Source organism: Paenibacillus humicola (assembly GCF_028826105.1).
In the GTDB taxonomy this organism is placed as follows: domain Bacteria; phylum Bacillota; class Bacilli; order Paenibacillales; family Paenibacillaceae; genus Paenibacillus_Z; species Paenibacillus_Z humicola.
The window spans coordinates 1807807-1865477 of record NZ_JAQGPL010000001.1 but is presented as its reverse complement, the minus strand read 5'-3'; the positions used below and the strand labels follow the sequence as shown (position 1 = coordinate 1865477).

The following is a 57671-nucleotide window of genomic DNA, read 5'->3' as shown; positions in this document are numbered from 1 at the left end:
CCGCTTGATTTCGTCGACCGCATTGCGCTCGCGCACGTTGATCGCTTCCGTGGCGCCCAGCCGGAGCGCCGCCTCGAGGCGAATCGGCTCCAGGTCGCTCACGTAGATTTCGCGCGCCCCGAACGCTTTGGCTGCAACCACCGCCATCAGCCCGACCGGGCCCATGCCCATGATTGCGATCGACGAGCCCGGCTTCAGCCCCGTCCGCTTGGCGGCATGAATGCCGACCGAGAACGGTTCGTTGAGCGCCGCTTCTTCGAAGCTCAAGCTGTCCGGAATCGGAAACAGGTTGTCTTCGCGCATGAGAATATACTGCACGAACGCTCCGTCGACCGGCGGCGTCGCCAGAAACTGCACGTCCGGGCACAGGTTATAGCGCCCCTGCTTGCAGGCGTCGCACCGTCCGCAGACGATGCCCGGCTCCACCGCGACGCGGTCGCCGACCTGAAAGCGCTTGGCGCTGCTGCCGACGGCCGCTACCACGCCCGCGCATTCATGCCCGAGAATAATCGGCTTCTCGACGACGAACCTCCCGATCCGGCCATGCTCGTAATAATGAATGTCCGACCCGCAGACGCCGACCGCCATCACCTTCACCAATACTTCGTCAGGCCCCGGCTTCGGTACGGGTACTTCTTGAATGACGATTTCGAGCGGCTTCGTCATGACCGCCGCTTTCATAGTTGCAGGAATATTCGTATGATCCATGATCGCTTGCTCCTCTCCCTTAACGCATGACGGAATCAAGTGCTTCTTTCGTTACGGCCGGTCTCTCCGGCGAAGATATCAACGTCAGCTCCCTGCCGTACGTTTACGGCCGGGACAACCCTATTATAGCCGATTTGCCGCAGCGCTGTAAGCATTCCCATAAGATTGACAGGCTGCCAGACGCGTCGGCGGCCGAGCGAAACATCGGACGATCGACTGCAGCAGCAGCAGTACATTCGGGATCGACGGCAGCGGCTGCAGCGGCACATTCGGGATTAAAGCGATGCGGCCCAGCGAAAAAACAGCAGCGGCGAAATCGTTATTCCGCCGGCTGCTGCCGAAGACTGCTACTTTTTGCCCGCCGCTTTATTTTGTCGCTTCCGGCACGCGGCCCCGACGCTGCTGGTTCTCCGCGCCGAGATCGTATGGATAGCTGACCGGCACTTCGCTTACGTCGTTCAGCCGCTTGATCTGCTCGGCGGTTAATGCCGTGCCGCTCGCGCCGAGATTGTCTTCCAGCTGCTCCACGTTCCGGGCGCCGATAATCGGCGAGGTAATGACCGGATTGGCAAGCATCCAGCTGAGCGCCGCTTGGGCAGGAGTCAGCTCCGCTTCACGGGCGACCTCGATCAGCGTTTCGATGACGTTCCAGCTGAATTCATTGTCGTGCCGCTTCCAGCTTTCCTCGCTGTCGCCGACCCGCGTATTTTCCGGCGGCTTCATGCCCCGGCGGAATTTGCCGCTCAGCCATCCGCCGCGCAGCGGGCTCCATGGGATGACCCCGATGCCCTCATGGGCGCACAGCGGCAGCAGCTCGTATTCGGTCGCCCGGCAGAGCAGGCTGTACTGCGGCTGCAGGCAGACGTACGGATCCCAGCCGTTCGCCCGGGCCGTATAAATCGCCTTCTGGAGCTGCCAGGCGCGGTAGTTGCTGACGCCCGCGTAGCGGATCACGCCTTTGCGCACCAGATCGTTCAACGTGCTGAGCGTCTCCTCGAGCGGTGTCATCGGGTCCCAGGCGTGAACCTGGTACAAATCGATATAGTCCGTTTGAAGCCGCTTCAGGCTGTCCTCGACCGACGACAAAATATGCTTGCGGCTGAGGCCGATATCGTTCGCTCCATCGCCCATGCTGAAGCGCACCTTGGTGGCGACAACGAAGTCGTCCCGGCGTTTGCGCTTCAGCCAGCCGCCGACGATTTCCTCCGATACGCCGCGCGAGTATACGTTCGCCGTATCGATGAAATTGCCGCCCGCCTCCGTGTAGCGGTCCATGATGCGCTCGCTTTCCTGCTTGTCGGCCGAGCTGCCGAACGTCATCGATCCGAGACAAAGCTCGCTCACCTTTAAGCCCGTTTTTCCCATGAACCGGTATTCCATTTCGAATTCCTCCTTCAGGAATGGTCAGGATAATTGCCGCTGCATGCGATGCAGCAGAACGGCATGCGGCTGCCTTGACATTCGCTTTACTTCTCCGCCCACGGCTGGCGAACGGACGACACGGTTTCTCCGGTCCGAATGGCCTGCTCGATCAAATAACCGAGGTAGCAATCCTGGGACGCATCCGGCAGCCCGTAAAATTCGGGGCCTCCCGCAGCGTAATCGGCCATTTTCTCCAGGCAGGACGCGATCGCGATTTCGTCGTCGTAGAGCCGGCCCGGAATGAACGGATTTTCGTAGACCCATTGGTCTCCCGCCATGATGCCCTGCAGGAAATAGCCTTCGGGATTTTCCCATTCGCCCTTGTTGATCCGTTTGAATTCGAGCGGACGGGCCGTTTTGTAATCGTGCAGCAGGCTCAAACGCAGGTCGAATATTTCGCCGCGCACGCCGCGGACGGACAAATGGTTCGACCGGATCCAGGACCGGTGCTGGTCGCCCGTAAAATCGTAAATGCCCAGCTTGCCGCCAAAATCGAGCCATGCCAAATCGCGCCGCGACGTGACGATTTTCTCCTCTGTCGGCGGGCCGCTGCGATTCGGGCCGGCCAGCCAGTCGGACTCGAAGCGCATGCCGCGTATCATCACGTCCTCGAAGCCGATGCCGAGCATTCTCCGCAGCAGGCTGACGCCGTGATACATATGGGAAATCGATACGGTAGCCTGCGTGATCTCTCCGAGCCAGCCTTCGCGGATGACGGCCAGTCTCGCCTCGTTCAGCGGATGAAATTGATACTGCTCGGCGACCTGAATCCGCGCGCCGCGCCGCGTCAGCTTTTCATGCAGCATGACGAGACCTTCCAGATTCTGGGCCGGCGGCGTCTCCGCCAAAACCGGAATGCCGATGTCGGCCAGCCGGAGCAAATAATCCGCCATCGCCGATCCGCCTACGGACAGGACGACAAAAGCGGGCCGGTCGTTCTCCAGCATCGCTTCGAGCGTCCGGTAGGTCGGCACGTTCCACATGTTTTCCATTTCCTTGCCTTTGGCCTCGTCCCGCACCAGCATGCCGCCCACGCGGAACCGGTCGGGCAGCGCCTGCGCGATGCGCATAAAATATTGCGCCCGGAACCCGGAGCCGCCGATCAGACCGAATGTAACAGGCTGCTTCAAGATTCATTCCACCTTACTTTCACGGGGTTCGCGTATTCTTGATACCGTTCTTTAACTCTGCTCTCGGTCACGTCGCCCAGATGCAAATAAATTCGCTGCCGGAATCCGAGCCTCTCGCCTGCCGGGAGCGTATGTCCTCCCCAAAAATGGAAATTCGAAGGCGTGAAGGCGCCCGAATCCCGCACGAACCATTTGGTGGAGAACGCCCGGAAATCCGGATGCACCATCATGGCGATCCCGGCGTCGATCAGCTGACGATGAGGCTTGCCGTCCGGCCACGACACATCGACGATTTTGCCGCTGTAATCGACCCAATCCGCTTCCGTACCGAAAATGGCGCCTTCGCCCCGCTTCCCGCTCGAGGCGGTAATCGTTCCGGTGAAAAAAGCGCTCAGCTGCTCATTGACCCGGATGAACGGAAAGCCGCCTTCCTTGGTCGGGCCGAATTCAACCGCGGATTCCGGGGCAATCAGCTCGCTGTGGACATCCACGTATCGCTGCTCGGGAGGCAAATTGAAAATTCGCATCGTCCGGACCTCCTGCAGCAGCCGCTCGCCCCGGCTCGTGAGCCAGTCGATGCAGACCGAAAGCTGGCCGAATACCGGTCCGCCCTTCAAATGGAGAAACCGGCTGTGCACCTGCCGTCCTTCGTCGGCGAATTCGTGGTAAACCGGATGCCCGTTCACCTGATCATGTCCCCACCACATGCCGTGATGGTGCAGATGATCGTCCGGACCGTCCTGGACGAGCGTCTTCTCGCGGGGGCCGATCATCGGGTAGAAATAAGGCTTCATCAAATCTTTCGAATATAAGTACCGGGTGAACAGTTTGCCGCCGATGCGGATGAGCACCCTGGCGTTCTCCGGCTGATGGACCATTTCGACGCCTGCCTTCGGATCCGCCGCGTCAAATGCTTCATGCCGCCCGACGATAAAAGCGTGCTCGTCGCCGGAGACGGGAACGTCCTGCAGAAACACAAACAGCGAATATTTGCGCGCCAGCCCGTCGCGCGGCGTGCCGTGAAGGTCGGCTGCGGACAGCTGGCAGGCGAGAACCGCACCGGTCCCCTCGCCTGCCGCCGCCAGTGTACCGCCGGTTCCCTGCAGCTGCAGAAGGCCGCTGTATTCGTTTTCCGTCAAAGGAATTTCCAGTACGGTTGGCTGCAGCGCCAGATCCGCGCCGGATAACTGAAACCGGTAATGATTCATGGGTAAAACTCCTATCGTTATCGTCTCTTGCGGAAAAGCCGCTGCGGCCAGCGGTGCCGCCTGCGCCGAAGCCATCCCGCCCGGGGCGGCAAACAACAGCTCCGGCAAGCGGGCCGCTGCGCAGCGCTCCGAATCGCGCGGCTGCTACGATTTCGCTTCCTCCTGCGCAAGCGCGCGACGACCGGCCTCCAGCGTGCGGATGATCAGGTCCGTATCGTAGACGCAGCCCTTCCAGGTCCCCCCGCTCACCGATTGGAGCGCCGCCCACAGCCGGGTGTCGTCCGGAAGATCCGGGTCGGCGGCCATCATCGGGTGCGGGCCGCGCGCTTCAAGCTCGGCCGCCCCCTGTTCGGGCGTGCCCGGCCTTTCGCCGCTCCCGACCATATGGATCGTCGCCTCCAGCTTTCGCGTATCGATGCGGATGTCGATCCAATCGCCGTCGCGCAGCTTGCCGACCGGACCGCCGGCGAGCGCTTCCGGACCGATATGGCCGATGCAGGCACCGGTCGAAACACCGGAGAAGCGGGCGTCGGTGATCAGGGTAACATGCTTGCCGAAGGAAAGATGCTTCAGCGCGGACGTGAGCTGATACGTCTCCTCCATGCCGGTGCCGAGCGGACCTCTGCCGATCAGCGCCAGCACGTCGCCTTCCGCGATGCCGCCGGTCTTGATCGCGCGGGTCGCCGCCCGTTCGGTCGTAAACACCTTCGCCCTGCCGATATGCCGGAAGACGCCGTGCTCGTCGACGACGGACGGATCGATCGCGGCCGATTTGATCACCGAGCCTTCCGGCGCGATATTCCCCACCGGGAACGTCACCGTGGACGTCATGCCCGAGGCGCGGGCATATTCCGGGCTGCGGATCACGTCGTCCGGATTGATGCCTTCGGACTCCTGCAGGAAACGGCGCATTTGGCTGCGCCGCTCCGAGCCTTCCCACCAGTCGAGCACGGCGCCGAGCGGCTGGCCGGTTACGGTAAGCGCATTCACGTCGAGCAGCCCGAGCTTTCGCAAATGAAGCATCACTTCGGGCACGCCGCCTGCGAGAAACACCATGACGGTCGGGAAATATTCCGGCCCGTTCGGAAGCACGCTGACCAGACGCGGAACCGCCCGGTTGATTTCCGCCCAATCGTGAGCATTCGGCACCTTCAGGCCGGCGGCGTGAGCGATGGCGGGAATATGGAGCAGCAGGTTCGTCGAGCCGCCGAACGCGGCGTGCACGACCATCGCATTGCGGATCGCGGCGTCCGTCAATACCGATGCGGAGGTGAGCCCCGCTTCGGCCATATGCAGCGCGGCGCGCGCCGATTGGCGGGCCATCTCGGTCCAGACCGGCTGCCCGGACGGCGCAAGCGCCGCATGCGGGACCGTCAGGCCGAGCGCTTCGGCCACGACCTGCGCGGTGCCGGCGGTGCCCAGGAACTGGCACCCGCCACCGGGAGAGGCGCATGCCCGGCAGCCGAGATCGGCCGCTTCCTCCAGCGACAGCTCGCCGTTCGCGTAGCGCGCGCCGATCGTCTGCACCTTGCCGGCGTCTTCGCCCTGCATCGGCGGCAGCGTAACGCCGCCGGGGACGACGACGACCGGCAGATTGCGCATGCCGGCGAGCGCGATCGTCATCGCAGGCAGCCCCTTGTCGCAGGTGGCGACGCCCACTACCGCCGAGCGAGTCGGCAGCGAGCGGATCAGCCGCCGCATCACGATCGCGGCATCGTTGCGGTACGGGAGCGAGTCGAACATGCCGGTCGTCCCTTGGGAACGGCCGTCGCAAGGGTCGCTTACGTAGCCGGCGAACGGGATGCCGCCGGCCCCGGTAATTTCTTCTGCGGCCGCCTTCATCAGGAGGCCGACCTCCCAATGGCCGGTATGGTAGCCGAGCGCGGCCGGAGAGCCGTCCTCGTTCCGGATACCTCCCTGCGTGCCGAGGACGAGCACCTGCCTGCCGAGCAGGCGGCCCGGGCTCCAGCCCATTCCGACGTTCTGCGACCAGCCGAACAGATCGCCGCTCGGCGCCTCGCGCAGCAGCTCCGGCGTCAGCGGCAGCGAACCCTGCGGCCCGGGCGCATGTGTTTGCACTTGAAAATGGCGGTCTTGATTGCCCATGATACGTTCAAAGCTCGGGTCCATGCTGAACCTCCCGAATGTTAGTGAAAAGATCGGGCGGCAGTTCCAAGCTATGGCTTGTCACTCCGCCCTCGTTCCGATCGTCAACTGGTTACGGCTTGATAAACACCGTTTTGACGGACGTATAGAATTCGATCGCCGCCTGCCCCTGCTCTCTCGAATGCGAGCTCGACTGCTTCATGCCGCCGAACGGCGCCTGCAGCTCCACGCCCGCCGTCTCGGCATTGACGCGGACAAGGCCCGCCTCCATATCGTGCACGAACGACAGCACATTGCCGATATCCCGCGTGTAAATCGATGCGCTCAGGCCGAATTCCGTATCGTTCGCGAGCTGGATCGCTTCCTCGAAATCGGCGGCCTCGATCAGCGTAAGCACCGGCCCGAAAATTTCCTCCTGCGCAATCGCCATCCCGCTCTTCACTTGATCGAAAACGGCAGGCGTCACATAGAAGCCGTCCGCCAGGGCGGCGTCGTCCGGACGGGTTCCGCCGCAAAGCAGCACGGCCCCTTCCTCTTTGCCCTTGTTAATGTAGGACAGCACCGTCTCCATCTGCTTCTCGTTGGCGCAAGGCCCAAGCCATGTCGAGGCGTCCAGGCCGTCGCCCACCTTAAGCGCCGCGACCTGCTTCACAAGCTTTTCCTTGAACGCTTCGTAAACGTCGCGGACGACGATAACGCGGCTCGTCGCCGTGCATTTCTGGCCGGTCGACCGCAGGCCGCCGCTGATCGTTGCTTCGACGGCAAGGTCGAGATCGGCGTCCGCCGCGATGACGATCGGATTTTTTCCGCCCATCTCGAGCTGATATTTCGCGCCGCGCGCCAAGGCGGTTTGGCCGATCTGCTTGCCGACCTCGTTGGAGCCGGTGAACGTGACGCCGTGAATACCGCGATGGGACGCGATGCCGTTCCCGACCGTGCGGCCGCTGCCGATGACCATATTCAGCACGCCGGCCGGCAGGCCCGCTTCATCGAAGCATTCCGCGATTTTGGCCGCCGTCACCGCGGTCTCCGTCGCCGGCTTCCAGACGACGGTATTGCCGTAAATGAGTGCCGGCGCCATTTTCCAGATCGGAATGGCGACCGGGAAGTTCCACGGGGAAATGACACCCACGACCCCCAGCGGGGCGCGGGTCGTAAACATAAACGCTTCCGCGTCGGTCGACGGGATGACATCGCCGATCCTGCGCATGCCTTCTCCCGCATAGTAGCGAAGAATCGCCACGCCGCGGGCCGTCTCGCCTTTCGCTTCGGGAAACGTTTTGCCCATCTCCCGCGCCATCGTCTCGCCGATCTCGTCGAGCCGGCGCTCCAGCGCATCCGCAGCCTTGAACAGCAGCGCGCCGCGCTGCGAACCGGCCAGCTTCCGCCAGGAACGCCGCGCCGCCTCCGCCGCTTCGACCGCCTCGTTCAAATCGCCGGTCTGCGAATCGGGAACATAGCCGACGATTTCGCTTTTGCGGGCCGGATTGATGCTTGCGATACGTCCGCCTCCGGTCGGCGCTTTCCACTCTCCTCCGATGTAGTTGCCGTACGTTTTCGGCTCGATTGCAGTGCTCATCGTATCAACCCTTTCCAAATAATGAAAAATGAAATCAAGACGGAAATTGAGGGAACAACGCTTATTTCTGGGCAACCGCCGTGTTCGTCAGCGTGCCAATGCCTGTAATGTCGATCTCGATCCGGTCGCCGTCCGCAAGCGTAAACTGGTTGGGCGGAACAATGCAGGTTCCCGTCAACAGGACGGTACCTTCGAACAGCACGTTGTCCTTCGCCAAATAGGATACCAGCTCCTCCAGCTTCCGCTTCAGCTGGCCCGTGCTTGCCGATTCCTCGACGACCTTCTCGCCGCCGCGATAAATCCGGCATGTAATGGTAAGGCTGTACGGATCGTCCACCGTTTCCGCGAGCCGGATCGCCGGGCCGATCGAGCAGGACTGCCGCCAAACCTTCGCCTGCGGCAGGTAGAGCGGATTCTCGCCTTCGATATCGCGGCAGCTCATGTCGTTGCCGATCGTATAGCCGATAATGCCGCCGCTGCTGTCCAGCACCAGCGCAAGCTCGGGCTCGGGCACCTGCCAGGAGGAATCGCTGCGCAGGCAGACGTCGCAGTCCGGGCCGACCGTGCGCGCGGCCGTCGATTTCATGAACAGCTCCGGACGCTCGGCGTCGTACACTTTATCATAGAAGGTCGAAGCGTCCAGCCGTCCGCCCGTCGCCTCGTAATTGCGCGCTTCCCTGCTGCGCTGGTACGTAACGCCGGCCGCCCAAACCTCGGGAGCATCAAGCGGCACCGTCAGCTTCAGCGAAGCGAAGTCCGCGTCCGAGGCCGAGGAACCGGCAACGTGGCGGCTCACCGTTTCCAATACGGTCCGCCCATCCTGCGACGCGCGCCGGACCAGTGCCATAAAATCGGAATCGGGCAGCGGGTATACCCGGTTGTCGTCGGTCAAAGCCGCGAGAACGGGCGCCGCACCCTCCAGAAAACGAATAATGCGCATACAATCCTTCCTCTCGTCCGATCGTATAATACGATGTTTTGATGAATGCTATGTGAAAGCGGTTACCAATTCGATAACCGCCGGCACTCCTCGAATCAGCCTCTGCGGCGGTAGCCAAGCTGGGCCGAGATGCGGCCCGTCTCCTCCAGCAGCAGTTCGACGCATCGTTCCATCATCGCGTCGTCGACATGGGAGAGCAGCGTGGAAATGCTGATCGCGGCGGCGGCGTGGCCGTTATGATCGAGTATCGGCGCGGCGGCGCAGCGGACGCCCGGCTCGTTCTCCTCGTTGTCATAAGCGATTCCGCTCGCCCGTACGCGTTCGATTTCCGCCAAGAACTCCCGTTCGCTGCCGATCGTATTCGGCGTCAGACGGCTGTAAACGTAGCCCTCCAGAAGCCTGGCCAGCGTCTCCGGCGGCTGAAACGCCGCGAGCACTTTGCCGACCGCGCTGCTGTGCAGCGAAACGCGGCGGCCGATCCGCGAATAGCGGATCACGGCTTTGTCGCCCTCCACCTTGTCGATATAGACGCCTTCCGCCCGGTCCAGCACGACCAGATGAGCCGTCTGCCCCGATTGCTCGGAAAGCCTGTGCAGATGCGGCTTCGCCGCCTGGCGGATATCCAAGCCCTGCAGCACCAGCTGGCCTTTCTCCACAAGCCGGATGCCGAGCCGGTATTTGCCCGTTTCCTCGTCCTGATCGATATAACCGTGCAGCTGCAGCGTCTTGAGCAAGGAATGAACCGTGCTTTTGTGCAGGTTCATCTGCCGGCTGATGTCGGTAATTTTCAGTTCCCGGTTCTGCTCGTCGAACAGATCGATAATTTTCAAGGAGCGGTCCAAAGCCTGGATGATGGGCACGATAATCAGCCTTTTCTCATGTTCTATAATATAAAACTTGATTCTATATTATAATGTAATGATAGCAGAAGTCCGAAAAAGCGTCCAGCCAAAATCGGTCGCCCATTCTTATCGGCCGTATTCGTCCCCTCCGGTGAGGACAATGCCGAAATGTCGGGCGACCCGTGGGAAAATAAAGCCTTCCATCTCGTTCTGACGCTGCTCAAACCGCACAAATGATCACAAAAAACCCCCCCATCCATCCGGAAAGGGGGGTTCCGCCCAAAAAGGTTACTTGCTGCGCTTCGGAGCCAATTCGATCGCCTGGCGCAAGGCTTCCTTCATGCTCTGCTCGTCTGCAATGCCTTTGCCCGCAATATCGAATGCCGTTCCGTGATCGACGCTCGTCCGGATAATCGGCAGTCCTACCGTAATATTGACTCCCGCTTCCAATCCGAGCACTTTAATGGGACCATGCCCCTGATCGTGGTACATGGCGACCACAATGTCGAAATCCCCTCTTGTCGTCCGGAAAAAGAGCGTATCCGCCGGGAGAGGCCCTTGTACCTGGATGCCTTCCTGCTGCGCGCGCTCGACCGCCGGCACGATTTTCTCCTCTTCTTCGCCGTAGCCGAACAAACCGTTTTCTCCTGCGTGAGGGTTAATGCCGCATACGGCAATGCGCGGGCTCGCATAGCCTGCCTTCTGCAGCGTTTCGTGGGCCATGCGGATCACATTGTACACGCGCTCGGGGGTAATCCTCCGGACCGCATCGATGAGACCGACGTGCGTCGTCACGTGAATGACCTTCAGCTTAGGCGCCGAGAGCATCATGGCGTAATCCTGCGTGCCCGTTAAATCGGCCAAAATTTCGGTATGCCCCGGGTACTTATGGCCGCTCTTATGCAGCGCTTCTTTATTCAAGGGAGCCGTGCAAATGGCATCGATTTGCCCTTCATTTGCCAATTCAATCGCCCGCTTCAAGAACATGAAAGCCGCATGTCCCGCCTCGGGCGATACCCGCCCGAAGGGCAGATCCGCCGGGAGCAGCTTCAGGTCCAGGCAGTCCACGGTGCCGTAATCGTACTCCGCCTCCGCGAGGGACGCGATCGAACGAATGCGCAGCGGACTCCGGACCACCTGCCCCGCCCTCTCCAACAGGCCCGCGTCCCCGATGACGAATGGACGGCAGCCTTCATAGACGGCCCGATCCCCAAGCGCCTTCATTATAATTTCGGGGCCGACGCCCGCCCCGTCTCCCATCGTAATGCCGATGACCGGCTTGATCATTGTTGCCGCTCCCCTTCCTGCTGGTGAATAAACTGCATGGCATGATATAAGGACATCTTGTTTCCAAAAGCGCCGGCTTTCGTTACCGTGGCCAAACGGGCTCCTCCCTGCAATATACCGTAAGGAATACCCGGCTCCACTTCTTGAATCAGCTCGATGCCATGGACCCCAAGCGTTTTGCAAACCGCCTTGGCCGTATCCCCGCCGGTCAGGACAAGCCCTTTCACCGGCGCGGCGGAAACGGCCCGGCCCGCGATAATGCCCAACGTTTCCGCGATCCGGTTGGATACTTCCGAAGCTTCCAGGCCGAGCAGGGCTCCTTTTTCTTTTGCCGCTTTGACCTGCTCCGGCGATGAACCCGAAAACAAGGAAACTTCGCCCCCGCGTCCAAAGGCATCCTGCAATATCGCGATGCACCGTTCGATTTCTTGCGAACGCTCTTCGGAAAAGTCGACAGCGGCGAGCGGATTCATCTCCACGGCCGTCACTTCGGCGTGCCGGTTCACCTCGGCGACTTGCTCGCGCGTAACGTTGGAAATGCTGCCGGCCACCAGCATGACGGGGCCTTTGGCGGCAGGACGAACGGCTGCCGGCTGACCGGGCTCCCGCTGCGAACGGCTGACGAACAAAAACTCCGCCAAGCCTGCGGATCCGGCCCAAAGAACCTTGGTTCCGAAGGATGGAAGAAGTGCGGCGATCAGCTTCAGATCGTCGTCGTTTTCGGCATCGAAGACGAACCAACGCGTATGGTCCCGTATGGCGGACTCAATAGATCGGCTTACCGCATCCGGGCCCTCGCGAAGCAAGGAAAGCGCGATACGGCCGCAAGCTTGTCCCGATTGCTGGCGGAGAATGCGCGCGATGTCCGAATCCGGCACCGGCGTTTTCGGGTCTCTCGCGATTTCCGTCTCGTGAATCGGAATCCCGTTCAAATAATGAATGCCGTTTACGGTCGTTCGGCCGATTCTCGGAAACGCGGGCGCGATAAAAGCCGCCTCGAAGCCGAAGGCATCCATGACGCCGGCGATTTCCTGCCCAAGATTGCCCCGAAGCGTCGAATCCATCTTCTTATAAACCCGGTCGAACCCATGCTCCTTTAAGGAATGCGCGGCGCTTCGCGCCCGTTCGTAAGCCCGTTCGCCCGGTATGGAACGGCTGTCCGTATCCACGACGAAAACCTCCGGTTCGCTGCCGTCATTACGGATCGACGTCCAATCGAAAATCACTTGCGTCCTGAGCCCGTTTCGGGCAAATTGCACGCCGGCGTCCGAAGCGCCGGTCAAATCGTCTGCAATCACTGAAATTCGTTCCAAAATACGTGCCTCCTTGTGAAAAAAAGGGAAGTCCCGTGCAGCCCGGGACTTAAGATTTTGTGGATTCAGCTTGCCTTAATCCCGCGCGACTTCGCCCACCAAGCCGTGACGATCGGCGCCAGAATCGCCGTTACGATAACGCAGGATGCAACGAGGGCGGTCGCCGACGGGACGAGCGGAGCGTATACCGCGTTCGCAGCCGCGACCGCAGCGGGAACACCGGCCGCATTGCCGGCCGTGGTTGCCGCGGCCAAGCCCGCGACGCCGTTTCCGCCTGTCAGCCGGTCCGTCGTGAAGAGCGTGAGCCCGGTGATGACGACCACCGCGACTCCGAGCAGCACGCCCAGAAGGCCGGCTTTCCATACGTTACCGAGATTGAGCCCGGCCCCGAGGGCGAAAGCGAAGAAGGGAACGAGCACCGGAACCGCCTTCGATAAAAACTCGCGAAGATCCCGGTCCAGATTACCGAGAATCATCCCGATGATGAGCGGCAGAATCGCGCCGACCAAGGTTTGCCAAGGAAAAGCGGCCAAGCCGGTGACGCCAAGCGTTACCATCGTGAGGAACGGTCCGGATTCCAGGCTCATAATCGAGTAGGCGCCGACGTCCTCCTTCTTTCCGAATTGCCCCATCAGCGCCATATAAAGCCCGCCGTTCGTATCATTCATCGCGGCAACAATCGCAAGCACGGAAAGCCCGGCGAATAATCCGCTTTCAATCATGCCGTTACCGAGAAACTTTCCGGCAATGAAACCGACGACGATGGCGGTACCGATTTTGGTGATGAGGAGCGTTCCGCCCTTTTTCAAAATATACGGTGTTGCTTTAAAATCGATCGTCGCGCCCATGCAAACATAAAAGACGGCGAGGATCGGAAGCGCCCCGGTCATGAGTGCGCCTGTGAACGAGCCGAACGTCTTGGGAATGTCCGGAAACAATGTGTTTACGATTGCCCCGAACAGCAAAGGGATAATCATCATACCGCCAGGGATGCGTTCAATGGTTGCCTTGATTCTCATGTTGTTAACCCCCGTTATTTTCGTTTCATTTTAAAACACAAAACCTGTATGTTAAGCGCTGCGGTTTTCATTATAAAGAGGAATAACCAAATAAACAACGGATGTTATGTTTCATTTTTCAACGATTTATTCAGCTTTCTCCAAAGTGTCGTGCGGTTGATGCCCAATCTTTTACACGCCTTCGACTGGTTCATCCCCTCCTCTTGAAGAACATGCTGAATGATTCGCCGTTCAATCTCTTCCATCGTGCCGCTCAAATCGATTTGCGCGGCAGCGCCGGGGACGTTCGGACTTGATGAATGCCTGTATCGTTCGATTACGGCCGCCGCATCTTGAGGTTCCACATAATTCCCTTTGGTTAAAATGAGCATTTCATCCAGGGCGTTTTTAAGCTCGCGCAAATTCCCGGACCACCCATACCGCGCCAGCTCGTCCATGGCCGCTTCGCGAAAGCCTACGATTTGCTTGCCGGATTGAGAATTATAAGCCGCAATCATGACCGTTACGATTTCCTCCAGGTCCTCCATCCGTTCTCTCAGCGGCGGTACCGTAATATGCAGCTCGCCGAGCGCGGAAATGAGCTCCGGGTTGAAATCGGCCCTGCTTTTCAGCCGGTTCCATGTCGTTGAAGAGGACGCCAGAAAACGGATGCTCTTATTGCGGATAATAAACGACAGCCATTTCGCTTGAGCCTCGCGGTCCAGCCGGTCCACCTGATTGAGATACAGCGTGCCGGAGAAGCCTGTTTCCGGAAGACTTAGATCTTCTAGGGTGCCCTTTAGCAGCGCGTCCAATTCTTCTTCCGTCATTTCGCCGCACGGAATGGCGTAAAATCCCCGATCATGCCGTTTGCTCGCGGAATGGATCGCCTGGGCAAACAGCGATTTGCCCGCCCCGTATTCCCCCGAAATCCAGACATTCCGGTCGGTTTGGGCATACTTTCGCGCTCGGGACACCGTTTTCTTCAGCAGCGCGCTGGATCCGACCAGCTGATGGAAGGAAACGAGACGGGAAGGCATATAGGCCGCGAATCTCCGTTCGTTTCTCCAGCTTTCGATGGAATCGAGGCTCACGAAGTATTGAAAATCGCTTTCGCCTTCAGGTGCCGAGACGCTGACTTTATATTGACGTTCCTTTACATGAAGGAATTGAAGCAGCCGTCCGTCGAAACCCGGCGCCGCTTCCGCTTGTTCGATCAGCTTATACAGGGCCGGAAATTGCAATTGCAGGCTGCCGCCGCTGCCGTTTTCATCCGGGCTCGTTCCGACCAGACCGCCCGCCGCTTTATTCATAAACAGCACGTTTTTGTCCCGGTCCAAAGCAAATACGGCTCGTGCATCGCTGTCCAGGATCGACCGGAAAAACGTCCACTTTTCACGCCCCTGCCGGTATACGTCAAACACCCGGCGCACTTCCCGGAACATATCGCTTACGGATTCCCGTCCCGAAGTGATCAAAATGCCGTGATAGCCCCTATCCTGCGTGGCGCGAACCGTAACGACATCGCCGAGGACGATTTTCGCGCCGGCCTCAAACGCTTGATTCAGGGCGGCTTCCAATTCCGACCGATGATCGATGGTAAACGTCGGGATTTCAAACTTCAATAGACCCGACACTTCGGCTACCGCTTTGCATATGTTCGGAAAACCAATGATCGCCACGTTGGAGTTTGAGTCCCGGACGAGCGTCAAAACCCGCAAAATATCGTACCCGGATACCGGAATATCGACCACCGGAAGAGACGTATGGCGGCGGATCAGCCTCGCGGTGCCGCCGCGGCTGACGACGATATGGTAACCGCGCTCTTCTGCAAGTCGCGCCATGGGTACAGCTTCCTGCAAATCCGCAACTTCCGCGTCCATGCGGATTGCGTCTTCCTCCCGCACCATTTCGAGCAGCAGATCGCGCAGCCCGACGTAGGGAGCGATCGCCAAAACCTTCATTTTCATTCCGATTGCACCTCGGCTGCTGTTTCATTATGAAACATCTTTTGAATGCTACTATAAAATAATCGGCCATCGATTGGCAACCCGCTTCAATGAAAAAAGCCGCGATTTACGCGGCAATAATCTGTCATCCGGTCGTTTCATCTGTTGTCCGCCGCCTGTTCTTCGCGGGTGCGCTCGTCCGTTCTTGGGTCCGTTTTTTTCCCTTTGGCAGCACGGCTTAAACCGCGGCATGCTGTTTTAGAAATGCCGCAGCCTTAAGGTTTCCCCGCTCATTTGCGATGGCGAGCGGCGTACCTCCCCCGCCGGCACGGGCATTCACATCCGCGCCATGCTCGATCAGCAATTGCAAAATGTGAAAAGCGGCGGTATGCAAACACGTGTAGCCGCTGCTGTCGAACAGGCTCGTCCGTGCGCCATGCGCAAGCAGCAGCCGGATGACATCTCGGTTCCGCTCGCCCGCAATGGCGGCATGCAGGGCGGTATTGGACGGAATATAGCCGATTTTGGAATGAGATACGGCATTCACATCCGCGCCGTATTGCAGCAGCACCCGAACGGCCTCCGCTTGACCGAAATGCGACGCGAACCCAAGCGGCGTCAGACCGTCGGCATTTTCCGCGTTCGCCAGCGCCGGGTCCGATTCGAGCAGTTCCTTCAACCGGCCGGCGTTACCCGACCGGGCCGCCGAAAACAATTCGCCGATCATTCGATTTTCCCTCCGCGTAAAAAGTATGATGAATACCTTCAACCATTTTTAACGAATCTCGTGAGTACCATTTTACCATCTCACGGCATTTCATGAATCGAATATTTCTTCGCCCTTCAGACCGTATGGCAAACAAAAAGAACCCCTTGCCGTTCGCGGCAGGGGTCAAAGAGGCCTCCGATGACTCTCAAACACCGGAGGAGTAAAAAAGGTTATGAAATGAATGCGATGTTCTCCTGCATCTCATTCACCATACCTAACTGTAATATAGATTGATTTCTATGTCATCGATAAGAATTTGGATATACATGCATGTGTATCCATTGATGATATACTCGTGATATAGATTCCCGATTGCTTACCAATCATCGTTCTACGCCAGGTGCCTCTGCAGCCAGTCGTATGCGATTTTGCCCGAAACCTCGTGTTTGCCCGGATGGATGTCCTTCTCCAGATTCGCCTCTGCCTGCGCCGTGCGATAGATCGTTTCCAGCCGGGCAATCGCTTTGCGCGCGCCTGCGACCGGGAAGCCGCCGTCCCCCTCCCCGGATTCGATGAGCAGCGGCCGGGGCGCGATTAATCCCCAAATATCCGGCATGTCCGCGAGCCGCAGCAGCCCCGGGATGTAGTTGTCCGCGCAGTGCGGGCTTGCCAAAATGCTGTCTTCAAACGTATTGCTGTAGCCGCTGATGACGGCCGCCCGGATCCGCCGATCGAGCGCAGCCGTCAAGGCGCTGACAAGCGCCCCGCCGGAGAAGCCCATGCAGCCGATCCGGTCCGCCGCGACATCGCCGCGTGCCGACAAATAATCGGCGCAGCGCATCAGCTCATGCACCCGGTAACCGGCAAGCGTTTTGCCGGCCATCAGCAAATTCATCGCCAGCAGGAAGCACGAGTTCGCCTTCGGCTCCTTGTCGCGGTCCTGCTCCAGCCTGCGGTCCCCGAGGCCGAGCAGCTCGGGCACGATAACGAGAAAGCCGCGTCTCGCGAGTTCGATCGGGTAATCCTTGTAGATTCCCGGCTCTCCCAGCCGCACGCTTCCGTCCGGCTCCAGCCCGACAAGCGCTTTGTAGCCGTAGCCGTGGCCGGGACATGCGATTACAGCCGGATAGGGCGGCGCGAAACGTTTGGGCAAGAGTACATAAGCAGGCATGGATAAATGCGGAGCCGTCCGGAGCACGATATGCTCTCGCATATAATCTCCGCAGTCTTTTCGTTCCAGAAGCTCCGGCGCCAAATCGGCATTTTCCCCGGAAGGCATCGCGAGGACGCGCTTCAGCTCCTCGGCGAGCGCGTCCCGCCATTCCAGCCATTCCTCCGGTGCGCCGGGCTTGAACGCATAAGCCGGAGTTTTATCGCGATTCACTTGCTCGAGAAAACGATCCGGATTCCACACGGTTCTTGTTCCCCTCTCAACGTTTTGTGGCGGCAGCGGCTTCCTTTAATCGGCTTACAGGATAACGGCCATGGGAAGCATGTGCGAATGCCCAGGGGGAATGCGTAGATTCCCCCTGATGGCGGCTTAGATTGCACAAGCTTTGCGGAGCACACGGTTCACTTCGGCGGCATCGAGACCGAGGCCCGGTCCGGAAGGCGCTTTCATAAAGCCGTCCTTCACCTCCATCGGCGGCGCGAGCAAATACCCGGTGTCCCGGACTCCCGTCTTGCACTCCTGATATTTTCCGATATTCGGAATATAGGAGGCGAAATGAAGCACGTACACGTAGCCGAAGCCGCTCGACAGGTGCGGGGTTACGGCCATTCCCTTCAGCGCCGCCATCCTGGCGACGCGGGTCGTTCGGATGAATCCTCCGTTATACTGCAGATCCGGCTGCAGAACCTGGGCGGCACCGTTCGCGACAATCCATTTGAAGCGTCTCATGCTCGTCTCCTGCTCGCCGAACGCCAGCGGAATCGTCAGGGCGTCCGCGACCTCCTTCGTTTCCTCCAGATGATCGAACGGGCAGGGCTCCTCATAGAAAAAGGCGCCGATTTCCTCCAGCATTTTGCCGTACCGGACCGCTTCGGGCGGGTCGTAGGAACCGTTTCCATCGGCATGAATCGCCATGCCGTCGCCAAACGCCCGCCGCGTCAAATAAATGAGCCCTTCGGACCGTCCGGCTATCGAATCGGCATTTTTGCTCATCCGGCCGCCGACTTTGAACTTGATCGCCTTGGCGCCGGTTTCCTCCAGTTTCCGCTGCAGCACCTCGATTTCCTCCTCGGGTGTCGTTCCCCGGTTGCCGCTTGCCACATAGAAGGGCACCTCGCTGCGAATGACGCCGCCGAGCAGCTCGCCGACCGGCTTGCCGGCAATCCGGCCGAGCATGTCCAGCAGGCTCGCTTCCACCCAGGAGATGCAGCACCACAGCGCCAGCCCCGCCAGCTTGTAGTTGCTCTCATGCACATAGACGCCGTCGAGCAGCTTCTCCAGATCACGGGCGTCCTTGCCGATAAAATACGGGATGATCAGCCGTTTCAGCAGCGGATGCAAATATTCGGCCCGTTCGCTGGCCACCGCCACGCCTTCCGAGCCGTCCTTCGACCGCGAACGCACAAAATAAAGCCCGTTATTTAACAGCAGCTCGATCGATTCGATCACGACAGGCGACTTGATTTCCCCGGCCTGGAGCACCTGCGAGTTCGCCGCCGCCTCCAGCTCGTCATTGCCGGCGGCGCCAGCCGCCTGCGTCAGCGAACCGTCCAAATGCAAATACGATAAATCCGCGTAATCGGGTCTCAAGGAACGTTCCTCCTTCATCGTCCTAAAATGATTTCCTTTCAACCGCCGCCGCTGTTTTCCCTGAACTGCCCGGGCGTCATGCCGGTCGACTTCTTGAAATACCGGATAAAATTTTGCGGGTTGTTGTACTGCAGCTTCCGGGACATATCGGCGATCTTCATCTCCGTATCGGTCAGCCATCGCTTAGCGATCTCCATCCGGTACGCGAGCAGACAGTCGGTAAAATTGGTATTCAAACTCTTTTTCAGCGCCCGCCTGATGTAGCTCGGATGATAATTGAGCCGGGATGCGCACTCCTCCAGCGTCAGCTCGCGGTCGTATTCGCTCCGGATCATCCGGACGATTTCCTGGGCGATTTTGTCGTACGGCGCTTCGTTCCCCGCTTCGCCCGCCCGGATGAGCGGCTCGACAATCCGCTGCATAAACCACGTTTCGATTTCAGGCAGCGTATGAAGCCGTTTCAGCTGCTCGTACAGCGGGGTCGCATTCGTATCGAGCGGCGGACAAGCCGCATCCGGCTGCTCCGCGAGGTACAGCAAATCGAGCAGCAGCTTCGTCAGCCAGTTCTGCATCTGGTTGTGCGTCAGTTCCCGGTTGGACAAAATGTGCAGAAATTCTTTCAGCAGGGCGGAAGCCCTTCCCTCGTCCGAAAACTTGACCGCCTCGACCAGCTGCTTCTCCAGATGCTCGGGGAACATCACCATCTGCACGCCCGGCTCCTCGTCCTCGAGGAAGAAAACGGTTTCCGAATTGCGCGTAATCCGGTATTTCAGCGCATCGAGCCCTTCGGCGTAAGCTGCCGGCGTATCGGCATAAGCCTCGTAAGGACGGCTGATTCCCGCGCTGACGGACAGCCCGAGATAGCTCTTCGCATTGTCCCGGATTTGCCGAAGCGCGGCCGTCAGGTACGCCTTAAACGCTTCCGGCGATTCCTGATTGCCGCGGAAAACGGTCACCTGCGCCTGATCGATCACGACGGGGCACAGCCGGTGCTCGGGCGGCACCGTTTCCTCGACGATATTGCTCAGCGCAAAGAGCAGCAGGCTGCGGTCGCTTTCCAGATACCGCGTGCGTTCCAGCGAATCGATCCGGATGATTGCGACGGCAAGGCGGCGGTACGGCTGGGCGCAGCCGAACAGCTGGACCTGCTCGTCGATTTCCTTGGCCGGCAGCCCGCCCTGCACCAGCCTGAAGGTAATGACCGGCTTGAGCTGCCTTGTCAGCTTCTCCATGCTGACGTTCAGATGCGTATAGCTGCGGGACATTGCTTCCACCCTCCGTTCGATCGCGGCGAACTCGTCCTTCGGCTGCTTCGGATCCGGCTCCTCGCCCGGACCGGCCGTCATCTGGTACAAGCGGCGCAGCGGCGAATACAGCCTTCCGGCACCGCGCAGCGATAGCACGACCACGATGGCGATGATGACCGCGCAGGCCCAGGCCGTCGCCCAGCCGATCGCCTGCGATTCGCGCTTGATGCTGCCGAGCGATACGATCAGCAGGTACGTCCATCCGTTATACGCCGATTTGCGGAACGTGAAGCCGTACTGATCCTGACCGATTCGCCCGACCCGGTAGCCGCTGCTCGCTTCGCTTTGGCGGATTTCCTCCGGCAGCGGCGAATTTCGCAGCGCCCGATCGAGCGCAGCATCGCGGCCTGCGGTAATGTTGTCTCCCCGCTCATCGAGCACGATCACCGAACCGAGCTCGCTGCTCGCCGGAAGCTGCTTGAACAGCTCCTGATCCGACATCTCCGTGACCAGCAAACCGGAAGGCTTCGCCGAATAATTGGGAAACCGTTTCACCAGGTAAATGCTTGCATGCCGCGGCTCCCCGCCTTGACCTCCCGATACGAGCGTCAGCCATTTGTAAGGCTTATCCGACGACATCAGGGAGGTCAGCGGGTACGCTTTGGCAAAATCGTTCAGACTGGCATATCCTCTGTTGTTAATGACCCACTGTCGCGCAATATTGATCAGATGGATATCCCGGATGCCGAGCTCATAGATCTGGATGCGCTGGAGCATATCAGACAGCTTGTCGACGACGGGGAAATCCTTCGCCTCGATCCGGATTTGCAGCGCGTCGTTGACCTCCTGGGAATTCGCCAGCTGAAAAATGGAGAAATCGACGATCTTGAGCGTATTCTCCAGCTGGGTTTGCGTCTGGAGCAGCAGCTGGTCGTTCCCCTGCAGCACCTTGCGTTCGATGAGGCTCGACGTCCTGACGTACGAGAATACGCCGAGCACAGTAACGGGGATGACGCCGATCAGCAGGCACAGCGCGACGAGCTTCACTTGGTAACGGGACAGGTTGAGCTTCATGACGGTCACTCTTTCATCATGCCGGGATGTTTAGCCGCATTCATTATCGCACAGCGGCCTGCAAAAAAACCATCGCCCCACTCGCGTTCATCCGTCCGAAAGAACGGGAGAACCGCCCGGTTCCCCCGTCTCGCTTATTGTTTTGCCGTTTTGGCGTACTCCTGCTCGTATTCGGCAATGACCTTGTCGCCTCCGGATTTCCGCCAGTTGTCGAGCGCCTGCTGGAAGCCCTTCTCGTCGATCTCTCCGATAATGAATTTCGTCCTGGCGTCCATAATAATCTGGTCCAGCTGCGTGCCCTTTTCCATTTCCGTCGGGGACAGGAGCGCTTGGGCCGGATCCGGAACGGCGTACTGCTCGTTATCCTTGATCAGCTGATTGAACTTGGCGACGCTCGGGTCGATTTCGCCCGGCATCGCCTTGCTGCCGTCGAACACCATCATCTGGAACAGCGTGTTGTACACTTCGTCGGTATAGACCTGCTCGTCGATGCGGACGGCCTTGCCGTTCTCCACCTTATAATGCTTTCCTTCGATTCCCCAGGTCATCAGGTTCAGCACGTCCTGGTCGCCGAGCTTGTCGATAAAGCTCAGCACCTGCCTGAGCTGATCCTCGGTTTTGACACTCGTCTTCGGAATCATGAATACGCTGTTGTAGCCCGTCCCGCCCTGGACATGGATTTTGCCGTCGGGTCCGCTGATGTTCGGCACCGTGTCGAGCTTGGCGTTCGGGTTCGATTTGTACAAATCCGTGAACCGTGCGTTCAAGTCGTCATAGGCGCCGATGTAGACGCCCGCCTTGCCCTGATTAATGAGCGTGGTGCGGTCCTTCACGACCGGGAAGTCGCTGTTGAACAGCTTGTCGACATACATCCGGTGCAGCAGCTTGAGCGTATCCATGTATGCTTTCGTCATAAAATCGGGCGTCATTTTGCCGTCCTGATACTGCCACAGGTTCGGTCCGCCCATAATGGACAGGAAATGATTGAACTGCGCGCTGTTGGAGTCGAACGCGATGCCGAACGTATCGTTTTTGCCGTCCTTGTCGGGATCGTCCGTCGTGAATTTCTTCATCACGTTCAGCAGCTCGTCAAGCGTTTTGGGCTCCTGCAGGCCGAGATTGTCGAGCCAATCTTTGCGGATGATAATGCCGTTGCGGGCAATCGGGCGCCAGCGGTAAATGCCGTATACTTTGCCGTCGATGGATATGTTCGACAACCGTCCGGGATCGAGCGACTTCAGGTTCGGGTAGTCCTTCAGGTAAGGCCCAAGCTCCCAGAACTGGCCCGCCCGCGCGGCTTCGATGATCGCCGGGTTGCGGTCGTCCTTCACGAGCATCAGCATCGGGAGATCGCCGGCCACGGCGATCGAAGCGGTGACCTTCTCGCTATAGCTGGAGCTTGGCACCCAGGTGACGTTCAGCTTCGAATTCGTATACTGCTGCAGCAGCTTCATCGGCTCGCTGTCCATTTTCGGCGGCTCCGCGGTTAAATACTGGTTCATCATCGTAATTTCGACCGGAGCCGAAGTCGAAGAGCCGGAATTTGCGGGAGCGCCCGCGGTGTCAGGTCCGGAATCCGATCCTCCGCCTCCTCCGCCCGAACAAGCCGTGACCAAGCTAAGCCCCAGTACGCCCGCTGCCAGCAGACCTTTTCTTCTTATCTCTCGTACTGCCATTCCAACTAACCCCTCTCATCTTCGATATGATTGCTCTTATTCTCCGTTTAAGGTTACCCTTTGACGGAGCCGAGCAGCACGCCTTTAGCAAAATGCTTCTGCAGGAACGGATAGACGAGCAGAATCGGCACGGTCGAGACGACAATCACCGCCATCTTGATCACTTCGCCCGGCGGAACGACATAATCGGCGCCCATATTTTGCGAATCGCCGACGCCGCCCTGCGACAAAATGACGATTTGCCGCAGCCAGACCTGAATCGGCCACTTGGTATTGTCGTTGATGTACAGAATGGCGTTGAAAAACGTGTTCCAATGCCCGACCGCATAAAATAACGCGAACGTCGCCAGGGCGGGCAGCGACAGCGGCAGCGCGATGCGCAGCAAAATCTGGAAATCGTTGCAGCCGTCGATTTTCGCCGATTCCTCGAGACCGTCCGGCAGCTGCAGGAAAAAACTCCGCAGGACGATCAGGTTGAACGCGCTGATCGCGTTCGGAATCAGGAGCGACCAGAAGCTGTTCAGCAGTCCGAGCGACTTGACGACCAGAAACGTCGGAATCATGCCGCCGCTGAACAGCATCGTGAACAAAATAAGCAGCATGACGGGGCCGCGCCCCCAAAATTCCTTCCTCGCCAGCGGATAGGCGGTCAGCGTGGTGAAGATCAGGTTGATCAGCGTTCCGGCGACCGTAATGAAGACCGTTACGCCGAGACTGCGCAAAATCGTATCCGCCGAGAAAATGTACCGGTAGCCGTCCAGCGAGAATTTGGTCGGGATAAGCACGACCCCCCGGTTCAACAGCTCTTCGGAAGCCGTAAACGAGCCCGACAGCACGAAGAGGAACGGAATGATGGCGACCAGCGCAACAATAATCAGGATACCGGCATTGACGGTATCGAACAAGCGCGAACCGGCAGACGTACGAGCCATGGATTCAGTCAGCCTCCTTTCCGCGTTAATAAACGCCCTGTTCGCCGAACCGCTTGGCAAGCCGGTTAGCCGCCGCCACGAGCAGCAGGCCGACAAGCGATTTGAACAGCCCGACGGCGGTGCTGAAGCTGAACTGCCCCTGCTGGACGCCGTTCGTATACACATAGGTGTCGAACACCTCGCCGACTTCGCGGTTCGTGGAATTGAGCATCAGGAAAATTTGCTCGAAGCCGGTGTCCAGAAACGATCCGAGCCGCAAAATAAACAAAATGACAATCGTGCTGCGGATCGCCGGCAGCGTAATGTGCCACACCTGCCTGATCCGGCTGGCGCCGTCCATTCTGGCGGCCTCGTACAGCGTCGGATCGACCCCGGAGAGCGCGGCGAGAAAAATGATCGTCCCCCAGCCGGATTCCTTCCAGATCGATTCCAGGATAATCATCGGCCGGAACCATTCGTTCGACATCAGAAAATTGACCTCGCCGAAGCCCGCATGCACCAGCATGTTGGTGAAAATGCCGCCTTCCGTCGAGAAGAAGGTATACGCCATGCCGACCACCACGACCCACGAGACGAAATGCGGGATATAAATCGCCGTCTGAATGCTCCGCTTCAGCCCCTCGAGCCGCATCTCGTTCAGCATCAGCGCGATCAGAATCGGCACGGGGAAGAAAAAGACGATGTTATAGACGGCCAGGATCAGCGTATTTTCGAACAGCACCCGGAATACCGAATCGTGAAAAAATCGGTCGAAGTGCTTGAAGCCCACCCACGGGCTATTCCAGAAGCCCCGAAACGGCAAATAATCTTTGAACGCGATGAGTACGCCCCACATCGGCAAATATTTGAACAGGGCGAAATACAAGAGGCCCGGCGCCGCCATCATATAGAGATAGCGGCCTTTCACCAGCCGGCCCCATATCCGGGACGCCCGGCCGCCGGCAGCACGCGGCACTCGTACCGCTTCGGTTCTCAAAACGCCGCGCCTCCTTCCAGCACATCCTCGATTCGGACCGGACGCTTCTCCTTGATCGACCGCCAGACCGCTTCGCCGATGCCGACCGCATACGCGCCGTCCGCCGAGCCGGACAGGACGGGATACGCCCGATTCGGATCCGGCCCGAGGAAGACATCCTCGAGCAGCGCCGGATCGCCGCCGCCGTGCCCGCCTTCCCGGTGAACGACATGAATCGTCTCCTTGGAGCCGAACAGCGGGAAATAATCGATCGTCTGCACCGGCACCGGGAACGGCACCCGGCCGGAAGCGTGGTATTCCATCGTCTCGATTCGGCCGCGGGTGCCGTTGATGGCAAGCCGGTAGCCTTCGTAGGGCAGCGAGAAGTTGACGGAATAGCTGAGCAGCGCCCCGCCGCCGTATCTGACGCTGACCGAATACGTATCCTCGATGTCGATTTCCGAATCGAAAATACAGGCGTCGGCGCGGTACTCACTGTAGGGAGCCCGCTCCGCCGCGGCCGCCGCATCGAGGTGATCGTCCTGCACGTGAAGTTCCTTGCCGCGCGAGGACCAGCGCATATAGTAACGGCAGTCCGGCTTGTCGGCGCATGACGCGCAGTGGCGTCCGTCCTTCCGCTCCGGATTGTGCTCGCCATCCGGCCCGAAATAGTTGAGCGCCCCGAACGCGAACACCTCCGCCGGCCGCTGATCGATCCACCAGTTCACCAGATCGAAATGATGCGAGCTTTTATGAATGGACAATCCGCCGGAATGCTTGCGTAAGCGGTTCCATCTTTTAAAATAGCTCGCCCCGTGATACGTGTCGATGTACCAGTTAAGATCGACGGAGGTCACCCGGCCGACCCTGCCTTCCATCACCAGCTCCTTGATCCGGCTGTGTATGGGGGAATAGCGGTAATTGAACGCGACGGTTACGGTCCCCCTGCTGTTTCGTTCGGCTTCCATGATCCGGCGGCAATCGGCCCCGGTCGTCGCCATCGGCTTCTCGGTCAGCACATCGAGGCCGTGCTCCAGCGCGCGGATCGTATACCGTGCATGCGTATCGTCCCGCCCCGTTACGATGATGACATCCGGCCTGGTTTCCGCGACCATCGCGTCAAAATCGTCCGGCGCGTAGACCGGGACAGCGCCGAGTGCCGGGAAACGCTGCCGGCAGACCTCGAAGCGCCGCGGATCGATATCGAGCAGACCGACAACCTCCGCCCGTTCGGCGAACGTATTCAGCATCGGGCCGATAAACATTTTCAGGCTCCTGTTGCTGACCCCGCATATCGCATATTTCCGTTTCATGCGGCTCCCCCTCTCTGCATTGCTTTCATATGCTTGTGATTGCTTTCATTATTCCGCACCGCCGGATAAATGGCTACAATCCCGATAGCGACATTTTGCCAATCCCCGCAAAAGCCCGTTAATCGGGCGATTACGGCAACAAATAATCCTTACAGCGACTCGAGGTAATCATCAGAGCGACGGGGTAATGACGCTCTTTGTCCGGCGAAAAAAATGAAAACAGGCCGCATGCGCGGCCTGCTGACTACCTTTTATACTCGGAAGGACTGTAACCGGTGATCGATTTGAACACCTGGCTGAAATAAGTCGCATTCTGGAATCCGACCATCTCGCTGATTTCATACACCATATATTTGCCCGTACGGATCAGCTCCTGCGCTTTCCGGATGCGGAACTTGTTGAAATAGGTCACAAACGGCTCCCCTGTAATCCGCTTGAACAAATGGCTCAAATAGTTGCGGTTCACGTGCAGGTTCGATGCGATTTGCTCCAGCGAAATGTTTTCCTGGTAGCATTTTTCGATGTATTCGTGAATGACGCGGTCGATCAGGGCGTGGCTTTTCCGGTCCGTCATTTCCTCGCGAACCTGATGGATCAGCGGCGGCACCAGCTCGTTGTCCATCCAGTCCAGCAGCTGACGGGCGGAGCCGCAGCGGTGCAGATGCAGCAGCAGATCGTCCAGGCCGGCCTCGGACGCCGGCTCCGGCTGCAGTCCTGCGGACTGAACGGCCGTCCACAGCGCGCTCGCCACGCCGGCGCAAACCCCTTTCATGACCGGGAGCGGAACGGAGCCGCCCGCGAGCTCGGCACCGAGCTGCTTCCAGAGCTCCAGCGCCTGCAGCCACCTTCTCTGCAAAAAGGCGTCGTGCACGCCGCGCACCGCATCCAAGGATACGCTCTTTTTCCGCTCCGGTTCGCTCTGCGGCGCATATACGTAAATGCGGTTCCACTCGTTCATCTCCGCCGTTTCAAGCGCGGCGCGGCTCTCGAGGTAAGAATCGATCAGCCGTTCGTAGCCTTGGGCGACGGTTCCAAGCCCGGCAAGCGTGGACAGCCTCATGTACTGCAAAATATTGTCCAGCATGGCGCGCGACAACTGCATGACGGCGTCGTGCACTTCATCGGCGGGCGCCGTTCCCCCCAGGAATACGACGACGAAGCGCTGGTCCGAATATTCGAGCACCTCCGCGAACAGCGGCAAATCCGCTCTCGGAAGCCCGGCAAGCGTCTCGCGGATAATATTGCCGGTTCCGAAGCGCAGCAGCTGCCACTCCCGCTCGTCCTGGCCCGAGGGACTGTCCGAGCGCACGAGACTCAGCGTCAACACTTGTACGGTCGGCCGCTCCGGCAATCCCATAAAGGCGATCCGCTGCCGGGGCAGCTCCTCCTGCCTGTACCGGGTGTACAGCAGGTCCCGGAAAAACGCGTCCTTCATCGACCTCCGCACGACATCCTGCTGCTGCACATAGCTGGCCAGCAGCTCGTCGCGCTCGCGCGATTCGTTAAGCTGCCTCACCACTTCGCGGACAACGAACTCGATTTCCGCAATGCTCGGAGGCTTCAGCAGAAAATGCTGGACGCCCGTGGTAACGGCTTTGCGGGCGTTGGCGAAATCGTCGAAGCCGCTCAAAATGACCACCGGCACGTCCGGGTCGAGGCTGTGGATTTCCTCCGTAAATTGAAACCCGTCCATGACCGGCATGTAAATGTCGGTAATGACGAAATCGGGCCGAAGCTCCCGGAATTTGCGCAGGCCCTCCGACCCGTCCTTGGCCGTCCCGACAATCCGCACCCCCATATCTTCCCAGGGGATATGCCGGAGCAGCCCGTTGATTACGTATTCGTCGTCATCCACCAGCAGAATCGTATTCATGTGACAAGCTCCTCCGCAGCTGCTCCATTTCCTCTTCCCGGCGAATGAGCGGCAGGTTCAGCATAACGATCGTTCCACCCTGCTCGCCCGCCATCATCCGTACGCCGTAGCCGGGTCCGCAGTACAGGTGGATCCGGTCTTGAACGTTGCGGATGCCGATTCCGCCGGCGGAGGACATCTCGAATCCTTCCGGCAGACCGGCTCCGTTGTCGGCGATCGTGATGAAGAGCTGACGGGCGACGCCCTGCGTACGCCGTTCGATCCGCACCTGGACGGCGGCGTTTCCGCTGCGCTCGCGGAAGCCGTGGATGACCGCATTTTCCAAAAACGGCTGCAGCACGATTTTCGGAATAAGGCAGCCGAGCAAATCCTGATCCGTCTCTTCGCGGTAATCGATGGCGAAGTTTTGCCGGTACTGCTGAATCGCCATGTAGCAGCGGGCGTGGGCCAGCTCGTCCCTGACCGAAACGTACCACTTGCTGCTGCTGAGACCGATCCGGAACAGCCTGGAGAGCTGAAGCACCATTTGGCTGATCTCGTGCGCATTGTGGTCCATCGCCCGCCAATAAATCAGATCGAGCGTATTATACAGAAAATGCGGCTTGATCTGCGATTGCAGCAGCTGAATCTCCGCTTCGCGCCGGTCGCGGTGCTCCTGGTTCAGACGCTCGATCAGCTCCTTCAGCCGGCAGACCATGCGGTTGAACTGCTTCGTCAGGTAGCTGTATTCCTGGATGCTGGACGCGTTCAGCCGCACGTTGAAATCGCCCTTTTCCAGTGTCCGCATCCCTTTGACCATGCCGTAGATCGGCGACGTCAATTTTTTGGATACCCAGAACGCCAGCGGGATGGAAAGCACGATCAGGGCGCTCAGCAGTCCGACGGTCAGCATGCGGATTTCGTTGCCGCTCTGCCGGAGCACGTCTTTGGAAATCAGCTGCAGCAGCGTCCAATACTGCGTATTCGATTCGGACCGGATTACGCTGTATTTCGTGCCCGCCACTTCCTTCAGCAGGTCGTTCGCGCTGCCCCGGACGGAGATGCCCGGCGGCAGCGCCGAAGCGATATAGCCGCCTTGCGCGTCCAAAACCACGTAGTAATTGTCGCCGCCGGTCGACAGCATATCGAACAGCTTATCGACCGGAATGTTGATTTTGACGATGCCGAGGCTCTCGCCCCGGCTGCCGATAATCCGGTGCACGTAGCTGATCATTGAAATCGTGCCGCCGAAAATCGGGACCTCATGGGAAGCGATCCAGAACCCGTCCGCCCGATCCATGCGCTTCAGCCACCCCTGCGCCGCCGCGTCCGCCATCGGATGCATGAATTGATCCTGGAAGGTCGGATAGCCTCTCAGCCAGTCCATGTATAATTCAATCGAATAGAGGCCCGCCTTCACGGTGGCCAGCTTCTGGAATTCCTCGTACAGCGCCCGGCTCTTCGCCACGTAATCGTAGTTGTTCGCCGGCGGCGCCGACAGGTACTGCTGGACCAGCGTATTCGTCACCAGGAAACGGGCCGTATCCTGGATGTCCCCTACATAATTGGACAGCTTCTGGGACGTCGCGTCCAGCAGCTCGTTTTTCGTTTCCCGGATTTCGCGGTAGGCAAGACGGGAATACGTGCCATAATAAACAAGTCCCGAAATAAGCAGCAGCAGGCTGTTTAATCCGATGAAACAAAGCACCATCAGCGTAAAAAGCTTGGTTCGGTAATTGACCAGTTTGCGCATCGGGACCATTCCTCTGCTTGATCAGTCGCACCGTCATTTTAACCTTTCAGGCCGGTCGTCGCAATTCCTTGCGTAAAGTATCGCTGCCCCGCGAAGAAAATAATCAGGCTCGGCACGATGGACAAGACGGACATGGCGAATACCGCGCCCCAGTTGGAGCTGCCGCTCGAATCCAGAAAAAGGCGCAGGCCGAGCGGCACCGTAAATTTCTTGATGTCGCTCAAATAAATCAATTGGCCGAAGAAATCGTCCCACGTGCCCATGAAGGTGAAAATCGCGGCCGTCATCAGCGCAGGCAGGCTGAGCGGCATAATGATGCGCACATACAGCGTCACCCAACCGCAGCCGTCGATCTTTGCGCTCTCGTCCAGCTCCCGGGGGATACCCCGGATAAACTGCACGATCAGGAAGACGAAGAAAGCGTCTCCGACGAATTTGGGTACGATCAGCGGCAAATACGTATCCACCCAGCCGATTTTATGAAACAGAATGTATTGCGGGATCAGCGTCACGTGTCCCGGAAGCATGATCGTGCCCAGCATGAGGGCAAAAAACAGATTGCGCAGCGGAAACGTAATGCGCGCGAACGAGAAGGCGGCCATAGACGAGCTCAGCACCGTACCGATTACCGCAAGCAGGCACAGCATCAGTGAATTGAGGAAGAAACGGCCGAACTGGATGTTGCGCAGGCCGAACCAGCCGTCTGCATAATGGGACATCGTGATTTGGGAGGGCCATAGTCCCTGATGCGTGAAAATGTCCGTCGTCGGCTTCAGCGAGCTGCTGACCAGCCACAGTACCGGGTACAGCATCAGAATGCCGAATCCCATCACCACAATATGGAACACGAACGGTTTGATTTGCCGGTATCCGGTCATTGTCAGTCCCTCCCGTCCGAATAATAGACCCAGTAGCGGGACGACAGAAACAGCAGCCCGGTAAACGCGGCCACAATCACGAGCAGCAGCCAGGCCATTGCCGAGGCGTACCCCATTTCCATGAACGTAAAGCCTTTAATATACAAATACAGCGAGTAGAGAAGCGTCGAGTTGATCGGCCCGCCCGTTCCGCCGCTAATAATGAACGCTTTGGTGAACGTTTGGAACGATTGGATGAGCGTAATGGTCAAATTAAAAAATATAACGGGCGTCAGCAGCGGCATCGTAATGCGTGCGAATTTCCGGACGGGCCCGGCCCCGTCCACGGTCGCCGCCTCGTACAGCTCGTGCGGGATTTGCTTCAGCCCGGCCAGAAAAATGATCATGACCGCCCCGAACTGCCAAACCGACAATCCGACCAGCGAATAGACCGCATATCGCGGATCGGCGATCCAGTTCGGACCGTTGATGCCGAGCAGCGCGAGTCCCTGGTTGAAAATCCCCTCTTTATCGAACACCTGCTTCCAAAGCACCGAGATCGCCACACTGCCGCCCAGCAGGGACGGAATATAATAAATCGTGCGGTACAGACCGAGAAACCGCATCCCCTGGTTCAGCAGCACCGCAAGTCCGAGCGCGAACGACAGCCGCAGTGGCAGGGAGATGAATACGTATTGAAACGTGACCCGGATCGAACCGCCCAGTCGATAATCGTCCGTAAACATCGTCTTGAAGTTGGCCAGCCCGGCCCATTTCGGCGCCGTCAGCAGATCGTAATTCGTGAACGACAAGTAAAACGAAGCGACGAACGGAATGAGGTACAGCAGGAAAAAGCCGATCAGCCAGGGCAGCAAAAACAAATACCCGGCCGCATACGTTTTATATTTCTGCATGGCGCAAACACTCCTAACTCGGGAAAAGGGAGCCGCGTCAGGGCTCCCCGTTGTCCCAATATCACTGGATCCAAGCGATTATTGCGTCTTTGCTTTGGCAAGCAGCTTGTCGACTTCCGTCATAAACTCGTCGACCGATTTGTCGATAGAATTGGCGTCGAACGCGATTTTCTCGCTGGTGAGCTGAAGCAGCTTGGAGAACTCGTTGTCCAGCGGGAACTGATGGTTGTCCGTCTCCGGCGCGACTTTGCTGACCAGCGAAATGTAGTCGTAGAGCACCTTGTCGACCGGCGTAGACTGCGCCGCCAATTGATCGCGGATTTTGCTCGAGGCCGGCACTCCCCTGTCGCTGCCCAGAATCGCACCCGCATCGGGGTCGTTCACCATGAAGTCGATGAACTTCGCCGCTTCTTCAGGGTGCTCCGTCTTCGAGTACACCGTCATGAATTGACCGGATTCCGGCGGAGCCATACCGGTTCCGGCGGAACCGTTCGGGTACGTGGTCAGGCCCAGCTTATCCTTCGTCAGCTCCTGAAAACCGTAAATTTGCGAAGCGGCCGCGCTTTGAATGGCCACTTGGCCTTTGACGATCAAGGACTTGTCGACGGCGGTCGGCGGGTTGGCCACCTGCGTGTCCGGAGGCGTGACGGCTCCCGCTTTGCGCATATCCTCCCACATCGTAAACCAGTTGATCATATCCTGCTTGTCGAAATGCCGGTCGCCGTCCCGGTACAGCTCCTTGCCCACGCTGTGCAAATACGAGCCGAGCGCCGCCGGTTCGCTTGAAAGATCGTAGGAGCCGTAAAAGCCTTTGCCGAGCTTTTGGGAGATTTGAACGGCGGCCGTCTTATAATCGTCGTACGTCCATTTCTCCGTCGGCAGCGGCACGCCCGCTTTCTCGAACATGCTTGCGTTGTACAGCAGCCCGAACGAGCTGACGCCAAGCGTTACCCCGTAATACTTGCCGTTAAAGGTAGCCGCCTTCACGACGCCTTCGTTGAAATCGCTCACGTTTAGCGTTTTTCCTACATACGGAGTGAGGTCGAGCAGAGAGTTTTTGTCCACGTATTCTTTGATGTTGCCGCCCATTTGAATCAGGTCCGGCGCGTTCCCCGCCGCGAGCTGCGTATTCAGCTTGTCGAAATAGCCGTCGAAGCCGGAATATTCGCCCGTAATTTTGATACCGGGATTTTTCTTTTCGAACAGCTCGATCGCTTTCAGCGTTTTCTCGTGCCTGGCGTCGGATCCCCACCAGGACATTCGGAGTTCGACCGTCTTGCCGCTGGACGGCGTCGTTGAGGAAGCGCTTTCAGAAGGCTGCGAGGCATCGCTTTCCGGTTTGTTTGCGCTGTTGGTTCCTCCGCATGCGGCAAGCATCATCATCGAAGCAAGCATGCATACGGCGACCGCTTTTTTGTTCATCATGTACCTGACCCTCCTTAACATGTAACGGATGTACGGCATCCCTCATGCTTTAATAAGAAATGCTGAGGAAGACCTCTTGCAAGCTCGGCAGCTTCGCGGGGCAAGGCCGCGTCTTCGGTGAGCTGGTGACGCCGTTTTTCGAGCTTTTCCGCCGGGTCATCCGCGTTCATCCCGTGGTTTTTTCATTGTAGCAAGGGGGGAAGGAGATGGACATAAACAAAAGTTAGGGATTTCTTAAGAAAAATCAGCATTTTTTTCGGGTATTTGGAGGAGCCTCCGATTGAACTGCCGCATGAAAAAGGAAAGAGCCGCTTCTCGCGGCTCGCGTAAAATGATTTTTGAGCTTCCATCGAAGTCCATCGGCTCGACCGCACGGACGCGTCATCGATGAGGAGTTCGTTTGTTTCATTTGCGGTATTCGATCAGCCAGCAGTCCCTCATCTCGCCTTCGTGCCGTTCATGGCTTGGCAGCATCTTCATTTTGACGAAGCCGCATTTTTCGTAACAGCGCAGCGCACGATGATTCCACGCCTGTGGGTCCATCACAATCGCGTCGACTCCTCGCCGCATCAAGTAATCTCTCATGCTGGCCACCAATTTCGTACCGATTCCCGTATTCCAAAACTGCGTTTCCCCGATGAATTGGTCCATGCCGTACAGCGTCTCCTGCCGATCCGTGTATCCGTACAGCCGGCGTTCTTCTTCCAGCACCGGGTAAAATTGAATGTAACCGATATCAATTTCTTCATACTGGACGATGCAGCGTGTCGCTTCGTCTTCCCGGTAGAAATGTTCGCGGACCTTGTCCAGATCGTGCGCGTTGTCCCGGCCTTCATAATATTCCAGCACCTTGGGATCGGACAGCCACCGGACCAAAAGCTCCGCGTCATCCTTTTGCAAGACTCGGACCGACAGCTTGTCTTGCTGGTATAGGATCATTCATGCACCTCATTTCGGTTCCGTCCATTTCGAGCTCCAGGTCAGCACTTTTTCTTCTTACACTTGTGACACCAGCTTCAAGACCTCCAATAAATGACAGCAAACATGTTCTGGTTTTATCGAATCCGGCTTCAGCTTTCCTTTCCGGTTCAACCACACCGTCTTAATCCCAGCGCCCTGCGCACCTAACACGTCACTTGTTAAAGAGTCCCCGATATGCAGCACCTCTTCCGGTCTGTACCCATACCTGCCCAGCGCTTCCCGAAACAGCTCCGGCCTCGGCTTATAGGCCCGTACGTCTTCGCTTGTCAGCACGCCATGAACCTCGATCTCGTGAAAATTCAGCGCGGCGGCGATATCGGCCGAATCGATATTGGACAACAGGTATACCGGCAAATCGATCCTGTTCAAGAAAGGCTTCGAATCTTCAAAAAGTCCGGGTTTCGTCCAATGCTCATACTGCCGGCGAATAACCGTTTCCGCCTCCAATGCGGATTTAAAATGCCGAATCGTCTCCGTCAGAGATTGCATGCCCAGCTCTCTCTGTGTGATAACCCTCGCTCCAAAACAGTTACGGCACATGTCTGAAAATATTTTCCACCAATAATTCCCGATTTCACTTACCGTACATGGGCCGGAGGCGGTCTTTTTGATTTCGCTGCAGATCCAGGACACCGTTTCGTCATCTTCCTGAACAACCGTCCCGTAAAAGTCGAGGAAAACGGCCCGAACCGCTCCCCGCTTTAATCGATTGTCGCCATTAAAATGCACGGCTGATCACGTTTCCCCGAAAATGCAGCGCATCCATCACTCTTATGCGTTGAACCTCGCTTAATTCCGCCACATCGAACCACTTCCATGCCGAGTGCTCCGAGCTAAGCGTTATTTCCGCCTGGTCCGGGATCGAGCAGCGAAAGATGCCGACCTGTGCGTTAAGACGGCTGTGATAATAAAAGCCGGTCAATACTTCGTCAAAAATTTCCAGGCCCAGCTCTTCCCGGCATTCGCGGCGGAGCGCCTGATGAATGGTTTCGCCGGGATCCACGCCTCCCCCGGGAAGGCTCCACCCTTTGTTGCCATAGGTTCGTTTTAGCAGGAGGATATGAGCGTCGGGATTGGTTATAACGGCATGGACGCCGAATCGGAACGTGTCATCGAAACCCATGATTTTTCATCTCCTTCGTTAAGCCCCAATACCGATTATCGGAGCACAAAATCGAATCCGCCCGGTCGAACTTAAACTATGTATTTGATTCACCGTAGTCAGCTCATAAATTCTTGAATGGTTCTGCCGTTTTCGACTCGAGCTTTAAATTGTCCCTGCGTAAATTCATCGATGACCTTCGTCCAGAAAATCCGGGCCGGCTGATTGCTTTCTAATTGAAAGACCTCCCATTGTCCTTTGTGCAAATGAAAAATTTGTTTAGCTACGGACTTTCCGATTCCTTTTTTTCTATATTTCTTCATCATAAAAAACTCCGCCATTGAAAAATAACGCCGCTCGCCGGATTCGATCAATCGAACCAATACAAAGCCTGCATACTTGTCATTTTGTTTAATGACATAGGGATATCGGAGACTTTCTTCCTTCCAATAATCCTCCAAATAGGGATAGGGTCCAAACAAACCGTCAGCTTCAACATCGCATGGTTCAAATTCAGAAAAATCGTAAACATAAAATTGCATTAAATTACGGATGACTTCTTTATACTCGTGAGAAGCCCGGATTAATTCAAAGCTGTTCAAAGCGCAGCCGCCTTTCTTCCTTGAAATTGGCTTGAGACCGAACGATTTGCGATCCTCCCCCTGTACTACCTTTCCTAAAGTATACCTGCCGTTTCCGTTTCTGGAAATCATAAAAGGAGATTCGTACCGTCAATGTACAAGCTGAATATGATCCCTGCCGCTTACAATTCCGGATATAACTGATTCATATGCAGTACCCGTCCCTCGGTCCAGTCCATCCAAAAGTTATGCTATAATGAGTCCCATTGACAGGTTAGGTTACCATCGAAAAAGGAGGGTCCGATCGTGCAGGCAAAATTGCCGGATGCTTTTCGATCTCAAATGAACGAGCTGCTCGGTCCGGAAACGAATCTATTTTTGAAAAGCTATGAGGCCCCTCGTACATACGGGCTGCGTATCAATCCGTTGAAAACGAGCACGGATTCGCCGATCATGGCGCATGTGACGGAACGGTTCCGCCTTGAACCCGTGCCCTGGTGCGCTACCGGGTACTATTACGCCCCCGACACCCGGCCCGGCAAACATCCGTATTACGCGGCGGGCCTTTATTATATCCAGGAGCCTTCGGCCATGCGGCCGGCGGAGCTGCTGGACCCGCAGCCCGGTGAAGCCATCCTCGATTTGGCCGCCGCACCGGGCGGGAAAACGACGCAGATCGCCGGGAAAATGGCCGGGCGCGGCGTGCTGGTCGCCAATGAAATCCATCCGGCCCGGGCGAAAATATTAAGCGAAAATGTGGAGCGTTGCGGCGCCGCGAACGTGATCGTGACGAACGCTGCGCCGGATGAGCTGTCAGCCCGGCTTCCGGCGGCATTCGACCGAATAATGCTGGATGCCCCCTGCTCGGGGGAAGGCATGTTCCGCAAGGACGAGCAGGCCATCGCCGAATGGTCGCCGGAGCATGTGAACCTGTGCGCGGCCAGACAATCGTCCATTCTGGACCACGCGGCGGTCATGCTGAGGCCGGGCGGCCGGCTTGTGTATTCGACCTGTACGTTCAACCGGAAAGAAAATGAGGAGGTGGTGGAAGCCTTCTGCGCCAAATATCCCGATTTCTCCATCCGGCTCATCGAACGGATTTGGCCTCAGCGGGAGCGAGGTGAGGGGCATTTCGCAGCCGTATTGCAAAGGAAAGGCGTGGATGACACGCCGGCTCCGACACGGGCGGACCACTTGGAAGCAGGCCGGCATGGAGCGCGGTTTGAACGCCTCCCCGGCACTTCGGCCGGGCGGCCGGACAACGGGAAGCGTTCTGCCTCCATGCGTAAAAGCCCCCCGCATCGAACCCAAAATCATTCCGGGCTTGCGGGCGGCATGGAGCTGTTCCGCACGTTTGCGGAATCCGCCCTCATCGGCGGATTGAAGCTCGGCCCCGGTATGCCGCTTCGATTCGGCGATTCCTTATATTGGCTGCCGCAAACGGATCAAGGCGGCCCGATTACGCAGGACAAGCTTCAAGGGTTAAAGGTAGCAAGACCCGGCCTGCATCTCGGCGATATCCGCAAACGCCGGCTCGAGCCTGCGCACGCGCTCGCGCTTGCGGTCCGTCCCGAGGCTGCGGCTTGGGTGCAATCGTATGGTGCGGATTCGCCGGAGGTCGCCGCCTTCCTGCGCGGCGAAACGATTCCCGCCCGGGAAACGGCCGCCGGCTGGGGGCTGGTTGCCGCAGACGGAATGCCCCTCGGCTGGGGCAAGGCCAGCGGCGGGCAAATTAAAAATCATCTGCCGAAAGGGCTGCGACGGCTCGGCTAATACCCGGGCGGGACAGCAGCTATTGCCTCTCTGCGGCAAAAAGCTCCGGGACAGACGACCGAAATTGCTGCGCCGCAAGCCGTTATCGCTGCCCAATTGCGCGAAATGAGGGCTTATGTCCAATCCTTATGAAGCCGTCGGCATAAGATACAGTATACCGAGTGCCGAGACACATCAACCCTAAAGACACAACGGCTCCGGAAATTACCTATTCAGGGAGGAATTCGAATGTCCGGTGTACATGGCGCTTTTACGTCGGCTGGTGTAATCCTGGTGCTGTTTATTCTGCTGGTTATTATTTCCCGCGGAGTCCTGTACTAACTCTGTCCGATCCCGGGAAGAAACCCACGGATGCAAAGGAGCTGCCGGACCGGGTAGGCCGGCGGTTCCTTTTGCAGCGCAGGGAAAAGCATCTGTTTCTATCCGGAATGGATAGAATCCTTGATCCATTCAAATAACCGCTGAACGGGGTTCCTCCCATCAGCGGTTTTTCTATGTCTTGCAGCCTGTCAAGCATCTGACCTACCGTTCTGCAGTCGATTCATTACGGGTGTGCTGAACCAGCTGCTCCAGCTCGCTTTCCCGGAGCGGCCGGTAGCTTCCCAAGGGCAGCGAAGGATCGAGCAGCAGCGGCCCCATCGCCGTGCGGCGCAAATAGACAACCTTCTTCCCGACGGCTTCGAACATCCGTTTCACCTGGTGGAACTTCCCTTCGTAAATGGTCAGCGTAATGCGCGTGGCCGGGCCGTCCTCATAAGTGGATTTACCGTCAATCCGCAGCTCTGCAGGCATGGTCACATAACCGTCATCCAGCGTGACGCCGGAGGCAAATATACGCGCGTCCCGTTCGCCGACATCGCCGATCACATCGGCCTCGTAGGTTTTGGGGACATGCCTGCGCGGCGAAAGCAGCTCATGCGCCAGCCGGCCGTCGTTCGTAAGGAGCAGCAGGCCCTCCGTGTCTTTATCGAGTCTTCCGACCGGAAAAGGCGCAAGCATCCGGTCCTTGTTGTCCAGCAGATCGACCACGGTCCTGTCGCGCACGTCCTCCGTCGCCGATACGACGCCCTGCGGTTTGTTGAGCATAAAATAAACGGTGTCCCGGAATTCGATGCGCTCACCGTCGAACCGGACGACAGCCTCGGCCGGATCGAGCGTCATGCCGCTATCTTTGGCCGGAATGCCGTCGACGGTAACACGTCCTTGCCTGACCGCCTTCTTCACTTCGCTGCGCGTGCCGCAGCCCATATTCGCAAGCAGCTTGTCCAGCCTCATACGTTCCGCCACTACTTATCCGCCTCCAGCCCGGTGCCGGCTTAAATTCAAAAGCCGCCATCGCCGATTCGCTTATCCGCCTATTGCGGCTCTTCCCCGTGCAGCCGTTCTTCCAGCGGAATTTCCGCCATCGCCTCCGCAAGCATTCGCAGCCTGTCGTCCGTGACGGCCAGCTTGAACGGCCGAAACGGCGGCGGTGCCTCCGCCGGCGACTGCTCTACCCAATGCCGGAGCGGCTTCAGGCTGCGTTCCACATCGTCCCGGAGCTGCCGGATCGAGAGGCCCATCGTGACGTCCGGATAGCGGACCAGCTTGTTCTCCGACTGCGTGAACAGCTTCACGGCGCCGGTGTAATTGTCGTTTCGCCAATGATGAAGGCCGACGGCGGCCTGCAGCAGCCCCTGGTACAGCAGGCTGCGGCCTTCCTCCAGCCAAAGCTCCTCCATCACTTCGTGGCACTCGAAATAATCCTCGTCTACATTAAACAGGACGATAAAATGAACGAACCGCTCGTCGTACTCCGGCGTTCCCTCCGCCACTTAGGCACCTCCGCCCTTTTTGGCGCGCATCAGCGCACTGCGGATTTCATCGGCCAGGACGCGGATGGCAAAAGCGTCCTCCTGCTCCCACAGCTCGTTGAAGCGCAGCTGGAACTGAACCGCCTCCCGTACGCGGTGAAAGAAATACAGCTCCTGGATATCGCTCAGGACGCTGGACACGACATTCGATTTTTCCTCGAAGCCGCGTTGGGAATCGATAATTTCGTTGCGGATGCTCGACATTTCCGTATCGAGCAGAAAAGCCGCCTCGGCCGCCGTTTTCAGACGCAGCCGCACTTCCTCCGGCAAGCTTTCCTTATATTTATAGTTGAGCGAATGCTCGATCGTCGCCCAGAAATTCATCGCCAGCGTCCGGATCTGCACCTCCGCCAGCACGTTTTTCAGCCCGATCGCGGTCTGCACCGGGTACTCGACGATCATATGATAGCTGCGATAGCCGCTTTCCTTGTAATTCGTAATGTAGTCTTTCTCGTACACGAGCTGCAAATCCTTGCGCACGCGGATCAAATCGGCCACGCGCCGTATATCGTCCACGAACTGGCACATGATGCGGATGCCCGCAATGTCCTCGATGCCGGTTTCGATTTTATCCATCGGCACGCTGAGCCGCTTCGCCTTCTCCAAAATGCTCGAAATGCGCTTGACCCGACCCGTAACGAACTCGATCGGCGCATAAGCCTCTCTTGCTTTCAATTCCGTCCGGAGCGTCTTGAATTTCACCTTCAGCTCTTCAACCGCCTGTTCATAAGGCTGCAGAAACAGGCCCCAATCTCTTCCGTCCATCCGGCCGCCTCCCATCCTCTTACCGGTGGTCTGCACCAACCGCATCTATAATATGGCTGAATCCGTCTCTGCGCAGACGTTCCTTCAAGCCTTCCGCGAGCTCCCGGAGCAGCTCCGGCCCACGATAAATGAGCGCCGTATAAATTTCGACGAGGCTCGCACCGGCGCGAATTTTATCGTATGCGTCATCCGCCGTAAAAATTCCGCCCGAGCCGATAATGGGCAGCTTACCGCCCGTCTGGCGGTAAACCTCGCGCACCACCTCGGTCGAACGTTCCCGGAGCGGCCTGCCGCTGAGGCCGCCCGTCTCCCTGGCGTGCGGATGCGTAAGTCCCCCTCTGCCGATCGTCGTATTCGTCGCGATGATGCCGTCGATCCCGCCGGCGGCGATCGTTTCCACCGTATAGGCGAGCTGCTCCGCCGTCATATCCGGCGCGATTTTGACAAAGACCGGCTTGCGGGTACCGCCATGCTTTTTCGCCTGGCCGGCCGCTTCTTCCATGACGGTCCGCACAAGCAGCTTCAGCTCGTCGCCGTGCTGCAGCGCCCGCAAATCGGGCGTATTGGGCGAGCTGATATTCACGACGAAGAAATCCCCGTAAGGGTACAGAACCTGCAAGCATTTCCGGTAATCCTCGTGCGCGAGCTCGTTCGGCGTCGTTTTATTTTTACCGATATTGACCGCGATTGGAATCGCATGGCGTTTCCCGGCCGCAAGCCTGCGCGCCATCGATTCGGCTCCTTCATTATTAAACCCCATCCGGTTGACCAGCGCCTCGTCTGGCGGAAGCCGGAACAGCCGCGGCAGCTCATTGCCCGGCTGCCCCTTCGGCGTTACGGTGCCGACCTCGGCAAATCCGAATCCGATGTTCGCGAACATGCCGACCGCTTTGGCGTTTTTGTCCAATCCCGCGGCCAGCCCGACCGGGTGCCTGAAGCGCAAGCCCAGCAGCTCGACGGCCAGCTCCCCGCTTTCCGGCGTGTCGTACAACGCCCGCATCACCCCCGGTACGCCCGGCATACGGCCGCAGGCGCCCAAACCGTCGATGACAAGATGGTGCGCTTTCTCCGGGTCCATCCGGAACAATACAGGCTTGGCCAATTTCATATACAGCAACTTTCGTTCACTCCGTTCCTCGTGTTCGCTCTCTATCGAACAGTTTAACGTGTCCGGCGGCAAAAAGAAAGGCCCTTCCGGGCCCTGTCGAATCCTTTCCGGATGCAAGCGCCGCATCGTCTTGCGGCCTGCCGGGGAAACGGTTACAATGGGGGTGCACCGCTATTATCGAACAATAGAAAGGTTGGTCGTCATGAGCGTGGCGAAGAAAAAACCTCCTGTTTTGAAAGCCAAACAAAAAGAGGAAACGAACAAAAAGGCGCTCGTCTGGATCATTGCCGCATTCGTTTTGATTGTCGCCATTATGACGGCCTTAATTATTTGGAATCCATAAGGGCAGCCGGATTAACTCAGCCAACGATAGACGACGGCGGGGTTCGTCTCGTCCTGCATCGGCTGCAGCTTGAACCGGCGCTCGGCCGGCGCCGCAGTCCCCGGAAGCTCGCCGCTCCCGATTTCCGCCTTCGTGCCGAGCGGCACCAAATCATACAGCTCCTCAATGTCCTCGCGTTTCATTCGAATACAGCCGTGCGACTCGTCCTTGCCGATGCTTGCGGGCTCGTCCGTCCCATGAATGGCATAGCGCGTGCCGGACAGCACCATTCCCCTGCTGCCGAATTCGCCGTCGTCGCGGCCATTCGGATTTTTTACTTTCTCGCTGATGTAAAAGCTGCCATCCGGCGTTTTATCCCCGCCGAGCCCGACCGGATAGCTGCGAACGATGACGTCGCCGCTTACGACCGCAAGCGTATGCCGCGCTTTATCGATTACGATCGACAGCGTCTCGTCCGGGAGCGAGGCGTCTTCCTCCTCAGCCGCGGGCACCGCCGGCTGCTCCGCACCGGCCTTTGGTCCGCCGCCGCCCCGATTTCCGGCCGCAGAAGCCGAGTCCCCCTCTTTTGCTCTAAGTTCGCGCAGCAGCTCCGGAAAGATCGCTTTCATGCCCGCCGTTTCCCCGGCAAGAACATTGTTCGGATAAGGCTGGACGAGATCGTCTAGCGATTCCGGCAGCCTCCCGAACAGCTCGCGGTACTGCGCCATGCCGCTGGCGAGCGTCCAGCGCTCCTCCTGCCCGGCCGCCCACAGCTTATAAGTCCGGGCTGCCTCCGTATCGTCCGCCGGCTGGCAGGCGCATGTCATGGCATCAAGCATGCTGATCGCTGCATGCGGTCCGCCGCCGGATTGAACGGCAAGCAGCAGCCGCGTTCGGCCCGTCCATAACCGCCACCCGCCGTTTTGCTCCAGCATGGCCGCAAGCCCGGTATCCGGCAGCTTCCTGCCCTCCTGCAGCAGAGCCCCAAGCGCTTTACCGACCGCGTCATTGTCGGTCGGCCTAATAAAAGCAACCCGAACGGAAGCGCTTTGTCCCCCGGCATGATCCGTTTCGACGGCTGTACCTTCCTGAAGGCTGCCGTCGTGAACATTCGCTAACGGCTCCGCCATCGCGAAACCAAGCAGCAGCAGAGCCGCTGCGGCCGAACGACGGAGCAGCGACTTCAGCCTGCGGCTCCGATTCCAGGCGGCAATCATTTCCTGCGGCTCGCCGGCTAGCGGATGGCGCTTCCGTTCGTATGCTTCATAAATGCTGCCGGCCTGCAGGAAGCAGTAATTCGCTTTGGCTTCCTTCTCTTCCAGCATGTATTGTTTGCCGAGCAAGTACCAGGCCATCCGGTTGTCCGGATGCTGCTCGACGTATCGCTTCAAATAATCCATGTCGTCCTGCTGCCCCATCCGCTGTCCCTCCATCCTGCGCCAATACGTCTTATATCGGCAGAAAGGCGATTCACGATAGCGTTGTACAGCTCCAGCAGGGCACACATTTCATTTCTGCAAAAACAAAAAGCGGCTGATCGGGAGGCGTTCCCCCCGGTCAACCGCTTTTTCTCGATTCCACAGCGCAGAAAATCATTAATTAAACGGGCTGTCCGCAACTTTAATGGAATCGGTCGGGCAGCCGTCCGCAGCATCCTGCAGATCGTCGTACAGGTCTTCCGGAATTTCCGTCGTCCCCGTATTGCCGTCGTTTTCGTAGATTACTTCCGCAATACCCTCATCGTCGTAATCGTAAATATCGGGCGCGGTCGCTCCGCACGCACCGCAAGCGATGCACGTATCTTTGTCGACATAAGTAAACTTCGCCATCGTCTTTCCCTCCTATGGAATCGCAAGCATGTTATCAATTCTCTCATGCTATGATCATGAAAAGAAACCTTCATTCATCACTATATAACAAATGCTCGTCCGTTTGCAAGGATGTCCCGCGAATTCGCTTGTTGCGAATCAGCGTCGACGGGTCGCTGCCGAGCATGCCGGCTGTCAGTACCGCATCCTCGCCGAATTTATCGCGCAGCATGTCCATCGCTCTCGTCAAAGCCTCCTTGCGGGGCGTCAGCTCGTACTCGAACAGGTCCAACTGCACGGCCGCTTCATCCAGCGGCTTCAGGTTCTGCAGCGTGATTCCGAGCAGCCGGACAGGCTCCCCTTCGCGCCAGTGCTTGTCGAACAGCCTGCACGCCTCGCGGTGGATCACGCCCATCTCGTCCGTCGGATCCGGCATCGTCATCGAACGGGTAATCGTCGACATATCCGGCCTGCGGATCACGATCTGGACCGTCGAGGCGACGAGCTTCTGCCTGCGCATCCTTCTGCCTGTCTGGTCCGCCAGGTTCAGCAAAATCCGGTGCGCCTCCTGCCGGTCGGTTACATCGTGCGGCAGCGTCGTCGTATGGCCGACCGACTTGTTCCGCTCGCGGGCGGCGCTAACCGGAGCGCGATCGATGCCGTGCGCCGCTTCCTTCATCCAGGCGCCCATGACGCCGAACTGCTTCACGAGCAGCTGCTCGTCCGCCGCGGCGAGCTGGCCGATCGTGCGGATATTGAGCCGTTTCAGCTTCTCGGCCGTCTTGCGCCCGATGCCGAACAGCGCGTCGCACGGCTTGTCCCAGAGCAGCCGCGGAACGTCCCGGATGCGCAGCACGGTAAACCCGCCCGGCTTCTGCATATCGGAAGCCATCTTCGCCAGCAGTTTGTTCGGCGCCACGCCGACCGAGCACGGCAAATTCCATTCCCCGCGAATGCGGTCCTGAATTTGATGCGCGATTTGCAGCGGATCGCCGAAGGCGGACGATCCCGTTATATCAAGGTAGCATTCGTCGATCGACATCGCCTCGACAAGCGGCGTATACTGCCAGGCAATCGACATGAAGCCCCGGGAATATTGGCGGTACAAGTCAAAATCGGGCTTGATCAAAATCAGGTCCGGGCACGCCTGGAGCCCCTGCCTGACGGTCATTCCCGTACGGACCCCTTTGGCGCGGGCGGCGTAGGAGGACGTCACGATGATGCCTTTTCGCAGCTCGACGCTTCCGGCGACGGCCGTCGGTTTCCCGCGGTACAGCTCGGGCTCTTCGGCCTCGTGTACGGAGCAGTAGAAGGCGTTCATATCCAGATGCAGGATCACGCGGCCCTTCCGGGAGGAAAACAAGCCGTGATCCGTACGGTCCTCCGGCATAACCTCCCCCCTTTCGAATCCGGAGCTGCTTTATGGTTTCAGCATACAACCGAGCCGTAAGCCAGTCAATACGAACGCCGCTCCTTCGTTTACGCACCGGACAAGTGATGTTATAATTACTAGATGAATTTGCATAGGGTTTAATGAAGGAGGAGCGTCCAATCATGGCCAGCCAAATCTCGATTTTCGATACAACATTGCGGGACGGCACACAAGGCGAGGGAATCAGCCTCTCGGCGGACGATAAATTGAAGATTGCCCAGAAGCTCGACGCGCTGGGCGTTCATTATATTGAAGGCGGCAACCCCGGTAGCAACAGCAAGGATATCGAATTTTTTCAGCGGATCAAAGGGATGGGGCTGCAGGCCAAAATTACCGCGTTCGGCAGCACCCGCCGCAAAAACAGCGTCGCCGAGCACGACAGCAGTCTCGTCCGGATCGCCGATTCCGGCGTTCAGGCCGCAACGCTGGTCGGCAAATCGTGGGATTTCCATGTGCATACGGCGCTTCAGACGACGCTGGAAGAAAATCTCGCCATGATTTTCGATTCGATTGCATTCCTGAAAAGGAACGGTGTTGAAGCGATTTTCGATGCCGAGCATTTCTTCGACGGCTTCAAGCATAACCCCGAATATGCGCTGGCGGTTATGCGCAAAGCGCAGGAAGCCGGGGCGGACTGGCTTGTGCTGTGCGATACGAACGGGGGCACGCTCCCGGGCGAGGTGAGCGAAATCGTCGGACGAGTCCGGACGGAGCTGACCGCGCCGATCGGCATCCATACGCACAATGACTGCGAGCTCGCCGTCGCCAACACGCTGGCAGCCGTCCAGGCGGGAGCGCGCCAGGTGCAGGGAACGATCAACGGCTATGGGGAACGGTGCGGCAACGCCAACCTGTGCTCGATTATTCCGAACCTGCAGCTGAAGCTGAATTATAGCTGCGTGACCGAAGAGCAGCTTCAATCGCTTACCGGCGTCGCCCGTTATATCAGTGAAATCGCCAATGTCCATATGCCTGTCGGGCAGCCGTACGTCGGCAACGCGGCCTTCGCCCACAAAGGCGGTATCCACGTCTCCGCCATCATGAAGGATTCCAAGACGTATGAGCATATCCGCCCCGAGCTGGTCGGCAACAAGCAGCGCATTCTCGTCTCCGAGCTCGCCGGTCAGAGCAATATTATTTCCAAGGCGCAGGAGATGGGGCTCGACGTCAATGCAAACAACGATAAAACGAAGCGGATTATGGAACGCATCAAGGAGCTCGAGCACCAGGGCTACCAGTTCGAAGGCGCGGATGCATCGCTCGAGCTGCTGCTGCGGGACGCCTTCGGCGAGATGAAGGAAATTTTCCGGCTCGAATCGTTCAAAATGCTCGTCGAGAAAACAAACGGCCATATGAACGCGGAAGCGATCGTGAAGGTCAATGTGGACGGGCAGTCCGTCTATACGGCGGCGGAGGGGAACGGGCCCGTCAACGCGCTGGACAATGCGCTGCGCAAGGCGCTCGTTCAATTTTACCCCCGGATCAACGATATTCATCTTTCCGATTATAAAGTGCGCGTCATTGACGAAAAGGACGCGACGGCGGCCAAGGTGCGCGTGCTGATCGAATCAACCGATTTCAATAATACGTGGAACACGGTCGGCGTTTCGAGCAATGTCATCGAAGCAAGCTGGGAGGCCCTCGTCGACAGTATCCGTTACGCTCTGCTGAATATGGACAAAGTGCCCGTTTACGACGAGCCGAGAGAACGGCTCGGACTGGTCAATCACTGAAAGCATCCCTAACATAAATGCCCGGCTCAGCCGCCTGAACGCGCGCTGGACCGGGCATTTCTTCGATTACGATTGACGGAAATCGGATGATCCGGCCGCTACGCGGCCTTCTTCGGCTCCCCCTCGGCCTTCAGCCACTTGTCGATCAGCTGCTCCCATTCGCCCTTCTTGATGATGCCGGTAATCCTCTCCCTGACGATGCCGTTCGAATCGATGATCAGGCTCGTCGGGAACGAGCTCACTTTATAGGCTTCAACCGCTTTTCCCTTCCGGTCCATCAATATCGGAAAGGTCAGCTTCTGCTGATCGACGAATGCCCTCGCCTGGCGTTCTTGATCGTAATTCGTCGCGTTAATGCCGTACAGGTCGAGCTTGCCGTCGTATTTCTTCGACAGCGACTCCAGATCGGGCGCTTCCATCTCGCATGGATAACACCAGGACGCCCAAAAATTGACGATAAGCAGCTTGTCTCGCTTTCCGGCTACCTCGACAGGTTTTTCGTTCAAGTCCGTCAGCTCGAGCCGGGGAGCCGTATAGCCGGGCTTGGGGTTGACGTCCGCCGAACCCGCCGCCGATGACCCCGCAATGAGTCCGGGACCGCTGGCGGCCTTCGAACCTCCGGCATCCGCTTCGGCTCCGCTGTTCATATGCTGATATATCGCCACTCCGGCCAAAACGATGGCAACCGAGAGCAAAATCAAATATTTTCTCATGGTAGGCCTTCTTTCCCTATATCGTCGGTTAATCGTTACCTTCTCCATGTTACCATGTTCGGGAATGGAAGCTCAAGCGGAGGGGTACATTACAGGGTACCAATAAAATGACTGCGGGAGCGACCAACCAATGGCGACGACAACATCACGTTCTTCTGCCGGCAAACGCGGCGGCCTGCGCGTTGCGGATTATACCAAGGACGAAAATCGGAAACAGCCTTCCGGCAAAAACGGCGGGGGAAAATGGCTCGAGTATATCTCGCTCGCGACCGTTCCGCTCGTGCTCGTGCTGGGCAATTCGATGCTGGTGCCCATCCTTCCGGATATGGAGCGCAAGCTTCGGATTTCCGGCTTCCAGGCCAGCCTGGTCATTACGTTATTCTCCGTCGCAGCGGGAGTCGTTATTCCGCTGGCCGGCTATTTATCCGACCGTTTTTCGCGCAAGGCGATCATTTTGCCTTCACTTGCCGTATACGGCATCGCGGGTATTTTCGCCGGATTGGGCGCGGTATGGAACTCCTACTGGCTTCTGATCGTTTCGCGCGCCTTTCAAGGCATCGGAGCGGCAGGAACATCGCCGATTGCCATGGCGCTCGTAGGGGACAAGTATAAAGACGGCACCGAGAGCGAGGCGCTCGGCCTGATCGAGGCGTCGAACGGGGCCGGCAAGGTGATCAGCCCGATATTGGGCTCGCTATTCGCGCTGATCGTCTGGTATGCGCCGTTTTTTGCCTTTCCGATCTTCTGCGCGGCTTCGTTCGCCGCGGTGATGTTTTGGATCAAGGAGCCGAAATCGGACGACAAGCCGCCAACCGTGAAGCAGTACGTGGCCGACATCGTCACGTTGTTCAAAGAAAAAGGCCGCTGGCTCGTCTCCACCTTCATCTGCGGCGCACTCGGCCTGTTTATCCTGTTCGGCGTCCTGTTCCGTCTCTCAAACGTGCTGGAAGGAGCCCCATACCGGATTGACGGCGTCGCCAAAGGCGGCGTGCTGGCCATCCCGCTGCTCGGTCTGGTCGTCACCGCCTACGTGACCGGGCGGGTAATCAAAAAGAACGGCCCGCTGATGCGCCGCCTGATGGTGATCGGTCTCGCCATGATGTGCGTATCCCTCGCCGCCGCGGCGCTGCTTTACCGGAACATGTACTTCCTGATCGGCTTCGCGACGCTCAGCGGCATCGGAACGGGGCTCCTGCTCCCCTGCCTCAATACGCTCATCGCCGGGGCCGTCGACCGTTCGCACCGCGGCATGATCATGTCGCTGTACAGTGCGCTCCGTTTTTTCGGCGTCGCCTTTGGACCGCCGATATTCGGCTGGCTATCCGGCAAATCGGATGCTCTCCTTTACGGTGTCGTGTCCGGACTATCGCTCGCCGCCTTTTTCGTCGTGCTGCTGTTCGTACACCCGCCGAAGAAAGCCGGCAGCGCGTCCTGACCCTTTTCTTCCGAAGCTTCATCGCGTATACTGCCATCAAGGATGAAGCTTTTCGAAGAAAGGAGAAGCGCGGAATGCCGACTTATAGAACGCATGACGCCGGAGCGGGATCGGATCGCCGCGGCCGGGCGAGCATCACCCGCGAAGCGCTCGCCCTGATGCTCGCCGACTGCCGGCGGCGTTATCCGGCTGAAGCGTGCGGCGCTCTGGCGTGCAGCAGACCGGATGAGGGGCCGCTTGCGAATCGTTTGCCGGAAGGCTGCGTCGGGCCGGCGAACGCCGTATATCCGATCCGTAACGCCGCGCTAAGCAGCGGCAAAACATTCGCTTTCGATCCGTCCGACTGGATCCGCACCGTTTACGGCATACAAAAAAACCGACAATCGCTTGCCGGCATTTATCATTCCCATCCGCGAACCGAACCGGTTCCTTCGGCGGCCGATTTGGCCGGGCTCCGGTACCTCAAGGCGGACAGCTATTGGATTATATCGCTGGCGAATCCGGCGGAACCGCACATTCAGGCTTATCGTTTGCAGGACGGAAGGCTCTTGCCGTTAATGCTTGCTGAGGTAAGCGTATAAATCGTCCAGCGTAAATATGTTGCGGGCCGTAATCCGCTTCAAGTAATGCAGCCACAGCTTCGCGGTCATATAAGAATCCTCGAGCGCATGATGGCGCTGTGTAATCTCGATGCCGCTGTCCTGCAGCAATTCATCCAGCCCATAGCCTTCCCGTTTCGGTTCGAGCCATTTGGCCACCATCATCGTATCAAGTACCCGATGCGTCAGATTCACCTTCGACGTACGCCACAGCGCGGCATTCAGGAACTGTTTGTCGTGACCGCTCGCATGCGCGATGAGCATCCGTTTTCCGACAAACTCCATAAAATCGTGCAGTGCCTGCATAAGGTCCGGCGCGTCCGCCACCATATCGTTCGTAATGCCGGTCAGCTCCGTAATATGCTTGGGCACCTTCCGCTTCGGATTGACGAGGCTGTAGAACGAGCGGTTATCCTGCAGCCGGTCGCCCTTCAGCGTCACCGCGCCGATCGATAAAATTTCGTCGCCGTTGTAAGGATAAAATCCCGTCGTCTCCAAATCGAATACCACAACTTCCAGATCGAGCAGCGGCTGCGATAAAATCGACTCCTTCCGCTGCTCCTTCGACATCGAACGGATGAACGCCATCTGCTGCGCGTTTTGAGCGCCGAGCATCGAAGCGATTGCGGGCGTAATGCCGCCCATTTTATACAAATGCCACATCCGTCCGACGCTTTTATGTTCCTTCATGGTTTTCCCCTCCGCCTTGCCTAAAGCCTGCCGTGCGTTTCTTTCTCTACCCGCCGCTGCAGTCTTTTGCCGATTCGAAGTCCATCCTTCAGCTCCTCGACGATGTCCTTGGTCAGCTTGCTGCCGTGAATTTTGCCGTTGTTCCCGTACAGGTTCCCCTCATCCCGTTCAGTTGCCATGAGCCGAAGCTGCAGAAACAAACGGAACGCGCGGGCATACGACGAGGCATCCGACGCCGACAGCTTCCCTTTGAGCAGAAGCCCGCGGATGCGCGACAGCGTCGACGTTTCCCGCAGCTCCTCCTGCACGGCCATCAGCCGGATCGCATTCACCATCGGAATATAAGCGCCGTATTTAATATCCACGCTGCCGGCGTCCTCGCCGTACTGCTCCTTCAGCAGCTGGCCGAATACGCCGATCAGTATTTTGTGGCGCATCGTATTGTTGACCATATGGCGTACGATGACCGGGTTTTTGAGCATATCGGAGAAAAAGTGGTCCTTCAGCGCCTGAAAAAGCCGGCCCTCGCCGTAAATGAGGCGGCAGTCCGCCACGATCAGCAGGTAGCGGACGCGTTCCCAATCCGGTTCCGCAAACCACCCGTTCAGCTTCGCTTTCCAGGCCGGCAGCGACATCCGCCACTCCGGATTCGAGCTCAGCACGTTGCCCTCGCATGGCGGGTAACCAAGCTGCTGCAGCATATCGACGATCGTTTCCGTCAACGTTTGAAAGTACGCGGCGACCTGCTCCTTCGCTTCGCCGCCCGGATCGGCATATACCAGTCCGCTGTCCTGATCGCTCGATAGCGTCTGCTCCTCCCTGCCGCCGCTGCCGAACAACAAATATGCGTAAGGCACGGGCGGGGTTCCAAGTCCCGACCGTGCCAGCATCGACTCTGATAAGGCAATCGCTCGCCTGATTAAAGCGTTGTGCACCTCGTTCAGATCCGTATATAATTGTTCGACCGGCTGCCGGAGGAGCTGTGTGCGTAAATGCTCGTGGAATTGATCCCGCAATCCGCGCAGCGACGCCGCATCATCGGCTGCAGCGATGAGCGGCAGGAGCTGCGCACAAACCGGATCGCTCATGCGGCCTGCTCCTCTCGGTCTTGAGATAAGTCGATTCGTATTACATGTTTTGCGCTTTTTTCATTTGCTCCGGATAACCGTAGGAGCCGTGCTCGGACAAGTCGAGACCGATGATTTCCTGTTCTTCCGTCACGCGGAAGCCCATGACCGCCTTCATAATGCCGAGCAGGATGAACGATGCCGCAAGCACGTATGCGCCGCAGATGACGACCGATTCGAGCTGAACGCCGAGCTGGTGCCAGCTGCCCGTATCGATCAGGCCGCCTTGGCCGACGCCGACCTGCTCCGCCAGCTTTTGCGTTGCGAAAATGCCGTTGGCAAGCGTTCCCCAAATACCGGCCGCGCCGTGAACGGACATCGCGTAAATCGGATCGTCGACTTTGATTTTCTCGAAAAACTTGGCGCTGAAATAAACGAGCACGCCTGCCACAAGACCGATGACGACCGCAGCCCACGGATCGACAAACGCACAGGATGCCGTGATGGCGACGAGACCGGCGAGCGCGCCGTTCAGCATCGTGCCGATTTCGGCCTTGCCGGAAACGAGCCAGGAAATGAGCATCGCCGCAACCGCGCCGGCAGCCGCTCCGAGCTGTGTATTGAACGCGACATAGCCGAAGAAACCGGTGCCTACGCTGAGCGCGCTGCCTGCGTTAAAGCCGAACCAGCCGACCCACAGCAGCAGAACCGACAGTGCGCTGAATACTTGGTTATGGCCGAGAATTTCGTTTGCCGAGCCGTCTTTGTTGAATTTACCGATACGCGGTTTAAGCAGCACCGTCGCCGCAAACGCCGCCAGCGCGCCCGTCAAGTGAACGACCGTCGAACCGGCGTAATCCTGCGCGCCGGCTTTCGCCAGAAAACCGCCGCCCCAAATCCAGTGCGCGATGACCGGATAAATGACAGCCGTGAACAAAATCGTGAACACCAGGTAGGAAGCCAGCTTTGCGCGCTCCGCGAAACCGCCCCATGCGATGGAGAGCGAAATCGAAGCAAAGGCAAGCTGGAAAATGAAGAAAATTGTCGTCGGGTAGCTTTCGCCTTCACCGGCGACCATCGGCGGATTAAAGAAAAAGTTGCCGGCGCCGATAAATTTGCTGATCGCCGAATTGGCATTATCCGTGCCGAACGAGAAACCGTAACCTACAGCCCAGTATACCAGGGAACAAAGACCCAGCGTAAAAATAGTCTTGCCGGCGACGTGACCGGCGTTTTTCATCCGCGTCGAACCGGATTCGAGCAGAATGAAGCCGCCCTGCATCAGAAGCACAAGCACGCCTGCAACGAGCACCCAAATCGCGTTCAGCCCCATATTCAGCGTTGCTGCGGACGGATCGTCCGCAAACGCCATTGCAGGGAACAATAACGCCAACGCCCCCAAAGAGATTGCTAATTTCTTGACCACTACGACCACTCCCTAATAATGTTATGTTTCATCACATATGAGGAAAGACTTAATGTCATTATAGTCAGAAGTACTTAGTTTGACAATATAGTTTTGCTATTTTCAATAATTTTATCTAACATTGTGACGGATTAAGATGCCGAACGTTAAGTTTTTTCCGTCTTTTCCCCCGAAACCGCTGCCAACGGCCGGATTAATTTTCGTCTTTTCCCAAAAGTTTTGCCCTGTTCACTTTTCTTCCATGCGTTTCCTCCAGCGGGAGCGAGCCGAAATGCGTGCTGCAGGGATCCCCTGGTAATGAAAAGCATAACGTTTGACTGTATGGTTCTACATTCGGTATCATATATATAAATAGATGTAAGGAGCATGAACCGCTCGCGCCGTGAGAATAATGAAGGAAGGTGAAGACATTGGCAGACAAACCATTGTATCGGATCGGCGAATTATCCAAAAAGGCCGGTGTCAGCCCTCGAACGATCGACTTTTACACTTCCCTTGGGCTGATCGAACCGGAGACCCGTTCAGCCAAAAATTATCGCCTCTACAGCGATGAAACCTTGCTTCGGCTCAAACGTATTGAACAAATGAAGCAGGACAAATATTCCTTGGACGAAATCCGCGCCGTCATCTCCGCTTGGCGGAAGGTTTCTTCTCAGGAGCAGGTGTCCAGCAAGCTCACGGACTTCCAGCTGCATCTGGAACAGCTGCAGCGCGAAGTGAAGGAGCTGGAGCCCGTTCTGAATCAGCTGAAGCCGCAGCAGGCGAAGCATCTGTTTAAGCGTATCGTGCCGCAAACGGCCGCCTGCGTCGAAGCGCTGATGCTGCTGCTGAACAAGAGCGGGATTATGTAGCACAAATCTATACCTGTGGAGGGAACGGCAAAATGTTTTTTCATCCGATGGACATCCTGATTATACCGGCGTTCATCTTGTCCGTATGGGCCCAGTTCCGCGTACGCGGCACCTTTAACCGCTGGTCCGAGGTGAGCACCTACAGCGGCATGACGGGTTACGATGCGGCAAGGCGGATGCTGGACGCGAACGGATTGCACGATGTGCCGATCGAGCCCGTCCCCGGCGCGCTGACCGACCACTACGACCCGATACACCGAGTCGTAAGGCTGTCGGAGCCCGTCTATTACGAAAGCTCGATTTCGGCCGTTTCCGTGGCTTGTCACGAGGTAGGGCACGCGATTCAGCATAAGGTGCATTATCCGATGCTAACGCTTCGCCACCGCATCTTCCCGGTCGTGAATATCGCGTCGGGCGCGGCGCCTTTCCTGCTGATCGCCGGCTTCCTGTTTAACATGACGGGGCTGATCGGTTTGGGGATTCTGTTCTTCTCCTGCGCGGTCGCTTTTCAGCTCATTACGCTGCCGGTTGAATTCAACGCCAGCAGCCGCGCTCGCGCCCTGATGGTTTCGGAGGGCTTCATTACGAACGACGAGGAACGAGGCGTGGCGAAGGTGCTTAACGCCGCCGCGCTGACCTATGTCGCCGCCGCTTTGATCTCGATGCTCGAGCTGCTTAAATATATCATGATCTTTACCCAAAGCCGGGAAGAGTAAGCCTGCGGCGCTCAAGAGAAGGATCGACGATCCTCTCTTTTTTTGTGCCCGGATTTTCACGAGAACGGCAGTCGTCGCGTCGGCTGAACGCCAGGCTTTGCATACAAATGAAGAGGCTGAATCGGGAGATGATGATTCCCTGATCGGCCTCTTTTCGTGTTGGACAAGCGCAGTACTTAGCGAAAAAAGGGGCAATCCCGGGAGCCAATTATCGGATCCTCAGGATTACCCCTTTGACCAGAGCCTGTGCAGCTGCAATAGCCGATTATTCGGTTCGAAACCGCGACAACGTCTCTTTCAGTTCGGTCGAAACGGACTCCAGCTTATCGGACAGCTTGACCAGACCTTCGCTGATATTCGTTTGCTCATTGCTGAGCGAAGCGACTTCTTCCGAGGTTGCCGATGCTTCCTCGGCAACGGCGCTTACATTGCTCATCGCTTCGGAAAGCACGCCCTGCGAACGGTCGAGCACGCCGATCGAATCCGTGACGGAGTCCAGCCGTTCCACGAATTCGCTCATCTGCCCCTGAACCTTCAGGAAAATTTGGTTGGCTTCCTTAACCGACTGAATTTGCTGCTGGAAGATCGGATAGGCGGTCGACAGCACGCTGACCGTTTCGTCGATTTCCTTTTGAATCGTCTCCGTAATCTGGCCGACGACATCGATCGATTGGCGCGATTGATCGGCCAGCTTACGGATTTCGTCGGCGACGACCATGAACCCTTTGCCTGCGGCACCGGCACGGGCGGCTTCAATGGTCGCATTCAGCGACAAGATGTTCGTCTGCTTCGAAATATTGTTGAGCACGTCAAGAATTTTGCGAATCGAACGCGTGCTTTCCTTGAGCAGATCGACCTTTTCGACCATCGACCGGGTCATCTCTTCGGTCTGGCCCGTTTTCTCGATCAGCGTATTCATGTAAGCCGTCCCCTGCTGGCTCGCCGATTCGACCTCGGACGCCGCAGCGCCCATCTGCCGGTTCGCACTCATGACCTGCTGCATCTGTTCCCCGATTTCCGTCGTCAAGTCGCTGCCCTTCTCGGCTTCGACGGCCAGACTGGTCGCTCCATTCGCGATTTCTTCGGTCGCGACCGCAATTTCGCGGGCCGATCCGGCCGTTTTCTTCGAAGCGTCCGTCAGCTCGGTCGCCGTATGCAGCACTTCCTGTGCCGTTCGGCTTGTCTGCGTCACAAGCGCCGTAATTTGCGCCATCATCTGGTTGAAGCTTTCGGAAAGCTGGCCGATTTCATCCCTGCTTTTTACCTTGGACCGAACCGATAAATTCCCCTGAGCGGCTTCATTCATCAAATTGCACAGCCGAACGAGCGGAATTGCAACCATCCGAATGACGAGCAGTCCGATCCCGATAGCCAGCAAGGCGGCGATGGCAGCGATAATCCAAGTCAAATTGCGGATTTTAGCCGCATCCTGAACGAGCGATTGGACCGGAACGGTTCCTACGATCCGCCAATCCATCCGATCGAACTGGTCGTACATCACGAGCAAGTCGGACCCGCCGGGCGAGACGGCTTGAAGCGACCCGTGCGTAACCGAGCTGTCGGACGTCGGCAGCTTAATCGATAACGGTTTTTCCAGCTGCGCGACATCCTTGGAATAAACCAGGTTGTTGGCGTCGTCGACGATCATGATTTCGCTGCCGCTCCCAAGCGATACATCCGCCAGCTGATCGCTGATTTGCTGCAAATAGACTTCAACGAGTAAAATATAATCGCCTTTGTTCGTGTTGGCATTTTTCAGTACGCGCCCTAATGCGAAGGTCGGACCGGGACTTGCACTACTCAACCCGTGCGATTTGGTAGGAAGCCATACAACCTTGCCTCCGGCATCGACAATCTGCTTCATCCAGTCCGATTTCTGCGCGTCTTCAATCGAAACGGCCGATCCCCCGACGGAAATGCCGATCGTGCCCTTGATCGGAATAATAGAAGCGTTGGCAAGCGAGGTATTCCCAAGCACATACACCTGCAGCGCATCGGACAGCTTCTTCGATGCAACGAACTGCTGGTAGCTGTCGCCGGACGCTTGCATCATGCTGATGTTGTCCTGAATATTTTTATCCAGCATGATCTGCAAGGTCAAATCCTCGTAGTTTTTGAACATCAGATCCAGCTTGCCCTGCGACTGGGATAGGGCAACCGTGCCGGACTCGGTGACTTTCTCCTTAATTATCGATTTCGAGGTGGAATAGGAAAATAGGCCTACAATTAGAACGCATACGAGGATTGCGGAAAAAATGATAAGAAACAGCTTGACCCCGACCGATTTGACGGGGTTTGAAATTTTGATCCCCCTGACGCCGTTCAGCGCTGCGGCATACATCGAATTCCCGCTTGCTTTTCTGTCTTCAGACCCTGTCCCTGTTCTCGTTTTGGTTAACCATTTCATCGCAGACACCACCTGAGTCGTTTGTATTTGTCGCTCGGTTCCTGATTGCAGCGGGCATGCGGCTAAGAAACCTTTCTCTTCATTTGAACTTCTAAATGAGCATAATTCAGGAAATTCCTTCCTTCCCATGTTAAGGATTGATGTCTCCTTTATCGGCGCCGCCGGTCCTTTTTATTAGTTCTAAAGTAAGAAATTTTGCTCGTCCGGACGCAAAAAAACCCGCCGCTTATGAAAGCGGCGGGCTACTCTGGCCATATCCGGTCAGCGCATCCGTTTACGCATGATATCCATCGGTTTCACCGGGCGATCCGTATGCAGGACAATCCGCTGCAGCGGATGGCGCGCAGCATCAAGCTCCGTACCGGCTTCATCCGTAATCCGGCCGACCTTTTGAGTGAAAAACGTGCCGTGCGGACCGAAAAACTCAATATCCATTCCCGGTTTGAAATGGTTTCGCTGCTCGATGACCGCAATGCCGGTCGATTCGTCGTACGACAGCACCACGCCGGCAAAATCGTACGGCGCCGGCTTTTCCTCCGGCTCGTAAATATGATCTTCGGCCCCCGGCGTATCGTAGAAAAATCCGGTATTGAGCGGGCGGTTCGCCGCCTTGTGGATTTCCTCGAGCCATTCCGGCTTTAACGTATAATGCTCCGGATCTTCCATATAAGCGTCAATGGCTTGGCGGTACGCGTTTACGACCGTTGCGACGTAGTGAAGGCTTTTCATCCGGCCCTCGATTTTGAAGCTGTCAACGCCGGCGTCAATGAGGTCCGGCAGCCGCTCCAGCATCGACAGATCCTTCGAGCTCATCGTAAACTTATCGTCCTCCGGTCCGGTCAGGGCAAGATCGTCCTCGTACAGATCGTATTTCCAGCGGCACGACTGGCAGCAGCCCCCGCGGTTCGAATCGCGATCGGTAAAATGGTTGGAGAGCACGCATCGTCCGGAATAGGACGAGCACATGGCGCCATGAATAAACGCCTCGATTTCAATATCGACGTGCGCCTTGATTTCCGCAATCTCCTGCACGCTCGCTTCCCTCGCCAGCACGACGCGCGGCAATCCTTCTTCCTTCCAGAACTTGACCGCTTGCCAGTTTAACGTCGACTGCTGCGTACTGAGATGCACCTCCAGCTTAGGAGCGACCCGCTGCGCCATCTCGATAATAAACGGATCGGCGGCGATAATAGCGGCAATGCCCGCCTCCTGCAAGCCGATCAGGTAGTCCTCGAGACCGGCGATATCCTCGTTGTGGGCATAAATGTTCGTGGCCACGAACACCTTCGCGCCGTAGCGAGCGGCAAAGTCGACGCCCTCCTTCATTTCCTCGAAGCTGAAATTGTCCGCGCCGGAGCG

Annotated in this window: 50 protein-coding genes (2 of these 50 only partly in view); 8 read left to right on the top strand and 42 right to left on the bottom strand. The window is 57.8% G+C overall.

Going from position 1 to position 57671, the window contains the following annotated elements; translation table 11 throughout:
- The 29 genes from PD282_RS08705 to PD282_RS08565 all read right to left on the bottom strand — a co-directional run.
- On the bottom strand, nt 1-708 hold the 5' portion of the coding sequence (locus PD282_RS08705; protein ID WP_274650155.1) for an NAD(P)-dependent alcohol dehydrogenase. Its footprint begins 357 nt before the window's first position; the window shows 708 of its 1065 coding nt (coding positions 1-708); it begins with the start codon at nt 706-708; its stop codon lies off the left edge, out of view.
- A gap of 366 nt (nt 709-1074) precedes the next feature.
- Nucleotides 1075-2088, bottom strand: a complete 1014-nt coding sequence (locus PD282_RS08700; protein ID WP_274650153.1) for an aldo/keto reductase — start codon at nt 2086-2088, stop codon at nt 1075-1077.
- A gap of 86 nt (nt 2089-2174) precedes the next feature.
- Nucleotides 2175-3260, bottom strand: coding sequence for a Gfo/Idh/MocA family protein (locus PD282_RS08695; RefSeq protein WP_274650151.1), 1086 nt, complete (start codon nt 3258-3260; stop codon nt 2175-2177).
- On the bottom strand, nt 3257-4468 hold the full coding sequence (locus tag PD282_RS08690) for a DUF6807 domain-containing protein (protein ID WP_274650149.1): 1212 nt from the start codon (nt 4466-4468) through the stop codon (nt 3257-3259). The genes PD282_RS08695 and PD282_RS08690 overlap by 4 nt, the downstream gene beginning before the upstream one ends.
- Nucleotides 4469-4612: 144 nt before the next feature.
- Nucleotides 4613-6598 carry a YjhG/YagF family D-xylonate dehydratase gene (locus tag PD282_RS08685; protein WP_274650147.1) on the bottom strand — a complete coding sequence of 662 codons (1986 nt, stop codon included), beginning with the start codon at nt 6596-6598 and terminating at the stop codon, nt 4613-4615.
- Nucleotides 6599-6686: 88 nt separating this feature from the next.
- The gene (gene gucD, locus PD282_RS08680) at nt 6687-8153 is read right to left on the bottom strand and encodes an alpha-ketoglutaric semialdehyde dehydrogenase GucD (RefSeq protein ID WP_274650145.1); all 1467 of its coding nucleotides are present in this window, start codon (nt 8151-8153) and stop codon (nt 6687-6689) included.
- 61 nt (nt 8154-8214) lie between these two features.
- Nucleotides 8215-9093 carry a fumarylacetoacetate hydrolase family protein gene (locus PD282_RS08675; RefSeq protein ID WP_274650143.1) on the bottom strand — a complete coding sequence of 293 codons (879 nt, stop codon included), beginning with the start codon at nt 9091-9093 and terminating at the stop codon, nt 8215-8217.
- Nucleotides 9094-9188: 95 nt separating this feature from the next.
- On the bottom strand, nt 9189-9953 hold the full coding sequence (locus tag PD282_RS08670; protein ID WP_274650141.1) for an IclR family transcriptional regulator: 765 nt from the start codon (nt 9951-9953) through the stop codon (nt 9189-9191).
- A gap of 270 nt (nt 9954-10223) precedes the next feature.
- Complete coding sequence (gene pdxA / locus PD282_RS08665; RefSeq protein ID WP_274650139.1) at nt 10224-11222, bottom strand: 4-hydroxythreonine-4-phosphate dehydrogenase PdxA; 999 nt, start codon at nt 11220-11222, stop codon at nt 10224-10226.
- Nucleotides 11219-12535, bottom strand: a complete 1317-nt coding sequence (locus PD282_RS08660; protein WP_274650137.1) for a four-carbon acid sugar kinase family protein — start codon at nt 12533-12535, stop codon at nt 11219-11221. The genes pdxA and PD282_RS08660 overlap by 4 nt, the downstream gene beginning before the upstream one ends.
- 65 nt (nt 12536-12600) lie before the next feature.
- Nucleotides 12601-13554 carry a 2-keto-3-deoxygluconate permease gene (locus tag PD282_RS08655; protein WP_274650136.1) on the bottom strand — a complete coding sequence of 318 codons (954 nt, stop codon included), beginning with the start codon at nt 13552-13554 and terminating at the stop codon, nt 12601-12603.
- A gap of 104 nt (nt 13555-13658) precedes the next feature.
- Entirely contained in the window at nt 13659-15503 is a 1845-nt protein-coding gene (locus PD282_RS08650; RefSeq protein WP_274650135.1) for a sigma-54-dependent Fis family transcriptional regulator, read from the bottom strand.
- A gap of 217 nt (nt 15504-15720) precedes the next feature.
- Nucleotides 15721-16209: an ankyrin repeat domain-containing protein gene (locus tag PD282_RS08645; RefSeq protein ID WP_274650133.1), complete on the bottom strand. Its 489-nt coding sequence runs from the start codon at nt 16207-16209 to the stop codon at nt 15721-15723.
- A 373-nt stretch (nt 16210-16582) separates the two neighbouring features.
- Nucleotides 16583-17605 (bottom strand): dienelactone hydrolase family protein, encoded by a 1023-nt coding sequence (locus PD282_RS08640; protein WP_274650131.1) that lies wholly within the window; start codon nt 17603-17605, stop codon nt 16583-16585.
- A gap of 126 nt (nt 17606-17731) precedes the next feature.
- Nucleotides 17732-18952, bottom strand: a complete 1221-nt coding sequence (locus PD282_RS08635; protein WP_274650129.1) for a mandelate racemase/muconate lactonizing enzyme family protein — start codon at nt 18950-18952, stop codon at nt 17732-17734.
- A 38-nt stretch (nt 18953-18990) separates the two neighbouring features.
- On the bottom strand, nt 18991-21273 hold the full coding sequence (locus PD282_RS08630) for a helix-turn-helix domain-containing protein (protein ID WP_274650127.1): 2283 nt from the start codon (nt 21271-21273) through the stop codon (nt 18991-18993).
- Nucleotides 21274-21407: 134 nt separating this feature from the next.
- On the bottom strand, nt 21408-22949 hold the full coding sequence (locus PD282_RS08625; protein WP_274650125.1) for an extracellular solute-binding protein: 1542 nt from the start codon (nt 22947-22949) through the stop codon (nt 21408-21410).
- A gap of 53 nt (nt 22950-23002) precedes the next feature.
- Nucleotides 23003-23881, bottom strand: a complete 879-nt coding sequence (locus PD282_RS08620; RefSeq protein WP_274650123.1) for a carbohydrate ABC transporter permease — start codon at nt 23879-23881, stop codon at nt 23003-23005.
- A gap of 25 nt (nt 23882-23906) precedes the next feature.
- Nucleotides 23907-24767, bottom strand: a complete 861-nt coding sequence (locus PD282_RS08615) for an ABC transporter permease (protein WP_420832349.1) — start codon at nt 24765-24767, stop codon at nt 23907-23909.
- Between the two features lie 86 nt (nt 24768-24853).
- Nucleotides 24854-26149 carry a Gfo/Idh/MocA family protein gene (locus PD282_RS08610; RefSeq protein WP_274650121.1) on the bottom strand — a complete coding sequence of 432 codons (1296 nt, stop codon included), beginning with the start codon at nt 26147-26149 and terminating at the stop codon, nt 24854-24856.
- 244 nt (nt 26150-26393) lie between these two features.
- Nucleotides 26394-28022, bottom strand: coding sequence for a response regulator transcription factor (locus tag PD282_RS08605; protein WP_274650119.1), 1629 nt, complete (start codon nt 28020-28022; stop codon nt 26394-26396).
- The gene (locus PD282_RS08600) at nt 27997-29754 is read right to left on the bottom strand and encodes a cache domain-containing sensor histidine kinase (protein ID WP_274650117.1); all 1758 of its coding nucleotides are present in this window, start codon (nt 29752-29754) and stop codon (nt 27997-27999) included. The genes PD282_RS08605 and PD282_RS08600 overlap by 26 nt, the downstream gene beginning before the upstream one ends.
- Before the next feature lie 38 nt (nt 29755-29792).
- Complete coding sequence (locus PD282_RS08595; RefSeq protein WP_274650116.1) at nt 29793-30632, bottom strand: carbohydrate ABC transporter permease; 840 nt, start codon at nt 30630-30632, stop codon at nt 29793-29795.
- A 2-nt stretch (nt 30633-30634) separates the two neighbouring features.
- Nucleotides 30635-31525, bottom strand: a complete 891-nt coding sequence (locus PD282_RS08590; protein WP_274650115.1) for a carbohydrate ABC transporter permease — start codon at nt 31523-31525, stop codon at nt 30635-30637.
- A 78-nt stretch (nt 31526-31603) separates the two neighbouring features.
- Nucleotides 31604-32950: an ABC transporter substrate-binding protein gene (locus tag PD282_RS08585; RefSeq protein ID WP_274650114.1), complete on the bottom strand. Its 1347-nt coding sequence runs from the start codon at nt 32948-32950 to the stop codon at nt 31604-31606.
- A gap of 405 nt (nt 32951-33355) precedes the next feature.
- On the bottom strand, nt 33356-33889 hold the full coding sequence (locus PD282_RS08580) for a GNAT family N-acetyltransferase (RefSeq protein WP_274650113.1): 534 nt from the start codon (nt 33887-33889) through the stop codon (nt 33356-33358).
- Between the two features lie 57 nt (nt 33890-33946).
- A complete protein-coding gene (locus PD282_RS08575; protein ID WP_338045168.1) occupies nt 33947-34660 on the bottom strand; it encodes an HAD family hydrolase in 714 nt (237 codons plus the stop codon).
- Nucleotides 34650-35054 carry an NUDIX hydrolase gene (locus PD282_RS08570; protein ID WP_274650111.1) on the bottom strand — a complete coding sequence of 135 codons (405 nt, stop codon included), beginning with the start codon at nt 35052-35054 and terminating at the stop codon, nt 34650-34652. Before PD282_RS08570 ends, PD282_RS08575 begins: the two co-directional genes overlap by 11 nt.
- A gap of 98 nt (nt 35055-35152) precedes the next feature.
- Nucleotides 35153-35746 (bottom strand): GNAT family N-acetyltransferase, encoded by a 594-nt coding sequence (locus tag PD282_RS08565; RefSeq protein WP_274650109.1) that lies wholly within the window; start codon nt 35744-35746, stop codon nt 35153-35155.
- 171 nt (nt 35747-35917) lie between these two features.
- On the opposite strand from PD282_RS08565, the gene PD282_RS08560 reads away from it, so the two are divergent.
- Nucleotides 35918-37387 carry an RsmB/NOP family class I SAM-dependent RNA methyltransferase gene (locus PD282_RS08560; protein WP_274655107.1) on the top strand — a complete coding sequence of 490 codons (1470 nt, stop codon included), beginning with the start codon at nt 35918-35920 and terminating at the stop codon, nt 37385-37387.
- A 228-nt stretch (nt 37388-37615) separates the two neighbouring features.
- Nucleotides 37616-37708, top strand: coding sequence for a YjcZ family sporulation protein (locus PD282_RS08555; RefSeq protein ID WP_274650107.1), 93 nt, complete (start codon nt 37616-37618; stop codon nt 37706-37708).
- Between the two features lie 201 nt (nt 37709-37909).
- Here PD282_RS08555 and PD282_RS08550 read toward each other — a convergent pair whose 3' ends face one another.
- The 4 genes from PD282_RS08550 to PD282_RS08535 all read right to left on the bottom strand — a co-directional run bounded on the left by PD282_RS08550 (nt 37910) and on the right by PD282_RS08535 (nt 41122).
- The gene (locus PD282_RS08550) at nt 37910-38674 is read right to left on the bottom strand and encodes a pseudouridine synthase (RefSeq protein WP_274650105.1); all 765 of its coding nucleotides are present in this window, start codon (nt 38672-38674) and stop codon (nt 37910-37912) included.
- Nucleotides 38675-38742: 68 nt separating this feature from the next.
- The gene (locus tag PD282_RS08545; RefSeq protein ID WP_274650103.1) at nt 38743-39201 is read right to left on the bottom strand and encodes a DUF309 domain-containing protein; all 459 of its coding nucleotides are present in this window, start codon (nt 39199-39201) and stop codon (nt 38743-38745) included.
- On the bottom strand, nt 39202-40005 hold the full coding sequence (gene yjbM, locus PD282_RS08540; RefSeq protein WP_274650101.1) for a GTP diphosphokinase: 804 nt from the start codon (nt 40003-40005) through the stop codon (nt 39202-39204).
- A gap of 19 nt (nt 40006-40024) precedes the next feature.
- Nucleotides 40025-41122: a quinone-dependent dihydroorotate dehydrogenase gene (locus tag PD282_RS08535; RefSeq protein ID WP_274650099.1), complete on the bottom strand. Its 1098-nt coding sequence runs from the start codon at nt 41120-41122 to the stop codon at nt 40025-40027.
- A 193-nt stretch (nt 41123-41315) separates the two neighbouring features.
- On the opposite strand from PD282_RS08535, the gene PD282_RS08530 reads away from it, so the two are divergent.
- Complete coding sequence (locus PD282_RS08530) at nt 41316-41456, top strand: hypothetical protein (RefSeq protein WP_274650097.1); 141 nt, start codon at nt 41316-41318, stop codon at nt 41454-41456.
- A gap of 11 nt (nt 41457-41467) precedes the next feature.
- Here PD282_RS08530 and PD282_RS08525 read toward each other — a convergent pair whose 3' ends face one another.
- The 3 genes from PD282_RS08525 to PD282_RS08515 all read right to left on the bottom strand — a co-directional run bounded on the left by PD282_RS08525 (nt 41468) and on the right by PD282_RS08515 (nt 44633).
- Nucleotides 41468-42853 carry a L,D-transpeptidase gene (locus PD282_RS08525; RefSeq protein ID WP_274650095.1) on the bottom strand — a complete coding sequence of 462 codons (1386 nt, stop codon included), beginning with the start codon at nt 42851-42853 and terminating at the stop codon, nt 41468-41470.
- Nucleotides 42854-43030: 177 nt separating this feature from the next.
- Nucleotides 43031-43264 (bottom strand): ferredoxin, encoded by a 234-nt coding sequence (locus PD282_RS08520; RefSeq protein ID WP_274650093.1) that lies wholly within the window; start codon nt 43262-43264, stop codon nt 43031-43033.
- Between the two features lie 70 nt (nt 43265-43334).
- Entirely contained in the window at nt 43335-44633 is a 1299-nt protein-coding gene (locus tag PD282_RS08515) for a DNA polymerase IV (protein WP_274650091.1), read from the bottom strand.
- Nucleotides 44634-44797: 164 nt separating this feature from the next.
- Between PD282_RS08515 and cimA the strand changes: the two genes are divergently transcribed.
- Nucleotides 44798-46408: a citramalate synthase gene (cimA, locus tag PD282_RS08510; RefSeq protein ID WP_274650089.1), complete on the top strand. Its 1611-nt coding sequence runs from the start codon at nt 44798-44800 to the stop codon at nt 46406-46408.
- 98 nt (nt 46409-46506) lie between these two features.
- On the opposite strand, the gene PD282_RS08505 is transcribed toward cimA, so the two are convergent.
- Nucleotides 46507-47121: a TlpA family protein disulfide reductase gene (locus PD282_RS08505; RefSeq protein ID WP_274650087.1), complete on the bottom strand. Its 615-nt coding sequence runs from the start codon at nt 47119-47121 to the stop codon at nt 46507-46509.
- 130 nt (nt 47122-47251) lie between these two features.
- On the opposite strand from PD282_RS08505, the gene PD282_RS08500 reads away from it, so the two are divergent.
- Nucleotides 47252-48556, top strand: a complete 1305-nt coding sequence (locus PD282_RS08500) for an MFS transporter (RefSeq protein WP_274650085.1) — start codon at nt 47252-47254, stop codon at nt 48554-48556.
- A gap of 74 nt (nt 48557-48630) precedes the next feature.
- Nucleotides 48631-49137 (top strand): M67 family metallopeptidase, encoded by a 507-nt coding sequence (locus PD282_RS08495; RefSeq protein ID WP_274650083.1) that lies wholly within the window; start codon nt 48631-48633, stop codon nt 49135-49137.
- Here the strand turns inward: PD282_RS08495 and PD282_RS08490 are convergent.
- Genes PD282_RS08490 through PD282_RS08480 form a run of 3 tightly spaced genes read right to left on the bottom strand, consistent with a single transcriptional unit; the run spans nt 49111 to nt 52284 of the window.
- Nucleotides 49111-49845 carry a 3'-5' exonuclease gene (locus PD282_RS08490; protein ID WP_274650081.1) on the bottom strand — a complete coding sequence of 245 codons (735 nt, stop codon included), beginning with the start codon at nt 49843-49845 and terminating at the stop codon, nt 49111-49113. The genes PD282_RS08495 and PD282_RS08490 overlap by 27 nt on opposite strands.
- Nucleotides 49846-49865: 20 nt before the next feature.
- On the bottom strand, nt 49866-50933 hold the full coding sequence (locus PD282_RS08485) for a DUF294 nucleotidyltransferase-like domain-containing protein (RefSeq protein ID WP_274650080.1): 1068 nt from the start codon (nt 50931-50933) through the stop codon (nt 49866-49868).
- Nucleotides 50934-50973: 40 nt separating this feature from the next.
- Complete coding sequence (locus PD282_RS08480; RefSeq protein ID WP_274655105.1) at nt 50974-52284, bottom strand: ammonium transporter; 1311 nt, start codon at nt 52282-52284, stop codon at nt 50974-50976.
- 464 nt (nt 52285-52748) lie between these two features.
- Here PD282_RS08480 and PD282_RS08475 point away from each other — a divergent pair, with 464 nt between their 5' ends.
- Together PD282_RS08475 and PD282_RS08470 are read left to right on the top strand one after the other, a co-directional pair.
- On the top strand, nt 52749-53189 hold the full coding sequence (locus PD282_RS08475) for a MerR family transcriptional regulator (protein WP_274650079.1): 441 nt from the start codon (nt 52749-52751) through the stop codon (nt 53187-53189).
- Between the two features lie 32 nt (nt 53190-53221).
- A complete protein-coding gene (locus tag PD282_RS08470; protein WP_274650078.1) occupies nt 53222-53905 on the top strand; it encodes a zinc metallopeptidase in 684 nt (227 codons plus the stop codon).
- A 265-nt stretch (nt 53906-54170) separates the two neighbouring features.
- Here the strand turns inward: PD282_RS08470 and PD282_RS08465 are convergent, their stop codons facing one another.
- Nucleotides 54171-56312, bottom strand: coding sequence for a methyl-accepting chemotaxis protein (locus tag PD282_RS08465; RefSeq protein WP_274650077.1), 2142 nt, complete (start codon nt 56310-56312; stop codon nt 54171-54173).
- A gap of 261 nt (nt 56313-56573) precedes the next feature.
- Nucleotides 56574-57671, bottom strand: partial view of a peptidase U32 family protein gene (locus tag PD282_RS08460; RefSeq protein ID WP_274650075.1) — the 3' portion only. 153 nt of this gene lie beyond the right edge of the window; 1098 of the gene's 1251 nt are visible here — the last part of the coding sequence; its start codon lies off the right edge, out of view — the gene reads right to left on this strand; it ends in the stop codon at nt 56574-56576.

Bases quoted from the DNA above. Each gene is read 5' to 3' on its own strand.
- PD282_RS08700 (WP_274650153.1), bottom strand. From the start codon at position 2,088: ATGGAATACCGGTTCATGGGAAAAACGGGCTTAAAGGTGAGCGAGCTT.
- PD282_RS08690 (WP_274650149.1), bottom strand. From the start codon at position 4,468: ATGAATCATTACCGGTTTCAGTTATCCGGCGCGGATCTGGCGCTGCAG.
- PD282_RS08685 (WP_274650147.1), bottom strand. From the start codon at position 6,598: ATGGACCCGAGCTTTGAACGTATCATGGGCAATCAAGACCGCCATTTT.
- gucD (WP_274650145.1), bottom strand. From the start codon at position 8,153: ATGAGCACTGCAATCGAGCCGAAAACGTACGGCAACTACATCGGAGGA.
- PD282_RS08675 (WP_274650143.1), bottom strand. From the start codon at position 9,093: ATGCGCATTATTCGTTTTCTGGAGGGTGCGGCGCCCGTTCTCGCGGCT.
- pdxA (WP_274650139.1), bottom strand. From the start codon at position 11,222: ATGATCAAGCCGGTCATCGGCATTACGATGGGAGACGGGGCGGGCGTC.
- PD282_RS08655 (WP_274650136.1), bottom strand. From the start codon at position 13,554: ATGAGAATCAAGGCAACCATTGAACGCATCCCTGGCGGTATGATGATT.
- PD282_RS08650 (WP_274650135.1), bottom strand. From the start codon at position 15,503: ATGAAAATGAAGGTTTTGGCGATCGCTCCCTACGTCGGGCTGCGCGAT.
- PD282_RS08645 (WP_274650133.1), bottom strand. From the start codon at position 16,209: ATGATCGGCGAATTGTTTTCGGCGGCCCGGTCGGGTAACGCCGGCCGG.
- PD282_RS08630 (WP_274650127.1), bottom strand. From the start codon at position 21,273: ATGAAGCTCAACCTGTCCCGTTACCAAGTGAAGCTCGTCGCGCTGTGC.
- PD282_RS08625 (WP_274650125.1), bottom strand. From the start codon at position 22,949: ATGGCAGTACGAGAGATAAGAAGAAAAGGTCTGCTGGCAGCGGGCGTA.
- PD282_RS08620 (WP_274650123.1), bottom strand. From the start codon at position 23,881: ATGGCTCGTACGTCTGCCGGTTCGCGCTTGTTCGATACCGTCAATGCC.
- PD282_RS08615 (WP_420832349.1), bottom strand. From the start codon at position 24,767: ATGATGGCGGCGCCGGGCCTCTTGTATTTCGCCCTGTTCAAATATTTG.
- PD282_RS08610 (WP_274650121.1), bottom strand. From the start codon at position 26,149: ATGAAACGGAAATATGCGATATGCGGGGTCAGCAACAGGAGCCTGAAA.
- PD282_RS08605 (WP_274650119.1), bottom strand. From the start codon at position 28,022: ATGAATACGATTCTGCTGGTGGATGACGACGAATACGTAATCAACGGG.
- PD282_RS08600 (WP_274650117.1), bottom strand. From the start codon at position 29,754: ATGCGCAAACTGGTCAATTACCGAACCAAGCTTTTTACGCTGATGGTG.
- PD282_RS08595 (WP_274650116.1), bottom strand. From the start codon at position 30,632: ATGACCGGATACCGGCAAATCAAACCGTTCGTGTTCCATATTGTGGTG.
- PD282_RS08590 (WP_274650115.1), bottom strand. From the start codon at position 31,525: ATGCAGAAATATAAAACGTATGCGGCCGGGTATTTGTTTTTGCTGCCC.
- PD282_RS08585 (WP_274650114.1), bottom strand. From the start codon at position 32,950: ATGATGAACAAAAAAGCGGTCGCCGTATGCATGCTTGCTTCGATGATG.
- PD282_RS08580 (WP_274650113.1), bottom strand. From the start codon at position 33,889: ATGATCCTATACCAGCAAGACAAGCTGTCGGTCCGAGTCTTGCAAAAG.
- PD282_RS08570 (WP_274650111.1), bottom strand. From the start codon at position 35,054: ATGGGTTTCGATGACACGTTCCGATTCGGCGTCCATGCCGTTATAACC.
- PD282_RS08565 (WP_274650109.1), bottom strand. From the start codon at position 35,746: ATGATTTCCAGAAACGGAAACGGCAGGTATACTTTAGGAAAGGTAGTA.
- PD282_RS08555 (WP_274650107.1), top strand. From the start codon at position 37,616: ATGTCCGGTGTACATGGCGCTTTTACGTCGGCTGGTGTAATCCTGGTG.
- yjbM (WP_274650101.1), bottom strand. From the start codon at position 40,005: ATGGACGGAAGAGATTGGGGCCTGTTTCTGCAGCCTTATGAACAGGCG.
- PD282_RS08530 (WP_274650097.1), top strand. From the start codon at position 41,316: ATGAGCGTGGCGAAGAAAAAACCTCCTGTTTTGAAAGCCAAACAAAAA.
- PD282_RS08525 (WP_274650095.1), bottom strand. From the start codon at position 42,853: ATGGGGCAGCAGGACGACATGGATTATTTGAAGCGATACGTCGAGCAG.
- PD282_RS08520 (WP_274650093.1), bottom strand. From the start codon at position 43,264: ATGGCGAAGTTTACTTATGTCGACAAAGATACGTGCATCGCTTGCGGT.
- PD282_RS08515 (WP_274650091.1), bottom strand. From the start codon at position 44,633: ATGCCGGAGGACCGTACGGATCACGGCTTGTTTTCCTCCCGGAAGGGC.
- cimA (WP_274650089.1), top strand. From the start codon at position 44,798: ATGGCCAGCCAAATCTCGATTTTCGATACAACATTGCGGGACGGCACA.
- PD282_RS08505 (WP_274650087.1), bottom strand. From the start codon at position 47,121: ATGAGAAAATATTTGATTTTGCTCTCGGTTGCCATCGTTTTGGCCGGA.
- PD282_RS08500 (WP_274650085.1), top strand. From the start codon at position 47,252: ATGGCGACGACAACATCACGTTCTTCTGCCGGCAAACGCGGCGGCCTG.
- PD282_RS08495 (WP_274650083.1), top strand. From the start codon at position 48,631: ATGCCGACTTATAGAACGCATGACGCCGGAGCGGGATCGGATCGCCGC.
- PD282_RS08490 (WP_274650081.1), bottom strand. From the start codon at position 49,845: ATGAAGGAACATAAAAGCGTCGGACGGATGTGGCATTTGTATAAAATG.
- PD282_RS08485 (WP_274650080.1), bottom strand. From the start codon at position 50,933: ATGAGCGATCCGGTTTGTGCGCAGCTCCTGCCGCTCATCGCTGCAGCC.
- PD282_RS08480 (WP_274655105.1), bottom strand. From the start codon at position 52,284: ATGGCGTTTGCGGACGATCCGTCCGCAGCAACGCTGAATATGGGGCTG.
- PD282_RS08470 (WP_274650078.1), top strand. From the start codon at position 53,222: ATGTTTTTTCATCCGATGGACATCCTGATTATACCGGCGTTCATCTTG.
- PD282_RS08465 (WP_274650077.1), bottom strand. From the start codon at position 56,312: ATGAAATGGTTAACCAAAACGAGAACAGGGACAGGGTCTGAAGACAGA.